General features: G+C 60.7%; 54 protein-coding genes and 1 pseudogene. 21 read left to right on the top strand and 34 right to left on the bottom strand.

The genetic code is table 11. The features are described 5' to 3' along the window. Positions 1–55: 55 nt before the first annotated feature. Complete coding sequence (gene def / locus ACK83U_RS00275; RefSeq protein ID WP_112398457.1) at positions 56–571, bottom strand: peptide deformylase; 516 nt, start codon at positions 569–571, stop codon at positions 56–58. Positions 572–757: 186 nt separating this feature from the next. On the opposite strand from def, the gene ACK83U_RS00270 reads away from it, so the two are divergent. From ACK83U_RS00270 to ACK83U_RS00260, 3 genes are all read left to right on the top strand, one after another. After that, complete coding sequence (locus tag ACK83U_RS00270) at positions 758–1936, top strand: DNA recombination protein RmuC (protein ID WP_112609415.1); 1179 nt, start codon at positions 758–760, stop codon at positions 1934–1936. A 101-nt stretch (positions 1937–2037) separates the two neighbouring features. Next, a complete protein-coding gene (locus tag ACK83U_RS00265; protein WP_112609413.1) occupies positions 2038–2937 on the top strand; it encodes a ribokinase in 900 nt (299 codons plus the stop codon). Between the two features lie 194 nt (positions 2938–3131). Then, positions 3132–5477 (top strand): methyl-accepting chemotaxis protein, encoded by a 2346-nt coding sequence (locus tag ACK83U_RS00260; protein ID WP_112609476.1) that lies wholly within the window; start codon positions 3132–3134, stop codon positions 5475–5477. Between the two features lie 69 nt (positions 5478–5546). Here the strand turns inward: ACK83U_RS00260 and ACK83U_RS00255 are convergent, their stop codons facing one another. After that, positions 5547–6491 carry a nucleoside hydrolase gene (locus ACK83U_RS00255; protein ID WP_112609411.1) on the bottom strand — a complete coding sequence of 315 codons (945 nt, stop codon included), beginning with the start codon at positions 6489–6491 and terminating at the stop codon, positions 5547–5549. A 231-nt stretch (positions 6492–6722) separates the two neighbouring features. Here ACK83U_RS00255 and ACK83U_RS00250 point away from each other — a divergent pair, with 231 nt between their 5' ends. Continuing rightward, positions 6723–7154, top strand: a complete 432-nt coding sequence (locus tag ACK83U_RS00250) for an Hsp20 family protein (RefSeq protein WP_112336664.1) — start codon at positions 6723–6725, stop codon at positions 7152–7154. A gap of 158 nt (positions 7155–7312) precedes the next feature. Then, the gene (locus ACK83U_RS00245) at positions 7313–7570 is read left to right on the top strand and encodes a DUF1150 family protein (protein WP_112336665.1); all 258 of its coding nucleotides are present in this window, start codon (positions 7313–7315) and stop codon (positions 7568–7570) included. A gap of 159 nt (positions 7571–7729) precedes the next feature. Here ACK83U_RS00245 and trmB read toward each other — a convergent pair whose 3' ends face one another. The 20 genes and pseudogenes from trmB to mutS all read right to left on the bottom strand — a co-directional run bounded on the left by trmB (position 7730) and on the right by mutS (position 29529). After that, positions 7730–8431, bottom strand: coding sequence for a tRNA (guanosine(46)-N7)-methyltransferase TrmB (trmB, locus tag ACK83U_RS00240; RefSeq protein WP_112336666.1), 702 nt, complete (start codon positions 8429–8431; stop codon positions 7730–7732). Next, on the bottom strand, positions 8428–9681 hold the full coding sequence (gene metK, locus ACK83U_RS00235) for a methionine adenosyltransferase (protein WP_112336667.1): 1254 nt from the start codon (positions 9679–9681) through the stop codon (positions 8428–8430). Before metK ends, trmB begins: the two co-directional genes overlap by 4 nt. A 192-nt stretch (positions 9682–9873) precedes the next feature. After that, positions 9874–10293: a helix-turn-helix domain-containing protein gene (locus ACK83U_RS00230; protein WP_041677790.1), complete on the bottom strand. Its 420-nt coding sequence runs from the start codon at positions 10291–10293 to the stop codon at positions 9874–9876. Positions 10294–10444: 151 nt separating this feature from the next. Beyond that, complete coding sequence (lnt, locus tag ACK83U_RS00225; RefSeq protein WP_112609409.1) at positions 10445–12046, bottom strand: apolipoprotein N-acyltransferase; 1602 nt, start codon at positions 12044–12046, stop codon at positions 10445–10447. Positions 12047–12124: 78 nt separating this feature from the next. After that, positions 12125–13294 (bottom strand): hemolysin family protein, encoded by a 1170-nt coding sequence (locus ACK83U_RS00220; protein WP_112336669.1) that lies wholly within the window; start codon positions 13292–13294, stop codon positions 12125–12127. Between the two features lie 25 nt (positions 13295–13319). Beyond that, on the bottom strand, positions 13320–13826 hold the full coding sequence (gene ybeY, locus ACK83U_RS00215) for an rRNA maturation RNase YbeY (RefSeq protein WP_112609407.1): 507 nt from the start codon (positions 13824–13826) through the stop codon (positions 13320–13322). Between the two features lie 18 nt (positions 13827–13844). After that, complete coding sequence (locus ACK83U_RS00210; RefSeq protein ID WP_015338632.1) at positions 13845–14897, bottom strand: PhoH family protein; 1053 nt, start codon at positions 14895–14897, stop codon at positions 13845–13847. Positions 14898–14927: 30 nt separating this feature from the next. After that, positions 14928–16340 (bottom strand): tRNA (N6-isopentenyl adenosine(37)-C2)-methylthiotransferase MiaB, encoded by a 1413-nt coding sequence (miaB, locus tag ACK83U_RS00205; RefSeq protein WP_112609405.1) that lies wholly within the window; start codon positions 16338–16340, stop codon positions 14928–14930. A 61-nt stretch (positions 16341–16401) separates the two neighbouring features. Next, positions 16402–17199: a lysophospholipid acyltransferase family protein gene (locus ACK83U_RS00200; RefSeq protein ID WP_112420112.1), complete on the bottom strand. Its 798-nt coding sequence runs from the start codon at positions 17197–17199 to the stop codon at positions 16402–16404. Between the two features lie 30 nt (positions 17200–17229). Further along, the gene (locus ACK83U_RS00195) at positions 17230–17658 is read right to left on the bottom strand and encodes a Fur family transcriptional regulator (RefSeq protein ID WP_112336673.1); all 429 of its coding nucleotides are present in this window, start codon (positions 17656–17658) and stop codon (positions 17230–17232) included. Positions 17659–17697: 39 nt separating this feature from the next. Next, a complete protein-coding gene (locus ACK83U_RS00190) occupies positions 17698–18192 on the bottom strand; it encodes a GNAT family N-acetyltransferase (protein WP_112609403.1) in 495 nt (164 codons plus the stop codon). A 2-nt stretch (positions 18193–18194) separates the two neighbouring features. After that, positions 18195–18851: a tRNA (adenosine(37)-N6)-threonylcarbamoyltransferase complex dimerization subunit type 1 TsaB gene (tsaB, locus tag ACK83U_RS00185; protein ID WP_112413381.1), complete on the bottom strand. Its 657-nt coding sequence runs from the start codon at positions 18849–18851 to the stop codon at positions 18195–18197. Between the two features lie 26 nt (positions 18852–18877). After that, a complete protein-coding gene (locus tag ACK83U_RS00180; RefSeq protein ID WP_112609474.1) occupies positions 18878–19444 on the bottom strand; it encodes a NifU family protein in 567 nt (188 codons plus the stop codon). Between the two features lie 117 nt (positions 19445–19561). Then, positions 19562–20053, bottom strand: coding sequence for a universal stress protein (locus tag ACK83U_RS00175; protein WP_075855409.1), 492 nt, complete (start codon positions 20051–20053; stop codon positions 19562–19564). 70 nt (positions 20054–20123) lie between these two features. After that, positions 20124–21188: a tryptophan--tRNA ligase gene (trpS, locus tag ACK83U_RS00170; protein ID WP_112609401.1), complete on the bottom strand. Its 1065-nt coding sequence runs from the start codon at positions 21186–21188 to the stop codon at positions 20124–20126. A gap of 112 nt (positions 21189–21300) precedes the next feature. Continuing rightward, positions 21301–21693, bottom strand: coding sequence for a VOC family protein (locus ACK83U_RS00165; protein ID WP_112609399.1), 393 nt, complete (start codon positions 21691–21693; stop codon positions 21301–21303). A gap of 225 nt (positions 21694–21918) precedes the next feature. Then, positions 21919–23520, bottom strand: coding sequence for a murein biosynthesis integral membrane protein MurJ (gene murJ, locus ACK83U_RS00160; protein ID WP_112609397.1), 1602 nt, complete (start codon positions 23518–23520; stop codon positions 21919–21921). Then, positions 23517–26431 (bottom strand): annotated as a pseudogene (locus ACK83U_RS00155) ([protein-PII] uridylyltransferase). The gene murJ and the pseudogene ACK83U_RS00155 overlap by 4 nt, the downstream one beginning before the upstream one ends. A gap of 118 nt (positions 26432–26549) precedes the next feature. Then, entirely contained in the window at positions 26550–26843 is a 294-nt protein-coding gene (locus ACK83U_RS00150; protein WP_015338620.1) for a hypothetical protein, read from the bottom strand. A 28-nt stretch (positions 26844–26871) separates the two neighbouring features. Further along, positions 26872–29529, bottom strand: a complete 2658-nt coding sequence (gene mutS, locus ACK83U_RS00145) for a DNA mismatch repair protein MutS (protein ID WP_412474873.1) — start codon at positions 29527–29529, stop codon at positions 26872–26874. Between the two features lie 197 nt (positions 29530–29726). On the opposite strand from mutS, the gene ACK83U_RS00140 reads away from it, so the two are divergent. Both ACK83U_RS00140 and ACK83U_RS00135 read left to right on the top strand, forming a co-directional pair. Beyond that, positions 29727–32015 (top strand): NADP-dependent malic enzyme, encoded by a 2289-nt coding sequence (locus ACK83U_RS00140; RefSeq protein WP_112609391.1) that lies wholly within the window; start codon positions 29727–29729, stop codon positions 32013–32015. 77 nt (positions 32016–32092) lie between these two features. After that, complete coding sequence (locus tag ACK83U_RS00135) at positions 32093–33502, top strand: adenylate/guanylate cyclase domain-containing protein (RefSeq protein WP_112420105.1); 1410 nt, start codon at positions 32093–32095, stop codon at positions 33500–33502. Between the two features lie 18 nt (positions 33503–33520). Here ACK83U_RS00135 and ACK83U_RS00130 read toward each other — a convergent pair whose 3' ends face one another. The 5 genes from ACK83U_RS00130 to ACK83U_RS00110 form a co-directional block, all read right to left on the bottom strand. After that, positions 33521–34399, bottom strand: a complete 879-nt coding sequence (locus ACK83U_RS00130) for a GNAT family N-acetyltransferase (protein ID WP_112336685.1) — start codon at positions 34397–34399, stop codon at positions 33521–33523. Between the two features lie 231 nt (positions 34400–34630). Beyond that, positions 34631–36919 carry a PAS domain-containing hybrid sensor histidine kinase/response regulator gene (locus tag ACK83U_RS00125; protein WP_112609387.1) on the bottom strand — a complete coding sequence of 763 codons (2289 nt, stop codon included), beginning with the start codon at positions 36917–36919 and terminating at the stop codon, positions 34631–34633. 55 nt (positions 36920–36974) lie between these two features. Beyond that, the gene (lspA, locus tag ACK83U_RS00120) at positions 36975–37493 is read right to left on the bottom strand and encodes a signal peptidase II (protein ID WP_112609385.1); all 519 of its coding nucleotides are present in this window, start codon (positions 37491–37493) and stop codon (positions 36975–36977) included. Beyond that, positions 37490–38350, bottom strand: coding sequence for a TrmH family RNA methyltransferase (locus ACK83U_RS00115; protein ID WP_112399616.1), 861 nt, complete (start codon positions 38348–38350; stop codon positions 37490–37492). Before ACK83U_RS00115 ends, lspA begins: the two co-directional genes overlap by 4 nt. Then, complete coding sequence (locus tag ACK83U_RS00110; RefSeq protein WP_112609383.1) at positions 38347–39477, bottom strand: class I SAM-dependent methyltransferase; 1131 nt, start codon at positions 39475–39477, stop codon at positions 38347–38349. The genes ACK83U_RS00115 and ACK83U_RS00110 overlap by 4 nt, the downstream gene beginning before the upstream one ends. A gap of 112 nt (positions 39478–39589) precedes the next feature. Here ACK83U_RS00110 and ACK83U_RS00105 point away from each other — a divergent pair, with 112 nt between their 5' ends. After that, positions 39590–40042 (top strand): SRPBCC family protein, encoded by a 453-nt coding sequence (locus ACK83U_RS00105; RefSeq protein WP_112609381.1) that lies wholly within the window; start codon positions 39590–39592, stop codon positions 40040–40042. Between the two features lie 36 nt (positions 40043–40078). Next, positions 40079–40537, top strand: coding sequence for a GNAT family N-acetyltransferase (locus ACK83U_RS00100; RefSeq protein ID WP_112609379.1), 459 nt, complete (start codon positions 40079–40081; stop codon positions 40535–40537). Here the strand turns inward: ACK83U_RS00100 and ACK83U_RS00095 are convergent. The 3 genes from ACK83U_RS00095 to sppA all read right to left on the bottom strand — a co-directional run bounded on the left by ACK83U_RS00095 (position 40529) and on the right by sppA (position 42320). Further along, positions 40529–40861 (bottom strand): LapA family protein, encoded by a 333-nt coding sequence (locus tag ACK83U_RS00095; RefSeq protein ID WP_112609377.1) that lies wholly within the window; start codon positions 40859–40861, stop codon positions 40529–40531. The genes ACK83U_RS00100 and ACK83U_RS00095 overlap by 9 nt on opposite strands. Before the next feature lie 167 nt (positions 40862–41028). Continuing rightward, positions 41029–41337 carry an integration host factor subunit beta gene (locus ACK83U_RS00090; RefSeq protein ID WP_015338608.1) on the bottom strand — a complete coding sequence of 103 codons (309 nt, stop codon included), beginning with the start codon at positions 41335–41337 and terminating at the stop codon, positions 41029–41031. 26 nt (positions 41338–41363) lie between these two features. After that, complete coding sequence (gene sppA / locus ACK83U_RS00085) at positions 41364–42320, bottom strand: signal peptide peptidase SppA (protein ID WP_112336692.1); 957 nt, start codon at positions 42318–42320, stop codon at positions 41364–41366. Between the two features lie 324 nt (positions 42321–42644). On the opposite strand from sppA, the gene lptC reads away from it, so the two are divergent. The 6 genes from lptC to ptsN all read left to right on the top strand — a co-directional run bounded on the left by lptC (position 42645) and on the right by ptsN (position 47938). Beyond that, the gene (gene lptC, locus ACK83U_RS00080) at positions 42645–43331 is read left to right on the top strand and encodes an LPS export ABC transporter periplasmic protein LptC (RefSeq protein WP_112609375.1); all 687 of its coding nucleotides are present in this window, start codon (positions 42645–42647) and stop codon (positions 43329–43331) included. Next, complete coding sequence (locus ACK83U_RS00075) at positions 43328–43978, top strand: LptA/OstA family protein (protein WP_112336694.1); 651 nt, start codon at positions 43328–43330, stop codon at positions 43976–43978. Before lptC ends, ACK83U_RS00075 begins: the two co-directional genes overlap by 4 nt. 37 nt (positions 43979–44015) lie before the next feature. Further along, on the top strand, positions 44016–44804 hold the full coding sequence (gene lptB / locus ACK83U_RS00070; protein WP_041677789.1) for an LPS export ABC transporter ATP-binding protein: 789 nt from the start codon (positions 44016–44018) through the stop codon (positions 44802–44804). Positions 44805–44999: 195 nt separating this feature from the next. Then, positions 45000–46559: an RNA polymerase factor sigma-54 gene (rpoN, locus tag ACK83U_RS00065; protein WP_112609373.1), complete on the top strand. Its 1560-nt coding sequence runs from the start codon at positions 45000–45002 to the stop codon at positions 46557–46559. Positions 46560–46809: 250 nt separating this feature from the next. After that, entirely contained in the window at positions 46810–47385 is a 576-nt protein-coding gene (hpf, locus tag ACK83U_RS00060; protein ID WP_015338602.1) for a ribosome hibernation-promoting factor, HPF/YfiA family, read from the top strand. Between the two features lie 88 nt (positions 47386–47473). After that, the gene (gene ptsN, locus ACK83U_RS00055; protein WP_015338601.1) at positions 47474–47938 is read left to right on the top strand and encodes a PTS IIA-like nitrogen regulatory protein PtsN; all 465 of its coding nucleotides are present in this window, start codon (positions 47474–47476) and stop codon (positions 47936–47938) included. A 92-nt stretch (positions 47939–48030) separates the two neighbouring features. Here ptsN and grpE read toward each other — a convergent pair whose 3' ends face one another. Beyond that, complete coding sequence (gene grpE, locus ACK83U_RS00050; RefSeq protein WP_015338600.1) at positions 48031–48672, bottom strand: nucleotide exchange factor GrpE; 642 nt, start codon at positions 48670–48672, stop codon at positions 48031–48033. A 213-nt stretch (positions 48673–48885) separates the two neighbouring features. On the opposite strand from grpE, the gene ACK83U_RS00045 reads away from it, so the two are divergent. Further along, the gene (locus ACK83U_RS00045; protein ID WP_112609371.1) at positions 48886–49320 is read left to right on the top strand and encodes a GFA family protein; all 435 of its coding nucleotides are present in this window, start codon (positions 48886–48888) and stop codon (positions 49318–49320) included. Between the two features lie 124 nt (positions 49321–49444). On the opposite strand, the gene hrcA is transcribed toward ACK83U_RS00045, so the two are convergent. Continuing rightward, positions 49445–50533, bottom strand: coding sequence for a heat-inducible transcriptional repressor HrcA (gene hrcA, locus ACK83U_RS00040; protein WP_112609369.1), 1089 nt, complete (start codon positions 50531–50533; stop codon positions 49445–49447). A 172-nt stretch (positions 50534–50705) separates the two neighbouring features. Here hrcA and rph point away from each other — a divergent pair, with 172 nt between their 5' ends. The 4 genes from rph (at position 50706) to hemW (ending at position 53906) form a co-directional block, all read left to right on the top strand. Next, on the top strand, positions 50706–51422 hold the full coding sequence (gene rph / locus ACK83U_RS00035) for a ribonuclease PH (protein WP_015338597.1): 717 nt from the start codon (positions 50706–50708) through the stop codon (positions 51420–51422). Between the two features lie 199 nt (positions 51423–51621). Beyond that, positions 51622–52038 carry a VOC family protein gene (locus ACK83U_RS00030; protein WP_112609367.1) on the top strand — a complete coding sequence of 139 codons (417 nt, stop codon included), beginning with the start codon at positions 51622–51624 and terminating at the stop codon, positions 52036–52038. A gap of 11 nt (positions 52039–52049) precedes the next feature. After that, on the top strand, positions 52050–52694 hold the full coding sequence (rdgB, locus tag ACK83U_RS00025; RefSeq protein ID WP_112609472.1) for an RdgB/HAM1 family non-canonical purine NTP pyrophosphatase: 645 nt from the start codon (positions 52050–52052) through the stop codon (positions 52692–52694). A gap of 36 nt (positions 52695–52730) precedes the next feature. Further along, complete coding sequence (gene hemW, locus ACK83U_RS00020; RefSeq protein WP_112609470.1) at positions 52731–53906, top strand: radical SAM family heme chaperone HemW; 1176 nt, start codon at positions 52731–52733, stop codon at positions 53904–53906. Between the two features lie 153 nt (positions 53907–54059). Here the strand turns inward: hemW and ACK83U_RS00015 are convergent, their stop codons facing one another. After that, positions 54060–54983, bottom strand: coding sequence for a DMT family transporter (locus ACK83U_RS00015; RefSeq protein WP_412474700.1), 924 nt, complete (start codon positions 54981–54983; stop codon positions 54060–54062). A gap of 155 nt (positions 54984–55138) precedes the next feature. Here ACK83U_RS00015 and gcvA point away from each other — a divergent pair, with 155 nt between their 5' ends. Then, positions 55139–56035 carry a transcriptional regulator GcvA gene (gene gcvA / locus ACK83U_RS00010; RefSeq protein WP_412474699.1) on the top strand — a complete coding sequence of 299 codons (897 nt, stop codon included), beginning with the start codon at positions 55139–55141 and terminating at the stop codon, positions 56033–56035. 85 nt (positions 56036–56120) lie between these two features. Here the strand turns inward: gcvA and dnaA are convergent, their stop codons facing one another. Next, the gene (gene dnaA / locus ACK83U_RS00005) at positions 56121–57671 is read right to left on the bottom strand and encodes a chromosomal replication initiator protein DnaA (protein ID WP_112420100.1); all 1551 of its coding nucleotides are present in this window, start codon (positions 57669–57671) and stop codon (positions 56121–56123) included.

The following is a 57671-nucleotide window of genomic DNA, read 5'->3' as shown; positions in this document are numbered from 1 at the left end:
ATTTGATATCAATGATATCATAGGGCTTTTAGGCCGATCTTTCAACGGCTGGAGATCAAAGAGCCTTGGCCTTGGCGGCCTTGGTGAACTTCTTGATCACCATCTCCCGCTTCAAGCGCGAGATATAGTCGATGAAGAGCACGCCGTTCAGATGGTCGATCTCGTGCTGCACGCAGGTCGCAAGCAGGCCGTCGGCCTCGGTGAGCTGCTCCTTGCCGTTGCGGTCCAGATGCTTGACAGTGACGCGCGCCGGGCGCTCCACCTCTGCATAATAATCCGGAATGGAGAGGCAGCCTTCCTCATAGACCGAACGTTCATCCGAAGACGCGACGATCTCCGGATTGATGAAGACCAGTGGCGTTTTCTCTTCGCCCTCGCGCGCGACGTCGATGACGAGCATGCGGCGGGGAACGCCGATCTGGATCGCAGCAAGGCCAATGCCCGGCGCGTCATACATGGTTTCCAGCATGTCGTCGGCGAGGCGCTGAATTTCGGTATCGATCTGCTCGATGGGCTTGGAAGCCTGGCGGAGCAGCGGATCGGGCAAAATGATGAGTGGCTTGATCGTCATGACGTTTCCCATAACGCATCTTGTTGTGCGATGGAATCGCCAAGATGGCGGTGAGACAGTGTTTTTTCAACGATGGTCATCCGGATCAGCGCAAATGACCCAGAAATTATGTTCACGTTTTGATCTGGATATTCGCGATGGTTTTGCTATGGTGCCCATAAGAACTTCACCAGCGCGCCAGGTTTCATGTCCTTCATCATCTTCGGCCAAGCCATTTCCACGGTCCAGGTTCTGACCGGCCTCGTTATCCTGCTTACGATCGCAGTCATCGTCCTTTTCGTCCGCAGCAAAGCACGGGCGGAAGACGACGCACTCGACGCCGAGCAGACGATGGCAGCATTGTTGCGGTCGCAGGCTGAGCTGCAGGGGCGGCTTGCCACCATGGCGGAAGTCTTCGGCTCCAGACAGGCGGAGCTCAATCAGGCCATCGGCCAACGTCTCGACGGCATGTCGCAGCGGGTGACGGCAACGATCGGCGAGCAGACGCGCTCGACGCATGAAAACCTGCGCCGCCTGCAGGAACGGCTCGCCGTCATCGATGCCGCCCAGACCAATATCCAGACGCTGGCCAAGGATGTCGTCGGCCTGCAGGCCATTCTTTCCAACAAGCAGACGCGCGGCGCCTTCGGACAGGCGCGCATGGAAACCATCATCGCCGACGGGTTGCCGATGGGTGCCTATGCGTTCCAGGCAACGCTATCCAACGGTTCGCGACCGGACTGTACCGTGCGCATGCCGAACGGCTCGCCGCCGCTTGTGATCGACGCGAAGTTTCCGTTGGAGGCGTGGAACGCCATCCGTAGCGCTGCCAGCCCCGAACATGGCAAGATCGCCGCACAGCAGTTCCGGAGGGATATGGAGCTGCATATCCGCGATATCTCGGAAAAATATCTGATCCCCGGTGAGACGCAGGATACGGCCTTTCTCTTCGTGCCGTCCGAGTCGATCTTTGCCGAGATCCACGAGAATTTCGAGGCGATCGTGCAGAAGGCCCAGCGCGCGCGCATCGTCATCGTCTCACCATCGTTGCTGATGCTGTCGATCCAGGTCATCCAAGCTGTCCTGAAGGATCAGCGGATGCGCGAGCAGGCTCATGTCATCCAGAGCGAAGTGGCTCATCTGATGGACGACCTGTCACGCCTCGACGAGCGGGTGCGCAAGCTGCAGGGGCATTTCGCCATGGCGCAGAAGGATGTCGACATGATCGTCACCTCGGCCGACAAGCTGGCGAGGCGCGGCGAGCGGATAGAAGCGCTGGAATTCGAGGCAGCGAAAGAGCCTGCCAAGGCGCGCACGGAAGAACGGCCCAAACCTGTCGACAACCGCACAAGCCAACTCAAGCTTAGGGTAGTTGACGAAGACTGATCGCTTCGGCAGTGTCGCGCCCACTCGATGCATGATCCGAAAAGACAAAGGCAGCCTTCTGGCAGGATCATGCAGGCGCAACACCCAGGGCAGGACATTGCATGATCACTATTTTTGGCTCCATCAATATGGACCTCATCGCCACCACGGATCGTTTGCCGAAGCCGGGCGAAACGGTTGCCGGCAACGGCTTCTCCACGGCCGCCGGCGGCAAGGGCGCCAACCAGGCGCTGGCCGCACGCCGCGCCGGCGCAACGGTCCGCCTCAGCGGGGCGGTCGGCAATGATGCCTTCGCGGAGCCTGCGCTTGCCTTGCTCGATACGGCAGGGACCGATCTTTCCACCGTCCGGCGGGTATCCGAAGCGACGGGCACGGCTCTCATCCTCGTGGGGGGTGACGGCGAGAACATGATCGCCGTTGTGCCGGGTGCCAATGGTACGAACACCGCCGAACACGCAGAGGCCGCCGTCGCTGCTCTGAGGGCCGGCGATACGCTGATGCTTCAGCTCGAAATTCCGGTCGCGGCCGTCGAGACGGCGCTGAACGCCGCGAAGGCAAAGGGCGTGCGCACCGTGCTCAATCTGGCGCCGCTGATCCCGGAAGCTGCCCGCCTCGGCCGCCTTGCCGATATTGTCATCGCAAACGAAACCGAATTCGAGAGACTGGCCGGCCAGGACAACATGTCGGCTTCCGAGCGCGAGGCAGCCCTGGTTCGCCTACATGGTGAAACCGGCCAGACGCTGATCGTCACGCTTGGCGGCGATGGTGTCATCGCCATTCGCGACGGCGAGCTCGCGCGCGCCAAGGGTCTCGTGATCGAGCCGGTCGACACCGTCGGCGCCGGCGATACCTTCTGCGGTTATTTTGCAGCCAGCCTCGATCAAGGCCTGGATTTCCACGCCAGCCTGCGTCGGGCTGCCGTCGCCGGTTCGCTCGCCTGCTTGAAGCCTGGCGCACAGCCGTCCATTCCGGTTGCCAGTGAAGTCGCCGAAAAGCTTTAAAGCTAAAATTCCCCACGCATCGGGAAGCGCAATTAATTAAATTTTTGCGCTTCCATATCATTCTCCTCTGGCCTGGCGCTCATAGCCTTCCGGTTGCGGCAGGAATCTTAACGGCGGCTCCATGACAGGGCCATCCTGCGCCGACCTTGCATTCGGATAATGTGTATCCGACGCATCGCTTTTTCGAGGAAATGATGTTCATCTTTCGCATGAAGTCGCTTGCGGCCAAGCTCATCTTGGTCACCGGGCTGGCGATCGCACTCGTTCTGCTGGTTTCCAATTTTCTGCTGATTTCCCAGACCCGCGATCGCGTCGAGACGCTGACGATGGATCAGGCGAATACCGAGGCCAAGTCCATTTCCAACGAGATCGCCGCAAATGTCGGCGAACTGGCGAGTGCCGCCCGCTCCATGGCCGCCATCATCGGCCGCGGCCACGAGGGTCATACCTTCGACCGCAAGGGCATGATCAATATCCTCAAGGCAAATGTCGAGCAGAATGCCTTTGCCTTCGGCAGCTGGTTCTGTGAGCAGCTCGGCGCGCTGGATGGCAAGACGACCGAACTTGCCAACAACAAGGATCAGGCCGTCAACGACAAGGGCGCCTTCACGCCCTATTGGTCGAAGACCAAGGATGGCGGCATCCAGTTCTCGACCTTCGACAATGATTACAGCGCCGCCTGGTGGAAGCTTGCCGCCGACAGCGGCAAGGGCGCGATCACGCCGCCCTATCTCGCACAGGGCACGGACGTTCCCACGACCATGAGCTCGATCGCCTATCCCGTCATATCGGGCGGCAAACTGATCGGTGTCGCAGGCGTCGACATTTCTCTCGGCTCGCTTTCGACGAAGCTGCAGAAGATGCAGCCTTTCGGCACCGGCCGCGTGCTGCTGGTTTCCCAGGACAACAAGTGGCTGGTGGCACCGAGCGTCGACCTGCTGATGAAGGACTATAACGGTTCCGGCGCTGATGTGATCAAGGCGGCACTGACCACCTCTTCTTCAAGCGTCCTCAAGAACCTTTCTGAAAATGGCGGCGAAGCATTCGACCGCGTCGTCTACCCTTTCGCCGTTCCCGGCCTCAACGCCACCTGGGTCGTTCTCATCGACGTGCCGCATAGCGCAATCGCAGCACCGGTACGCGATCAGACCTATATGATGATCGTTGCCGGCATTCTCGTGCTTGCCGCCGTCATGCTCGCCCTCTACGTCGCTGTGCGCGGTTTCGTGCAGAAGCCGCTCGCCGGTCTCGTCGCAAGCGTCAATCGCCTCAGCACCGGCAATTATGCCGAACCGGTCGCCGGCCAGGCGGGTGCAGACGAAGTTGGTTCAGTCGCCAAGGCACTGGAAGGGTTCCGCTTTGCGCTTGCCGACACCAAGCGCCTCGAAGGTGAAGCCAACGACCAGCGCCTGGCTGCCGAAGGTGAACGCCGCCGCTCGGAGAGCGAACGCAACGAGAGCGTGACCCTCCAGCGCCACATCGTCAGCATTCTCGGCCATAACCTCGCCGAGCTCTCCAAGGGCAACCTCACACAGCGGATCACGGACGATTTCCCCGGCGAATATGCCCAGCTCAAGCAGGACTTCAATGCTGCGCTGGCGAGCCTTGAGGAGACGGTTCATACCGTCAATGTCAGCGTCGGCAATATCGGCAGCGGCACCGGCGAAATCAGCAACAGCGCCTCGGATCTCGCTCGCCGCACCGAACAGCAGGCGGCCAGCCTCGAAGAGACGGCGGCAGCCCTTAACGAGCTGACCGCGCAGGTCAACTCCAGCGCCGAAAACGCACGCACGGCGGCAAGCAGCGTAAATGCGGCGTCTCAGGATGCCGAGCATTCCGGCGAGATCGTGCAAAAGGCCATTTCCTCCATGCACGGCATCGAGCAATCGTCGCAGGAAGTGTCGCGCATCATCGGCGTCATCGACGAGATCGCTTTCCAGACCAATCTTCTCGCGCTCAATGCCGGTGTCGAAGCGGCGCGTGCGGGCGACGCGGGCAAGGGCTTCGCCGTTGTCGCACAGGAAGTGCGCGAGCTGGCTCAGCGCTCGGCCAATGCCGCAAAGGAGATCAAGACTTTGATCAATGCCTCGGCCGGACAGGTCAAGGAAGGCGTCGATCTGGTCGGCCGCACGGGCGATGCCCTGCACAAGATCGCCCAGCAGGTTATGGAGATCAACGGCTTGATCCGCCAGATCTCCGCTTCCGCCAGCGAGCAGGCGATCGGTCTGAAGGAAATCAACTCGGCCATGAACCAGATGGATCAAGTAACCCAGCAGAATGCCGCGATGGTAGAGGAAACCACAGCTTCGAGCGTTGCCCTTGCCGAAGAAGCCCAGTCACTTCGCACACTCGTTGCGCGCTTCCGCACCGCACGTGCCGCCCAGGAGAATGCCAGCGCATTGCGGGCGACCGCCCAGCAGATGCGGGCTCCGGTAGCCCCGCGTCGGCCGGCAGCACCCGTTAGCGCACCGGCACGCAGAGCAGTTCCGCAGACACAGGGTGCCACGGCGCTTGCCCAGGACGATTGGGAGGAATTCTGAGCTAATCCCGCTGGGGGTGAAATCAAAAGGCCGCCGGAGCGATCCGGCGGCCTTTCTGATGGAGCCTAATCAGATGCGGGCGAAGCGTTCCGTCAGTAGCGCGAAGAAGCCGTCGGCATCGACATCGCGCATGACCTTGGCGTTGCGCTCGCGGTCGGTGACGTGCCACCAGTCGACGACGGTCATGCCGACCGTCAGTTCTGACGTCACTTCGATTTCCACGTTGCATTCGCGGCCCTTGAAGAGCTCGGGCTTCAGAAGGTAGGCGATAACAGTCGGATCATGCAGCGGACCGCCGTCCGAACCATATTTCTCGATATCGAAACGCTCGAAGAACTGCAGCATTTCGACCATGGCCTTGGCCGGCGGCGTGCCGACTGCGGCGATGCGCTCGACGCGATCCCGGCGCGTCAGCAGCTTGTGGGTGACGTCGAGCGGCATCATGACGATGGGAACGCCCGAACGGAACACCACGTCTGCCGCCTCCGGATCGACATAGATGTTGAACTCGGCGGCCGGCGTGATGTTGCCGCCCTCGAAAAAGCCGCCGCCCATCATCACAAGCTCGCGCACGCGACCAATGATGTCAGGCGCCTTCTGAAACGCCGTTGCGATATTGGTCAGCGGGCCGAGCGTGCAGAGGGTCACGGCGCCTTCCGGTTCCTTACGCAGCGTATCGATGATGAAATCGACGGCGTGGCCCGGCTGCAGTTCCATCGTCGGCTCGGAAAGTTCCGGACCATCAAGGCCGGTCTTGCCATGCACATGTTCGGCAGTGACCAGCTTGCGCTTGAGCGGTGCATCAGCGCCGGCAAACACCTTGACGTCGCGACGATCGCAGAGCTCACAGACGATGCGGGCATTACGACTCGTCAACCGCAGCGGCACGTTGCCGGCGACGGTGGTGATGCCAAGCACGTCGATCTCCTGACGGCTGCCGAAGGCGAGGAAGATCGCCGCGGCATCGTCCTGACCGGGGTCGGTATCGATGATGATTTTTCTAGGTTCGGTCATGTCTTCAACTTTCCTCCGGTACAGATCGACAGGCTTTGTCGCGGGTCCGGTCCGGCTTTGTCAAGCGCTCGCTCGCCATGTCACAAAACCATTTTTCACCATGGATTTCGATCTCGCAAATGCGAAGACCTCATGGCTTGCACTCGCAGGCGCGTACTCCCATATTAGGGACAACCGGGTGCTGAAGATCAGGTCCGGAACGGTCGCTTGACACCCAAGGACTTTGAGACGATGAGCCGGACGACTCCCTTTGCCAGCCCGCTGCTTCTGGGCTTCGACACTATGGAAAAGACGCTTGAGCGAATTTCCAAGGTCAGCGACGGTTACCCTCCCTACAATATCGAACGGATGCGCGCGGATCGCCTGTCGGGCGAGCCAGAACGTCTGCGCATCACGCTGGCGGTCGCCGGTTTTTCCGAAGACGAGCTTGACGTCACCACGGAAGAGAACCAGCTGCTGATCCGCGGACGCCAGACGGAACAGGGCGAGCGAGACTATCTCTACCGGGGCATCGCAGCCCGGCAGTTCCAGCGTGTTTTTGTCCTTGCCGACGGCATGCAGGTGCTCGGCGCCACACTGAAGAACGGGCTGCTCTCCGTCGATCTCATTCGGCCGGAACCGAACCGCGTGGTAAAGAAAATTAACATTTCGGTCTCACAGTAGAACAACGGCCTAGAGCCGGATGATTTCAGGCCGAATCAACCTGAAATCCGAATCGGCTCTAGAATCAAAGAACTAGAGCACGACGTCACCCGAAAGCCGCTCACACTTTTGGTCATCATGCTCTGGAGCCGTTGGTTCCTCATACTGGAGGTACGAGCATGTTGTTGAAAGAAGCTAACGCCCGCCTGACCCCATCCGAACTTGCCAATATCGGCACCGGCGAGGTCGCTTATATCAGAAAAATGGATTGGTCCGAAGTATCCCGCTGCTTCCCGGAAGCGCCGGATATCGATCCGGATGTCGATCTGTGGGCGCTTTTCGGCGCCGACGGTACGCCGATCCTGCTTACGGACAATCGATCCAGCACCTTCTATCGTGCTGCCGAAGACGAATTGAAGACGGTCAGCCTGCACTGACCTTGAGCGTCGTCTGGCGGTGAACGTCATCGCCCGCAAGGACCGCATCGAACCGGCCCCACCTGGCAATGCGCGCATGATCCAGACCACCCAAAACGGCGGTCCTCACGGGATGATGCGAATATTTCAATTTGAGATTCTCGCCCGCAATTGGAGCGATCAGACCCTCTTGAAGGTCAGATAGGCCGACGAGCGCCCTTCGCGGCGGGCCTTGGCCTCGTAGCGCGTGCTCGGCCAGCCCTCATAGGGCGTCAGCCAGTCCGCAGCATTCTGCGCAGTCCATTCGAAGCCACCATGCGCCTGGCAATGCTGCAGCGTCCAATTGACGTAGGTGTCAATGTCGGAGGCAAAGCAGAAGAGCGCCCCGGGCTTCAGGACGCGATGGAAGCGGGAAAGGTTCACCTGCGAAACGAAGCGGCGCTTCCAATGCTTCTTCTTCGGCCAGGGATCGGGATAGAGCAGATCGATCTGGTCCAGGCAGGCATCAGGCAACCAATCCAGCACCTGCGTCGCGTCGTCATTGTAGACACGGATGTTGCGCGCGCCAGCGTCGTCGACGCTCGCAAGCAGCTTCTGCATCGAATTGACGAAAGGTTCTACCCCGATGAAGCCGGTCTTCGGCTGCTCCAGCGCCCGGTGGATCAAATGCTCTCCACCGCCGAAACCGATCTCCAGGCGCAGACGCTCGGTCGGCACCGGGAAGAGATCGTTCAGCGGCTGCGGCGCCGGCGCGGAAAGATCGAGGATGAACTGCGGCAGCAATACTTCCAGCTTTTCGGCCTGCTGGCCGCGCAAGGCTTTACCCTTGCGGCGGCCGAAGAATGCTTCCGTCGCCCGCGACCGGCGCTCGGTATCGATCATGCGGCTTCCCGGAGCTTTACGGCTTCCTTGAGAGCCTTCACCAGGTCCGTACGCTCCCAGGAGAAGGAGCCGTCGCGACCGGCCTTGCGGCCGAAGTGACCGTAAGCCGAGGTCTTGGCGTAGATCGGCTTGTTGAGGTCGAGGTGACGGCGAATGCCGGTGGGCGAAAGGTCCATGTTCTTGCGGATGGCCGCTTCGACCTGATCCTCGGTGACGTCCTTGCCCGTGCCGTGCAGGTCGACATAGATCGACAGCGGCTGGGCAACGCCGATCGCGTAGGAGAGCTGGATCGTGCAGCGATCGGCAAGACCGGCGGCAACGACGTTCTTTGCGAGGTAGCGCGCAGCATAGGCAGCGGAACGGTCGACCTTGGTCGTGTCCTTGCCCGAGAAAGCACCGCCGCCATGCGGGGCAGCGCCGCCGTAGGTATCGACGATGATCTTGCGGCCGGTGAGGCCGGCATCACCATCCGGACCGCCGATGACGAACTTGCCCGTGGGGTTGATGTACCACTTGCAGTCGGAGGCAATCTTCAGGTCGCCGAGCGCTTCGCGGATATAGGGCTCGACGACGGCGCGTACCTTCTTCGAATCCCAGCTGTCGTCGAGATGCTGGGTCGACAGCACGATCGAGGCCACTTCGGAGGGCTTGCCGTCGACATAGCGAACCGTCACCTGGCTCTTGGCGTCAGGCCCGAGCTTGGCGACTTCGCCATCGCCCTTCTTGCGGGCGGTTGCGAGCAGCTGCAGGATCTTGTGGGAATAGTAGATCGGCGCCGGCATGAGGTCGGGCGTTTCCTTGCAGGCGTAGCCGAACATGATGCCTTGGTCGCCGGCACCTTCGTCACCCTGCTGGTCGGCGGCATTGTCGACGCCCTGGGCGATATCGGCGGACTGCGAGTGCAGAAGCACATCGATGCGGGCCTTCTTCCAGTGGAAGCCGTCCTGCTCGTAGCCGATATCCTTGATGGCGCGGCGGGCGGCGGCCTTGAACTTCGAAGGATTGATGACGTCGTTGCCGTCCTTGTCCTTCTTCATCAGGCTCGGCGGAAGACGAACCTCACCGGCGATGACGACGCGGTTGGTGGTGGCAAGGGTCTCACACGCAATGCGCACGCTCCAAGGGTTCACGCCGGTCTTTGTGGCCTCGCGGTAAACCAGATCGACGATTTCATCGGAAATGCGGTCACAAACTTTATCCGGGTGACCTTCGGCAACAGACTCACTCGTAAACAGATAATTCGCGCGCATACGGGATTCCCCTCAAAGAACAAATCTCTGCTTTTGATATTCGTCTCCGGCGTGAAAAACAAGTCGCACAAGGACATAAATATATCTTTATATCCCCGCCAAAGTGATAAAATTTTGCCTTAAATAGGGAAAAGGCGGCCAAAACGGCCGCCTCCCGACTTTCTCGATCTTCGCTTGCTTTCGAAGGACTACTTACTCAGCGTCAGCCTCGGCCGCGAGCGCCTTGACCAATTCGACAACCTTGCGTCGGACCTTGCCATCGGAAATCTTCACGAAGGCGCGGTTAAGCTGCAATCCTTCGGAAGAGGACAGAAAGTCGACGACGTAGTTGGAACTGGATGCTTCGGCCATGCCGCCGGCACCGGCTGCGTGCTCACCCGGCGCGTCCTCGAAAAAGAAGGAGACCGGGACATTGAGGATGCTGGAGATGTTCTGGAGGCGGCTGGCGCCGACGCGATTGGTGCCTTTTTCGTATTTCTGAATCTGCTGAAACGTAATTCCGAGGCTTTCGCCGAGCTTCTCCTGGCTCATACCAAGCATCGTGCGGCGGAGGCGTATGCGGCTACCGACATGAATGTCGATGGGGTTCGGCTTCTTTTTATTCTCTATCATCATTTTACCCTAACATAGGTTGAATTCAGGACCTGCCACCCGGTACCCTTCTCCACCCCTATAACGCTACGTTGCAGCCGATGCCCCCAAGGCCTCCAGTCTACGTTCAAAAGGCGGATGTCTAGCACTATGCAATTTTAGGGTTTTTTGGTCAATTCACCCTAAAAATAAAACCCATGCGCGAAATCGCAGCGATCATACCGGCTGCAGCGATGATCAACCAAAAGTATGTTTTTCTGGCCTTATCGTCGATGCGCGAAACGGTTGCGCCACCCAGAGTAGCATCAATAAAGCCTTGCTGGTTATAATCGATACCAGAAAGCAGACGTCCGTGTGCATCAACAAATGCTGAAATACCAGTATTGGCGCTCCGAATCAGCGGTAATCCCTGCTCCACCGCTCTCACTCTTGCCTGCAGGAAATGCTGGTATGGGCCTGGCGTATCGCCAAACCAGCCGTCGTTCGTAACGTTAAGGATGGCGTTGGCCTGCCTGATCTCCGGGGTCATCTCGTTCGGAAAAATGATCTCGTAACAGATCAGTGGATAGAATTTCAGACCATCCGGCATGCTCAGCAATTCCCGTTTGGCGGCCGCTGAAAACCCTCCCGGCAGTTCGATGACATTTTCGATGCCGAGATAGCCGAGGATATGTTCGAAGGGGACGTATTCTCCGAAAGGAACCAGATGGGTCTTGTCGGAGGCCCCGATGATCTGACCTCGCCCATCGATGACGTAAATGGAGTTGTAATAGCGCGGATCGACGCCGGGTCCCATATCTTCGATGCGGACGGCGCCGGTAATCAGGATCTGGTCGTCATCGAGCTGATCGGCGATGCGGGCGAGCGCGTCGCGATTGTCGGTGAGGATGAAGGGCACGGCCGTTTCCGGCCAGACGATGATGTCAGGCCGCTTGCCGCCATTGGCAGGCGGCTGCACGGAAAGTGCCAGGTGCCTGTCGAAGATGGCGGCGCGATCGGCGGCGGTGTCCATCTTGGTTTCCTGGTCGATGGAGGGTTGGACGATGCGCACGACAGGCGCCGTCTTCACACCTGCCAATGGCGCCTCCGGCTGGCTCAGTGCATAATAGCCATAGCCGAAATGGGCTGAAACGATGAGAACGGCAAGCCCGAGCCCCGGCACCCGGCCCTGGCGCGTGCCGAGCAATGCCGGTGCCGCGAAGACGAAGACGGCAAGCACGGTGACCCCGAGCACCCCGATCACATGCGCCGACTGCATCATCAGCGGAATGGGCATGGCGCCATAGCCAATGGCATTCCAGGGAAAGCCGGTGAAAAGAAAGCTGCGCAGCCATTCGAGAATGCCGAAGCTGAAGGCAAGCGCGGCGATGCGTCCCATGCCATCGGACCACAGGACACGGGCAAGCATGGTCGCGACACCGTAGAAGACCGCCAGGAAGGCGGGAAGACCGAGGATCGCGAGCGGCAAGGCCCAGGCGAACTCGTCGGCATCGATCAGCAGCGCGTGGCCGAGCCACCAGAGGCCGGCGACAAAATAACCGAAGCCGAACAGCCAACCGGTGAAGAAAGCCGGCCACAGACGCCCGAGCAGACCGCTATCCGGGCCGGCGGCAACGCCATCCAGCAGCCAGACCAGCAGCGTGAAAGAAATGAACATCGCCGCGAAGAAGCCGAAGGGCGGCAGCGCCAGCACCCCGATGGCTCCAGCAAGGATTGCAAGCAACGCACGTTTCAAACCCCAGACGAGGATCACCTTGCCCGAAAGCCATTCCATGCGCCAGCTCCGTCCAATCGCGAATCAACTGGCGGCAGTCTTTCAAAAAAGCAGCGATTTGTCCCGCTGAAGCGCCATTTATTGGCTGGCGGCATTGCGTTCGGTTGGCATTTCCTCGGCGATCGCTTCGTGTGCCAGCAAGCCGCGTTCAGACGTTCCCGCTTCGCCCTCGAGCTTTGCTGGACGACGCCGGACGGCATGACGCTTGCGCGTGATCCGTACCCGCTTGATGCGGCGCGGATCGGCATCGAGAATATGAAACTCGAAGCCCGGAAGCGCCTGCACCACCTCACCGCGCACGGGAATGCGTCCGAGCGCGGAGAAGATCAGACCACCAAGCGTATCCACCTCGTCCACCTGCTCGGCGATATCGAAATCAGGACCGATCGCAGCGGCGATCTCCTCCAGCTCGACACGGGCGTCGGCAACGAAGACGTCCTCGGAGACGCGCTTGAACATGACTTCTTCATCATCATGCTCGTCGTCGATATCGCCAACGACCATCTCGACGATGTCCTCATGCGAGGCCAGACCGTCCGTGCCGCCATATTCGTCGATGACGAGGGCCATCTGCGTGCGGTTGACCTGCATGCGGCGCAGCAGGTCGGAGGCGAGCATCGAGGGCGGCACGAAGAGGATCTTGCGGATGATGCCGGCCTCAGCCAGCGTCTTCTGCAGATCGACGCGCGAAAGATCGAAATTTGGCTTGGCGGACCGCACCGGCTTTTCGGCCGCTGGTGCTGCTGTTGCGGCGGCCGCCGTCTTAGCACTGCCACTGCGGCGCTTGTTGCGAGCCTGCTTGGCAACATAGGACAGCAGGTCGCGGATATGCACCATGCCACGCGGATCATCCAGCGTATCGGCATAGACGGGCATGCGTGAACGGCCACTTTCCTCGAAGAGGATCATCAGCTCGCCGATGGTGATATTCTGGTCCACGGCCTCGATATCGGCGCGCGGCACCATGACATCCTCGACGCGCACCTCGCGGAAGCGCAGGATATTGTGCAGCATCGCCCGCTCGTCGGCGGAGAAGGCATCGTCGCCGGCCGCGTTGGTCATCAGCGCGTCGGCAAGGTCCTCGCGCAACCGGGCGGAATCCTGTGCCGGGCGCAGAATGCGCGCGGCACGTGCCCAAAAGGAAGAGTGGGATCGCTTGCCGTTGCTACTACTGCCTACCTCGTCGGAGGAGGCCGCATCGGCTCCGTCTTTGGCCTCGGGGGCCGATCTCGTCGTAAAGTCGCTCATTGTTCCTGGTCAGACAGGGTTCAGATCAAATGGGGTCTTGTCCCGCATAGGGATCAGATAGGCCAAGACTAGCCAAAATGCGAGTCTCCAGCCCCTCCATTCTTTCGGCTTCGCTATTATTCATATGGTCGTAGCCGAAGAGATGCAAGAAACCATGCACCATCAAATGCGTGAGATGGTCGTCAAAACTCTTTTCGAGCTCCACCGCCTCACGCTCCACCGTTTCCCTGGCGATGATGATATCGCCCAGCATGGGGCCGGGCGTGCCACCGGGTTCAAGCGGAAAAGCTGGAAAGGAAAGAACGTTCGTCGCCTTGTCCTGAGAGCGCCATTCCGCATTGATCTCGCGGATCGAGGCATCGTCGGTGAAAACCAGCGACAATTCGGGCGCCATTTTTGGAAATGGCTGCTTCTCGTTTTTCTTGAGATAATTTGCAGCTTCACCCAGCACACGCTCGGCAAGCGACTGCAATATTTCTTCGGAGGGCCAATCGCCCTCCTCCACGCTGATCTGTATGTCGAGTTCGGCCATGAGCTTTCGGGCCGCAGATCAGATCTGCGGATCGCTCTCCTCGGCCTTTGCGGCATAGGTTGAATCATAGGCCCGGACGATGCGCGCCACCAGCGGATGGCGGACGACGTCCGTATCCTTGAAGCGGACGATGGTGATGCCCTCGACGCCATTCAGCAGCTCGAGCGCCTCCACCAGGCCGGACTTCACGCCGCGCGGCAAGTCGATCTGGCTCGGATCGCCTGTCACGATCATCCGCGAATTTTCGCCGAGACGTGTCAGGAACATTTTCATCTGCATGGATGTCGTGTTCTGCGCCTCATCGAGGATGACGGCGGCATTGGCAAGCGTGCGGCCACGCATGAAGGCGAGCGGCGCAATCTCGATGACGCCTGCCGTTATGGCACGTTCGACCTTGTCGCCGGGCATCATGTCGTAAAGCGCGTCGTAGAGCGGGCGTAGATAGGGATCGACCTTTTCCTTCATGTCGCCGGGCAGGAAGCCGAGGCGCTCGCCGGCTTCGACGGCCGGGCGCGACAGGATGATCTTTTCCACCGCACCGCGCTCCAGGAGCTGGGCAGCATGCGCGACGGCGAGATAGGTCTTGCCGGTACCGGCAGGGCCGACGCCGAGGACGAGCTCGGAACGCTCCAGTGCCCGCATATAGGCATCCTGCGTCGGCGTGCGCGCAATGATCGTCTTCTTGCGCGTCGAAATCTGCGCCATCGTCAACTTGGCTTTTCTCTCCATGGTCGGCAGCGTCAATTGATCGTCGGCGGCAACCGCCATGCGGATTGCCCCTTCCACATCGGAACGCTCTACATTGCCGCCTTTTTGCAGCTTGTCATAGAGGTAATCGAGCGTGCGGCGCGCCTGATTGGTGGCCAGCACATCGCCTGTTATGACGACGGAATTGCCGCGAGCGCGCGCATCTATGCCGAGGCGCTCCTCCAGAAGCTTCAGATTCTGGTCGAACTGCCCGAAAAGTTCGCTGGCGAACCGATTGTTTTCGAACGTCAGGGTGAAGTGATTGGCGTCGCTCGCGATGCGGGGCTGGCGCGATGAAGAAGAAACCAATTCCTGTCCGTTCAAGCGGTGCGGCTCCTTTGGTCCGTCCGGAACCTAGAGCAATTCAGCGAAAAGGCTGTTGGTGCTGGTTCCGGTGATTCGTACGTTTATAATGTCACCGATTTGCGATGCTTTTGCATCAACATTCACAGATTGCAGCCAAGGGGAGCGTCCAATCAACTGGCCCGGCATCCGGCCCGGCTTTTCCAGAAGGATATCCACTGTTTTGCCGACGCAAGCCTCCGCAAACGCATGCTGCTGCCGCAGGAGCAACGCCTGCAATCGCTCCAGCCGCTCGGTCTTGACCTCTTCGGGCACCTGATCCTTCAGCTCCGCACCGGGCGTGCCCGGCCGCGTCGAATATTTGAACGAGAAGGCCTGTGCATAATTCACCTCCTCGATAAGCTTCAGTGTATCCTCAAAATCCTGGTCTGTCTCCCCCGGGAAGCCGACGATAAAGTCACCAGAAAGGGCGATATCCGGGCGTGCAGTACGGATCTTCTCGATAAGCGTCAGGTATTCAGCCGCCGTATGCCGTCGGTTCATTGCCTTCAGGATGCGATCCGAGCCGGCCTGAACCGGAAGATGCAGATAGGGCATCAGCGTCCGCAGGTCGCGATGGGCACCGATCAGGCGATCATCCATGTCGCGCGGGTGGCTGGTCGTGTAGCGTAGGCGCGCGAGACCGGGGATTTGAGCGAGGCGATAGAGGAGATCGCCGAGGCTCCAGGCTTCGCCCTTCGGGCCGATGCCGTGCCATGCATTGACGTTCTGGCCGAGCAGCGTGATCTCGCGAACGCCGCCATCCACCAGCTTCTCGGCCTCCTCGACGATCTGGGAGACCGGGCGGGAGACTTCGGAGCCGCGCGTATAGGGCACGACACAGAAGGTGCAGAACTTGTCGCAGCCTTCCTGCACCGTCAGGAAGGCAGTGACGCCGCGGGCACGGATCTTCGCCTTCTCTGCGATCGGCAGGTGTTCGAACTTGTCCTCGATCGCATATTCCGTGTCGACGACGCGCTGGCCCTCCTTGGCGCGGCGAAGCGCATCCGGCAGGCGATGATAGGTCTGCGGACCGATGACGACATCGACGGCAGGCGCGCGACGCAGGATTTCCTCGCCCTCGGCCTGAGCAACGCAGCCGGTAACGCCAATCATCATCTCGCGGCCGTCGGCGGCTTTGCGCTTCTTCATTTCGCGCAGGCGGCCAAGCGCGGAATAGACCTTTTCGGCCGCCTTCTCACGGATATGGCAGGTATTCAAAAGGACGAGATCGGCCTCTTCCATGTCCTCGGTCGGCTCGTAGCCGTCACGGGCAAGCGCATCGCTCATCCGCGTGGAATCATAGACGTTCATCTGGCAGCCGTAGGTCTTGATGAAAACCTTGCGGCTGTTGGAGCCGTCGCGGGGGCCGAGCTGCAGAGTGTCGGTCGCCGGGGCGTCGAGGGTCAGGCTGTCCTTTGTCATGGGCCGCTATGTAGTGGCTTTTGCCTTCGGAGAAAATGGAAAAGTTGGAATCACCTGGAAATCAGGCGATCTCGCGCCCGAGCAGGCGGCTGGCAAGCATATTGCGGATCCGCTTGGCGATAGTGGCACTGACTTCCTTGCGATTGGTGCCGGCGCGATAATCCACCGCCTCGCCGAAACAGACGTCGACATCGATGGCACCGCACTGGATGATGCCCTTCAGGTGCGGCACAAGCTCGATATCACCGGGCCACGCCGTCAGCGGGCGATAGTAGCGGCCCATCGGCGTTCCATGGACGCGGGTATAGGCGACCGCGACCGGCTGGACATGCACGACGGCATCCGGCGTCTTCGGCAGGGCGGCAGCGGCAGCACCGAACAGCGAGGATTTGACTTCGAGCAGCCGATTGCCGTCCGAGGTCGTCCCCTCGGGAAACAGTACCATGATTTCGCCGTCTGCCATGCGGTCGGCGATCTCATTCACCTGCTCGCCGGTCTTGCGCTTCTGCTCGCGCTCGACGAAGACACTCTTCTGCCATTGTGCGAAAAGTCCGAAGATCGGCCAGTCCCGCACTTCGGACTTGGCGATGAAGGAGACGTCAGCAACCGCCGACAACACGAGAATATCGAGCCAGGACGAGTGGTTGGACGCCAGCATCAGAGGCCGGCTCGTCTCCATCTTGCCGACCACGTGGATGCGCACACCAAGCCAATAGCAGACGATGCGATGCCAGTAGCGCGGCAGATAGCGCCGAAGCTTCCAGTCAAAGCGCAGGCAGAGGATCTGCAGCGGCAGCATCACCGCGCTGACGACGCCAATGACCACGGCGGCACAGCCGATGCGCAGCCAGGTCATCAAATCGCGCGCTCCTGCATGAAAGCCTTCACGTCAACCTTCGTCCTTCTTCAGCGGGATGCCGTAAAGCTCCAGCCGGTGGTCGACGAGTTTGAAGCCATGTTCACGGGCAATGCGTTCCTGCAAAGCCTCGATCTCCGGCGAATGGAATTCGATTACCGCGCCGCTTTTCAGGTCGATCAGGTGATCGTGATGTTCCTCCGGCACGGTCTCGTAGCGGGAGCGGCCATCGCGAAAATCGTGGCGGGCAAGAAGGCCGGCATCCTCGAACAGTTTGACGGTGCGGTACACAGTGGAGATCGATATCTTGGCATCCACCTGCACGGAGCGTCGATAGAGCTCCTCGACATCCGGGTGATCGCCGGAGCTCTCGATGATGCGCGCAATGACCCGGCGCTGGTCCGTCATGCGCATGCCACGCTCGGCGCAAAGCTCCTCCAGGGATTTTACGGCATCATCCATCGATTGCTGTCTTCGGTCTGTTGGGACTGTGACAAGGGACTAGCGAAGAACGCGGCGCATGACAAGCGCCGTCGACCTCTGGCCGTTTTCGCCGACATAATAGGCCTTGCGCTCACCGACGGTTTCGAAACCGAGCTTGCGATAAAGGCCGAGGGCCGGCAGATTGCTGCCGTCGACTTCGAGAAACATGGTTTCGCCGCCGCGATTGCGGGTTTCACGCAAAGCCGCCTGCATGAGGCGCCAGCCAAGGCCGGAGCGTCCGAGTTTGGCATTGACGGCAATCGTCAGGATTTCGCCCTCGCCCGCCACATGGCGAGCCAACACGAAGCCGGGAAGCGCCTTTTTGAGGATGGCATTGGTCTGACGGGCAACGAAGCCGAAGGTGGTCTCCTGTCCGAGGAGGCCTTGAAATTCGCTCTCGTCCCATACCTGCGGGAAACGTTCACCATGCAGGAGCGCCACTTCGGCGCAATCCTTCAACTCCATCGGGACGATTTCGTATTCAGCTTTCAAGGTAAGATAGGATTCGAGCATGTCTATTGCCTGGCAACTGCGTATCCGGCCTGCGGTCTGGCATCGGGTCCGCGAAGATAAAGCGGCTTCGGCTTTTCGCCGGCAGGCTTGCCAGCGCCCAGCCGGGCGACGATGGCAATCGGAAATGCGTCTGGCCGCTCCGCAGGCGGCGCGTCGCTCAACCGGGCGACGGCCGTTCCAGTGACGATACCATCGAAGGCGCCGGCGATTGCCCGCGCTTCGTCGATCGTCACGGCCCGAGCCTCGTCCAGCGGGTTGCCATCCGCACCGAAGCTCTGGAGATAGATCTCCTCGCGCTTGGCATCGATGGCAGCCAGAACCGACTTGCCCGGATTCTGTGCCCTGGCGGTCGCGGCCATGACCTCGAGGGTCGTGATGCCGACTGCTGGAACATTGAGGGAAAGTGCAAATCCACGTGCGGCTGCAACGCCGATGCGGATGCCGGTAAAGGAACCGGGGCCGACGGTCACCACGACACGCTCGATCGCCGAAAGCGCTACGCCGGCTTTCGCCAGCGCTCCGTCGACAACGTGCATCAAATGCTCGGCATGCCCCCGTCCGATCGTTTCCGTGACCTCCCCCATCACAGAATCACTGCCGCTATCATACACAGCGGCAGCGCAATCCACACCTGCCGTGTCGAGCGCCAGTACGATCATGTCAAATTTTCCGAAAAGCCTGAATATTAAACGGCTTCGACTTCCTGAACTTCGGGCACGAAATGGCGCAGCAGGTTCTGCACGCCGTGCTTCAACGTCGCCGTCGAGGACGGGCAGCCGGCGCAGGAACCCTTCATGTTGAGGTAGACCTTGCCGTCACGGAAGCCGCGGAAGGTGATGTCGCCGCCATCCTGGGCAACGGCCGGGCGAACGCGCGTCTCCAGCAGCTCCTTGATGGTCAGCACGATCGATTCATCGCCTTCATCGAAGAATTCGCCGCCGGCATCCTGCACTTCGGAGAGAACCGACGCCGAGCCCATGACCGGCTTGCCGGACATGAAATGCTCCATGATCGAACCGAGGATAGCCGGCTTCAGATGTTGCCACTCTTGATTTTCCTTGGAAACGGAAATGAAGTCGTAGCCGAAGTAAACGCCGATGACGCCCGAGATTTCGAAGAGGCGGGCAGCCAGCGGCGAAGCTTCGGCTTCCTCGGCGCTACGGAACTCGGCCGTGCCGCTTTCCATCACCACTTTGCCCGGCAGGAACTTGAGGGTCGCGGGGTTCGGCGTCGCTTCGGTCTGAATGAACATCTTGATCTCCATGCGGCGGGCGAAAACCCTGTCCCGACTTTAGAATATTTCAAAAGAAGATAGGCCTTTTGGCCATTCTATTCAAGAGAATGTTTCTCAAGAAATGGCGTCGATCCATCAGCTCAGCGCGTCGATTTCCTCGTTACTCAGCGTGTCTGGAAGCACCGTCACCGGGATCGGAAAGGCAGCTGCGCGACCGGCGATCGACGACACCAGCGGGCCGGGACCTTCCTTGGCGGAACCGGCGGCAAGGACGAGAAGAGCGATATCCCGGTCATCCTCGATGACGGCATTGATCTGCTCGGCGGCAGCGCCCTCGCGGATGACGATTTCCGCATCGATGCCGATGTTTTCGCGCACGGCCTGCGCCGCCTTTGCGGTTGCTGCCTCGGCCTCCTCGCGCGCTTCCGCCCGCATGATCTCCTCGACCCCAAGCCATTGCTGGAAGTCGCCCTCGGGGATCACATAGAGCAGAACGAGGCCGCCATTGGAGTTCTTGGCGCGCCGGCCGGCATAATGGACGGCACGCTGGCATTCTGGGGTGCCGTCGATGACCGCCATGAACTTGCGGCGATGACCTTCGAGCCGTGAGAGACGTTTTGAAACCATGCGGCGATTCTGACACCCGAAGACGACGTTTTGCAAGCCCCCGATTCAGGCGGCGGCCTGCATGCCGATATCAATAGAGAAAGCCGATAATATCGCGAACCTGCTTCATGGTCACATCAGCGCGAGCGCGGGCGCGGGCGCCGCCATCGCGCAGCACGGCGTCGATATGGCCGGGATCGGCCATCAGGCGGCGCATTTCCGTCGTGATCGGCGAGAGCACATGTACGGCGAGATCGACCAGCGCCGGCTTGAAGACGGAGAACTGCTGGCCGCCGAATTCGGAGAGAACCTCCGCCTTCGACTTGTCGGCAAGGGCTGCGTAGATGCCCACCAGATTGTCGGCTTCCGGACGACCGGCGAGACCGGCGATTTCGCTCGGCAAGCCATCCGGATCTGTCTTGGCCTTGCGGATTTTCTTGGAGATGTTTTCCTCATCATCGAGCAGGTTGATGCGTGAGAGGTCCGACGCGTCGGATTTCGACATCTTCTTCGTGCCGTCACGTAGCGACATGACGCGCGGCGCCGGGCCATCGATCAGGGGCTCGACCATCGGGAAATAGGCATGCACCGGCTCGTCGCCGACTGATATGTCGATGCCGTATCCCGTGCGGCGAATATGCTCCATGTAGTCCAGATTGAACTTCATCGCGATGTCGCGGGTCAGCTCCAGATGCTGCTTCTGGTCGTCGCCGACCGGAACATGAGTGGCGCGATAGAGCAGAATGTCGGCGGCCATCAGGCTCGGATAGGCATAAAGACCGAGCGAGGCCTGCTCGCGGTCCTTGCCGGCCTTGTCCTTGAACTGCGTCATGCGGTTCATCCAGCCGATACGGGCGACGCAGTTGAAGATCCAGGCAAGCTCGGCATGGCCGGGCACGGCCGACTGATTGAAGACGATATGCTTTTCCGGGTCGATGCCGGCGGCAAGGAAGGCCGCGGTGATCGAGCGCGTCTGGTTCGGCATGTCCTCATGCACGAGCTGAGCGGTCAGCGCATGCATGTCGACGACGCAATAGATGCAGTCGTTGTTGGCCTGCAGGGCCACGAACTTGCGGATCGCGCCAAGATAGTTACCGAGGTGGAGGTTGCCGGTCGGCTGAACGCCGGAGAATACGAGCGGCTTGAATTCGGTCATGTCGTCCTCAAAAGGCTTGTGGAGGGCCTGGGCGAGCTCACACTCGACCCCTGGTTTCGAGCGGCTTATGCACGCGGGATCGGCGGGGATCAAGAGGCCATGTGACAGAGTTTCACGAAGAATGCTGGATCAGGTCCCAGGTGTTGCCATAGGGATCGGCGAAGACGGCCACCGTGCCATAGACCTCATGGCGCGGCTCCTCCAGAAAACGCACGCCCTTTGCCTTCATCGCGGCATGATCGCGGGCGAAATCATCGGTCTTGAGAAAGAAGCCGACGCGGCCACCGGTCTGATTGCCGATCGCTGCGCGCTGGCTGTCGCTGGCGGCTTGAGCGAGCAATAGCGCGGCGCCCTCGGTGCCTTTCGGCCTGACGACAACCCAGCGCTTACCTTCCGGCTGCACCTCGTCAGCCAAGCACTCGAAGCCAAGGGCATCGCAATAGAAGGCTTTGGCACAGTCGTAATCATCGATGACGAGGGCGACGAGAAAGAGGGATTGGGGCATGGGGCTCCGCTTCTGGCAAAATCGTCCCCTCGCCCCGCTTGCGGGGAGAGGGCTAGGGTGAGGGTGAGGGTGAGGGGCCATATACAAACGTTCGGCTTGGGCAGACTATCTTGGCCAGCCACAAATATGGCGGTGCCTGCATATTTTATTTCGGCGGGAACATCGGTGAAAGCCCCTCATCCGACTTGCCGCCTTCTCCCCGCATTGCGGGGCGAAGGAGCCTTGTTATTCCCCGTTCACCGCCTTCGCATCCGACGCTGGCGCCGGGCGCTTGCGCTTCAAATTGCGGCGTACCATGCCCAAATCCACGCCGCCGATCAGGAAGGCGACAATGAAATAAACCGCCATCGCAATCAATATGAGCAGGCCCAGGACGCCGGTCTTGGTGAGCAGCGTCGCGCCGGACCCCAGAAGCGGCTCCCACCGATGAGACAAATATACGATGACGCCGCCCATGACGGCGGAGGAGACGAGCAGCATGACGGTGCGGCGCACCAGCGACCATTCCCAGACAAGATGCCCGCGGCGATAGAGCGTAACGAAGAGCTGTACAGCGTTCAGCCATCCGGCAACCGCCTCGGCGAGCGCAATGCCGCGTTCGGCCAGCACCGGGAAAAGCAGGATGGACAGCGCCGAATTGACGGCGACGGCGACCGCCGTGTAGCGCATCGGCGATTTCGTATCTTCGCGGGCATAAAAGCCGGGCTGCAAGGCCTTGATCAGAACGAAAGCCGGCAGGCCCAGGCCGAAGATGGCGAGGATGGAGCCGACCAGCGTTGTATTGTTCGCGTTAAAGGCGCCGCGCTCGTAAAGCACGCGGATGATATCGTCGGAGAGCAGCCACAGGGCGACGGCGGCCGGCAACGTCAGGAACAGCACGAATTCGATCGAGCGGTTCTGGATATTGGCGGCTTCCTTGATATGGCCCGACTTCAGCGAACGCGCCAATTCCGGCAGAAGCACGATTCCGACCGCGACGCCGACGACGCCGAGCGGCAGCTGGTAGATGCGGTCTGCATATTGCAGGGCGGCGATCGCGCCTTCCTTGCCCGAGGCAATTGCCTGGCCGATCACCAGATTGATCTGAGTGACGCCGCCGGTGATGGCCGCTGGAATCGCAAGAAGCAGGAGCCGCTTGACATTGGGCGTGAAGCGCGGAAAGCGCAGGCTGATACTGATGCCCGCATGACGCACGCCGATATAGACGACGGCCAGCTGCAGCACGCCTGCCACCAGTACCGACCAGGACAGGTACCAGGCGGTGGTCAGCGGATCGGCACCGAAATAGATCGCGTAGAACAGCGCGCTGATCATCACCAGGTTGAGGAAGATCGGAGCGACGGCGGCGGCGAAGAAATGATGCAGCGAATTCAGCATGCCGCTCATCATCGCCGTCAGCGACATCGACATGAGATAGGGGAACATCACGGCCGCCAACCGGACCGTCAGGTCGAATTTCTCGGCATCGTCGGCGAAACCAGGCGCGATGACCCAACGCACCAAGAGCGGCATGGCGAGTTCCATGACGATGGTGATCAGCAGCAGGACCGAGAAGAGAACGCCGAAGACTTCTTCCGAAAAGCGCTTGGCGCCCTCGATGCCGTGCGCCTCGATTTCCTTGGCAAAGAGCGGCACGAAGGCTGCGTTGAAGGCACCCTCGGCAAACAGCCGGCGGAAGAGGTTCGGAAAGCGGAAGGCGGCGTAGAAGACGTCTGCCATCGGCCCCGTGCCGAGGGCGGCGGCCATCAAGGTTTCGCGGGCGAAGCCGAAGATGCGGCTGCCGAGCGTCGCGCCACCGACGGTGATGAATTTCTTGACTAGGCTCATGCGGCTGAACCGGCTTTCTTCTCGGTGTCTGACTTTTCGACGGCGACGCCGCGCGTGGCGGCGGGCGCGATGATGCCGGAGGGCATGCGCTCGCGCATTTCATCCTCCTCGCCGGCCATGACGGCTTTCAGGCGGGCGGTGATATAGGCTCGCCTGTTCTCGTTGGAAATCTTCTGGCCCACCAGGTCGGCGACATAGAAGGTATCGATGACCTTCTCTCCGAAAGTGGTGATGCGGGCAGACTGGATATCGAGCGACAGGTCCGAAAGAACGGCGGTGATTTCCGACAGCAGGCCGGGGCGGTCGAGGCATTCGACCTCGATGACCGTGAATTTGTTGGAGAGGCTATTGGTGATGATGACAGACGGTGGGATGACGAAAGCCTTGTTCTTGCGGCGGTTCTTCGTCCGCGTTGCGATGACCTCCGGCAGCCGTTTGCGGCCGGCCAGCACATCCTCGATCATCTTGCCGATGGTCGCGGCACGACGCAGTTCGTCGGCGTCGTCGGGAAATTCGCGGCTGACATGGATGGTGTCGAGCGCGCGGCCATCCGATGTCGTGAAGATCTGCGCGTCCGCGATGTTGGCCCCGGCCGCGGCGCAGGCACCGGCGATCACGGTCAAAAGACGCGGATGGTCGGGCGAAAGCACGGTGATCTCGGTGATCGCGTGGAAGCTGTCGGTGCGCACCATGGTGGCGAGGACCTTGCCCGCCTTGTCGGATTCACGCATAAACTGCGTATGACGGATCTGATCTTCCAGCGGCACGGACAGCAGATAGGGCTGATAGTGCAGCTTGACGTAGGCCTTGCGCTCCTTCTGGCTCCAATCGGCAAGTGCGTGTTCCAGCGCTTCGGCGGCAGCCTCCGCCCGTTCCTTGCGCGACACTTCGGAGAACCCGCCTGACAGCAGCAGCTCGGTTTCATAATAGAGCGTGCGCAGCAGCTGACCCTTCCAGCCGTTCCAGACGCCAGGGCCGACGGCCCGGATGTCGCAGACGGTCAGGATCAGCAGCATCTTCAGCCGGTCGAGCGACTGCACCCGGTCGGCAAAATCGATGATGGTCTTGCGGTCGGTCAAGTCGCGCGTCTGGGCGACCATCGACATGGTCAGGTGTTCCGCGATCAGCCAGACCACCAGCTCCGTCTGCTTCGGCGAAAGGCCGAAGCGCGGGCAGAGCTTGCGCGCAACTGCGGCACCGGCTTCCGAGTGGTCTTCCTCGCGGCCCTTGGCGATATCGTGCAACAGGACGGCGACATAGAGCGCATCGCGATCCTCGATATTGGGCATCAGCTTGTTGGTGAGCGGATGAATATCCTCGGCCTTGCCCTTGTCGATCTCCGACAGCACCTCGACGGCGCGGATCAGATGCTCGTCCACCGTATAGTGGTGAACATGTTGAACTGCATCATCGAGACGATCTTGCCGAATTCCGGAATGAAGCGGCCAAGCACGCCGGCCTCGTTCATGCGGCGCAGGATCAGCGCTGGATCGCGCTTCGAGGTAAGGATGGAAAGGAAAAGCCGGTTCGCCTCCTCGTTTTCGCGCAGATCGTTGTCGATCAGGCTCAGCGAGCGGGTGACACGCTTCAACGCATCCGGATGGAATTCGAGGCCGTTGATGTCGGCCACGAAGAAGAGCCGGATGAGACTGACCGGATCGCGCTTGAAGACATCGGGATTGGCAAGCGCGATGCGGCCGCGATCCTCGACGAACTCGACAGTGCCGGGGATCTTGCGCGAACGGTTGGCAAAGCGGCTGATGACGCCGGTGAGGCCCGGAGTTGCCTTCGCCTGCTGGTCCTCCAATGCGGCGCAGAGGATGCGGGTGAGATCGCCGACATCCTTGGCGACAAGGAAATAGTGCTTCATGAACCGCTCGACGGCCGAAAGGCCCGGGCGGGCGTTATAGTCGAGGGCTGCGGCGATATCGCGCTGGATATCGAAGGAAAGCCGCTCCTCCGCCTTGCCGGTCAGGAAATGCATGTGGCAGCGCACGGCCCAGAGGAAATCCTCGGCCTTCTCGAAGAGACGATATTCCTGCTTCGAGAGCACGCCGAGCTTCACCAGCTCGGCGGGATCTCGTACGTGATAATAATATTTCGAGATCCAGAACAGCGTGTGCAGGTCGCGCAGGCCACCCTTGCCTTCCTTGACGTTCGGCTCGACCAGATAGCGGGTGTCGCCGGCCTTGCGGTGGCGCTCGTCGCGTTCGGCGAGCTTGGCGGCGATGAATTCCGGGCCGGTATTGGTGACGATTTCCTTGTCGAAGCGCGCCTGCAGCTCGCGCTCCAGCGCGACATTGCCGCAGATATAGCGGGTTTCGAGGATGGCGGTGCGCACCGTCATGTCGGACTTGGCCTCGCGGATGCACTCCTCGACCGTGCGCGTGGCGTGGCCAACTTTGAAGCCCATGTCCCAAAGCATATAGAGAATGAATTCGACCGCCTTGTGCGTCTCACTCGCCGGCTTTGGCTGGAAAAGGAAGAGAAGGTCGATATCGGAGCCCGGCGCCAGCGTATCGCGGCCATAACCGCCGACGGCGGTGACGGAAAATGCGCCTGCCTGCTTCGGATAGACGTGGCGGACGGTGAAGTCGTAGATGACGGTGATGATCTGGTCCTGCAGCCAGGAAATCCGGTGCGCGCAATTGAGCCCGCTGCCGTCGGCCATCAGCAATCGCCGTGCCTCTTCCCGTCCATCCTGGCTTGCCTTTTTCAACAGCGCCAGCAGCGCGGAGCGCTCATCGTTCTTATCCAGGCCGCGTTTGGCGAGAGCCTCGCACTCCGCCTTCAGCGCGGATACATCGAGAATGGTCGAAAAATCGATATGATGCGTTTCCATGCTCTGCCGATCGGCTTTCTCTTCGCTGACCGCGGCCCGTTGCCGGCGCGCCTGTCTTTTCGTCTGCATGCGCTATAGCCTCTTTGACCCGCGATTAACACAGGCATTCTGGGCCTGGTCTTTCCATGATTTCTACCGGGCCAAAGTTGACGAAGCGTGACGGCAATCGACGCAGAAGCCGGCGGTTTTAGGGCCTTGCCGGCTCGATCGCCCGTCTGAGCTCGTTCAAGCTATATAATATGTTTCGCGACTGGGCGCCGATCTGCGTCACCATTTCGCGCTCGCATTCCCAATAACCGGCCTTGGCGATCTTCGAGCAAATATCGGAAATACGGCTGCAGGACAGCGTGATATCGAGCAGACCTCGATCGGAGTCACAATCCGGGGGCTCTCCCTCGCCGCAAATCTTGCCGCGCGCAGCGATCGGAGAGAAGCGCTCACCCAGAATGCGGACTTCGGCGAGAAGAACTTCGAGATACATCATATTGCCCTTGGAATATCGCCTGTGGTCAGCTGCTTCTAGTAAGCGTTTTCTTCAGTTCATAGAGCACGTCCAGAGCGGCGCGCGGCGTCAGATCGTCAAGATCCAGCGCTTTAAGCCTCTCCTCGACCTTGGACGGCTCGCGCCGGCCAACTGCCTCCTCCCGGCGGACGGCCACTTGGAAGAGAGGCAGATCATCGATGAGCTGGCTTGCCGGATTCTTGCGGTCGGCATCTTCCAGCCGCGTCAGGACATCGCGCGCACGCGCCACCACGGACGCCGGAAGGCCGGCGAGGCGCGCCACCTGAATGCCATAGGAGCGATCGGCAGCCCCCGGCCCGACCTCGTGCAGGAAGATGACGTCGCCATCCCATTCCTTGACGCGCATGGTGGCATTGGAGAGCCGACCGAGCTTTTCCGACAGCACCGTCAACTCGTGGAAATGCGTGGCGAAAAGGCCGCGGCATCGATTGGCCTCGTGCAGATGCTCGACGGCTGCCCAGGCGATCGAAAGGCCGTCGAAGGTCGCGGTACCACGGCCGATTTCGTCGAGGATGACGAGCGAACGTTCCGTCGCCTGATTGAGGATCGCCGCCGTCTCGACCATCTCGACCATGAAGGTCGAACGGCCTCGGGCCAGATCGTCGGAAGCGCCGACGCGCGAGAACAGCCGATCGACGATGCCGATATGAGCCGAAGCGGCCGGCACGAAGGAGCCCATCTGCGCGAGAATGGCAATCAAAGCATTCTGGCGCAGGAAGGTCGATTTACCGCCCATATTCGGGCCGGTCAGCAGCCAGATGGCGCCATCCTTGCCGCCGGATTTCGGCGAGAGATCGCAATTGTTGGCGACGAACGGACCGCCGGCCTGACGTCGGAGCGCCTGCTCCACCACCGGATGGCGACCGCCCTCGATGGCGAACATGCGGCTGCCATCGACGATGGGTCGGCAATAGGCCTGCTCCTCGGCAAGGAGCGCAAGGCCGGCTGCAACATCGATCACCGACAGCGCGCGGGCGCCCGCCTTGATCGCCTCGGCAGCAGCCACCACGGCCGCGACCATACGGTCGAAGGCCTCGAGCTCGATCGCCAGTGCCTTGTCAGCGGCATTGGCGATGCGGCTTTCGAGATCGGCAAGTTCGGTCGTGGTGAAACGCATGGCATTCGCCATGGTCTGGCGATGGATGAAGCGCGCCTTGGCTTCGCTCGTATCGGTCATCGGACCGGCATTGCCGGCCGTGACCTCGATGAAATAGCCGAGCACATTGTTATGCTTGATCTTCAGCGACTTGATGCCGGTCTCCTCTGCATATTGCAGCTGCAGGCCGGCGATGACGCGGCGCGACTGATCGCGGAGTGCCCGCACTTCGTCGAGCTCGGCATTCGCCCCTTCACGCAGGAAACCGCCATCACGCTTCAGCAGGGGCAGCTCGTCGGCAAGTGTCGCGGCGAGCATCGCTTCAAGATCGGCGGGCAAGGCAACGAGCCCACCCAATGCAGCCTTCAGCTCTTCCGGCAGAAGTGCAGTTCCGAGCATGCGGGCAACGTCGGTTGCGGCTGCCAAGCCCTGGCGGATCGCCCAGAGATCGCGGGGGCCGCCGCGATCGAGTGCGAGGCGCGACAGGGCGCGCGGCATGTCAGGCACATGCTTCAATGCCGAACGCAAATCGCTGCAGAGCGACGGCTCCTCGGTCAGAAAGCCGATCGAATCCAGACGCTCATTGATACGGACAGGGTCGGTCAGCGGCGACATCAGCCGCTCGGCGAGGAGGCGAGCACCGCCGCCGGTCACGGTGCGATCGATCGCCTTCAGCAGCGAGCCATTGCGGTCGCCGGAAAGCGTGCGCACCAGTTCCAGATTGGCGCGGGTGGCGGGATCGATGAAAAGCGTGGAGGCGCCGCTTTCACGCTCCGGCAATCCCAGCGGCGGCCGCTCGGCAAGCTGGGTCTTTTCGACATAGGCGATCGCGGCGGCGGCGGCTGCCAGTTCGGCGCGGGTGAACGTGCCGAAACCATCGAGCGTCGACACGCCGAAGTAACGGGTGATTCGCCCCTCAGCGCTGGCGCTGTCGAACAGCACGGCCGGCTGCGGGACTGCCGTACGGCCAAGGATGTCGAAAACAGGCTTCAATTCCGGATCGTGGAACATGGTATCCGGCAGGATCAGCTCTCTCGGATCGATGCGCAGGATATCGGCGAGCAGCCTTGACGCCTCCGTCTCGGCAAGGCGGAAAACGCCCGTCGAAATATCGATCCAGGCGAGCGCCAGCTGCGGCTCGGCACCGCCGCGAATGCGTGTCAGAGCCATCAGATAATTGGATTCCGAAGGCGAAAGCAGCTTCTCTTCGGTGATCGTGCCGGGCGTCACCAGACGCACGACATCGCGCCGCACCACCGACTTGCCGCCGCGCTTCTTGGCTTCCGCCGGATCTTCCACCTGTTCGCAGACGGCGACGCGGAAGCCAAGGGCGATCAGCTTTTGCAGATAATCATCGGCGGCGTGAACAGGCACGCCGCACATCGGGATATCCTGCCCCATGTGCTGGCCGCGCTTCGTCAGCGTGATCCCGAGCGCACGCGAGGCATCGATGGCGTCTTCGAAGAACAGCTCGTAGAAGTCGCCCATGCGGTAGAACAGCAGCGAACCGGGATTGTTCGCCTTGATCTCGATATATTGCTCCATCATCGGAGTAGCCGAAGCGCGGCTTTCCTCCGAGGCAAGCTCGGCGGCCGAGAAAGCATCGATGCTGGCGTTAATACGTTCGTTCACGGAGGTGCAGTTTTTCCAAAAAAATGAGGTGTCACCCTATCCGCGCGCCGCTATAGAAGACAACAGCTATCGGGCAAGAGGGACCGGTCGCCCACAGGAGGTTTGGAGGAACAATGGCTGAGAGCAAGAGCAAGTCGCGTCCGGGAACGGGGATCACCGATCAGGAAGCATTGGACTTCCACAGGAACGGCCGTCCCGGCAAGCTTGAGATCAACCCGACCAAGCCGATGGCGACCCAGCGCGATCTTTCGCTTGCCTATTCGCCCGGGGTCGCCGTCCCCGTGAAGGCGATCGCTGCCGATCCGGCCACCGCCTACGACTATACCACGCGCGGCAATATGGTCGCCGTCATTTCCAACGGAACAGCCATTCTCGGCCTCGGCAATCTCGGCGCGCTCGCGTCCAAGCCGGTCATGGAAGGCAAGTCGGTCCTCTTCAAGCGCTTCGCCGACGTCGATTCGATCGATCTCGAGATCGACACCGAGAATGTCGACGAATTCATCAATTGCGTGCGCTATCTCGGCCCCTCCTTCGGCGGCATCAATCTGGAAGACATCAAGGCACCCGACTGCTTCATCATCGAGCAGCGCCTGCGCGAGCTCATGGATATCCCCGTGTTCCATGACGACCAGCACGGCACCGCCATCATCGCCGCCGCCGGCCTCATCAACGCACTGGAGCTGACGGGGCGCGACCTCAAGACCACCAAGCTCGTCTGCAACGGCGCGGGCGCTGCCGCCATCGCCTGCATCGAGCTGATCAAGTCGATGGGCTTCAATCCGGAGAACGTCACCCTTTGCGACACGAAGGGCGTGATCTATCAGGGCCGCAGCGAGGGCATGAACCAGTGGAAGTCGGCTCACGCGGTCAAGACCGACAAGCGCACGCTGGCGGAAGCGATGAAAGGCGCCGACGTCGTGTTCGGCCTGTCGCAGAAGGATGCCTTCTCCGAAGACATGATCCGCTCCATGGCCGACCGGCCGATCATCTTCGCCATGGCCAATCCCGATCCGGAAATCACGCCGGAGGAAGTCGCCCGCATCCGCGACGACGCCATCATGGCGACGGGGCGCTCGGACTATCCGAACCAGGTCAACAACGTCCTCGGCTTCCCCTATATCTTCCGCGGTGCGCTCGACGTGCGCGCCACCACTATCAATGACGAGATGAAGATCGCCGCCGTGAGAGCCTTGGCCAGTCTTGCGCGCGAAGACGTGCCCGATGATGTGGTCGCCGCCTATCAGGGCGCAAGGCCGCGCTTCGGCGCGCAATATATCATCCCCGTGCCCTTCGACCCGCGCCTTATCTCGGCAATCCCCGTAGCTGTCGCAAAAGCTGCGATCGAGAGCGGCGTAGCGCGCCGCGAAATAGCAGACATGGAAGCCTATGCACGCGAACTCTCGGCCCGGCGCGATCCGATCGCCTCGACGCTGGCGCAGCTCTACGAACGAGTGCGCCGACATCAGAAGCGCATCGTCTTTGCCGAAGCGGAAGAGGAGCAGGTCATGCGCGCCGCCCTCTCCTACGCCAATCAGGGGCTCGGCACGGCGATCCTTCTCGGCCGCGAGGATCTGATCCAGGCGACCGCCGAACGCGCCGGTATCGATCTGAACCGCCCCGGCCTCGAGATCGTCAATGCTCGCATCTCGAAGCGGGGCGATGCCTATATCGATTATCTCTATGCCCGGCTGCAGCGCCAGGGCTACCTGCATCGTGACGTGACACGCCTGATCCATAACGACCGCAATCACTTTGCCGCCTGCATGGTCGCATTGGGCGATGCCGACGGCATGGTGACGGGCGTGACCCGCAACTATTCGACCGCGCTCGGCGATGTGCGCCGCTGCATCGACGCCAAGCCGGGCCACCGGGTCATCGGCATATCGATCGTGCTTGCGCGCGGCCGCACCGTCTTCGTCGCCGATACCGCCGTGCATGACATGCCGACCTCGGAAGAACTGGCCGATATCGCCGAGGAAGCTGCCGGCTTCGCACGGCGCATGGGCTATGAGCCGCGCGTCGCCATGCTCGCTTACTCCACCTTTGGACATCCCCCCGGCGAACGCTCCGAGCGGGTGCGCGAAGCGGTTGATATTCTTGACAAGCGCTACGTCAATTTTGAATTCGACGGCGAAATGGCCGCCGATGTGGCGCTGGACCGCAAGCTCATGGAAAGCCTCTATCCCTTCTCGCGGCTATCCGGACCGGCAAACGTGCTTATCATGCCCGCTTTCCACTCTGCGGCGATCTCCACCAAGATGCTGCAGGAGCTCGGCGGCTCCACCGTCATCGGCCCGCTGCTCGTCGGCCTCGACAAGCCGGTGCAGATCACATCGATGGGGGCCAAGGATTCCGATATCGTCAATATGGCCGCTATCGCGGCCTATGGTGCGGGGTCGTAGACGCTACCTTATGAAATTGAGCCGGCGACCCAACAAAGGTGATGGGCGCCGGCGTCAATTCGGTGTAAAATAGCGAGATGAGTGAGGCCCAGGTCCTGTTCGGAGTGCTGCGCCATTCTGCGCAGCCTGACATTGTCGATGCTATCGAGCGGCTCGTCCTTGAGGCACCCGACCGCAAGCTTAATCGTGTGAATGCGCTCGCCTTCGCCGCCGACCATAGCTTCGATGAAGAGCAGACTATCAATGCCTTCCTGCACGCGTCGCGCCTTGGCCTGTTCGAGATGTCGTGGAATGTTCTTTGCCCCGGCTGCGGCGGGGTATTGGATGCCAATACTTCGCTGAAAACCGTGCAAAGCGACACCTACAACTGTACGCTTTGCGCAGCCGGCTACGAGCCGACGCTTGATGAGATGGTGGAAGTCACCTTCACCGTCAGTCCGCGCGTGCGCCACATAGAAGCGCACAATCCGCACGACCTGCCGCCCCTTGAATATTTCCGTCAGATCTATTGGGGCTCGGGTATCGACCTTCCCGACGAGGGATATGAAGAAAAAGTCGATCAATTCGTTCTGGAATCGCTCGAGCTGCCGCCCGGCGAGAAAGCGGTAATATCGCTTCAATTGCCGGCGGAATTCACCATCATCTTCGAGCCTGTCACGCATGCAGCGCAATTCCTCGATGTGAAGGGAGAGCCGACGAAGGAACGGCAGACCCTCTCAATCGTTTTCGATCGCATGCACCGGCACAGCGAAGCCATCGAATTGCGGCCCGGTCCCTTGCGCATCCAGATGGAGAACCACACGGACCTTCGCGTGCTGCCGTCGATCTGCGTGGCAAACGAGGCTCTGCACACGCTGCTTGGACAGCGCCGGCCATTTCTGACCGCCAAGCACCTGCTTTCCAATCAGACCTTCCGTGACATCTACCGTACGGATACGATCGACATCGATCAGCGGCTGAAGATCACCAGCCTCACCTTTCTGTTCACCGACCTGCGCGGTTCCACGGAATTGTACGAAAGGGTAGGCGATCTCGCTGCCTTCGATCTGGTCAAGACCCATTTCGGCATCCTGCATGAGATCGTGGCGGCGGAGGCGGGTGCCGTCGTCAAGACGATCGGCGATGCGGTCATGGCGACGTTCCCGACGCCGGATCGGGCGCTCACTGCGGCGATGCGGATGCGCGAGGCTATGCTCAGCCTCAACAATGAGCGCGGTAACGATGACCTTCTCCTGAAAATCGGCATCCACGAGGGGCCGTGCATCGCCGTGAGCCTGAATGAACGGCAGGATTATTTCGGGCAGACGGTCAATATCGCATCCCGCGTCCAGCATCTCGCCACATCACGCGAAATCTTCGCCACCAGTTCGGTGCTCGATCATCCTCGCGCTGCCGAACTGATGACAAGACGCGGTCTCACGCCGCAATCGCATCATGTCGCGCTGCGCGGCATCACCGATGCGATCGATATTTTTGCGATCCCCTGAGACCTATCTTGAGATTTTTCAGCTTGCGAAGCGACCCGCATCCGCGCCGTAATAATTGACGTAGCGGTCCGAGATGCTGGCGATCGGCAGTACGATCAGCACATCGGTCGTGTTGAAGGCGTGGTCGACAACGGCGTTGGAACCGACCATGGCACCGAGGCGCAGATATCCCTTGATCAGCGGCGGCATCGCCATCAGCGCTTTCTTCGGATTGACGGCTTCGACCGGCATCAGGTCCATGGTCCGGGCGAGCGACGGCAGAGCACCGACGGCCCAGTCATCCTTGGCGACAACATTGTGATAGAGAAAGGACAAGGCGAGCGCGTGCTGTTCCGGCAGGACACCGGGGAAGGAGGCGCAACCGATCATCGCGCCCATGCCGTGCTTCAGCGCATAGGCCCAATTGCCTTGCCACAGCAATTCCACCGTGCGCTTGTTCCGGTATGCCGGCAACACGCAGGAACGGCCGAGTTCCATGAAACGCTTATCGGGATGACGGGCAAGCAGCGCGTCGATGTCGAATTCCGATGACGAATAGAAGCCACCATTTGCCATGGCCACTTCCTGGCGCAGCAGGCGGTAGGTGCCGACGATCTGGTCCTCCGGATCGCCTTCGATCGAGCGATCCAGCACCAGAAGATGGTCGCAAATGGCGTCCCAGCTGTCGACGTCGCGTTGACGACGCATGGCGTCAGCCGGAAGTTGCGCGTTCATCTCCTCGACGAAAACGCGGTAGCGTACGGCCTGAGCGGCATCGATTTCGCGCGCCGTGCGGGCAAGGCGCGTTTCGAGATTTCCGATGCGTCCGAGCACATCGCTGGCAACCGGCTCAACCGTTGCCTTTGAAGACTGAACCATTTCGCCCTGAGCTTCGCGATTCAAGATTTCGATGGACATGGCGATTCTCCCCCTACGGGCCGATATAGCGCCATAAACCAAATTCGTGCGACAGGAAAGTGACACGCAGCCTTGCTAAATGCAAGAACCGTGCCCATTGCAATTTTTCGAATAGGCGCGCCGTCCCCAACTTAGCGGCGGCAAATGCCACAAGTTGAACCTTCTCGCCGCCCTCTATCGAACATTGATGAGCCGGCATTCTTGTTCTTCACTCGAAGATCGAAAATAATTTTAGGCGCGTTCGAAAACCGATCGGGACAGGCCTTTCAGCACTGTCTTCAGCTTCTCTGGATCGACCGGCTTGACGATGACGGCATCGGCTCCGGCCAGAAGTGCCTGACGGCGGATCGAATCGCGGGTGTCTGCGGTCAGTACGACGATCGGAAGCGACGGCAGGCCATGCCTGCGTTCATGGGCCCGCAACTGCGCAAGCACAGCCGCACCCGTGCCGCCCGGCATGTTGAAATCCGTGACCAGAACCTCCGGCCGTGTTTCGGACTTTTCGATGCGGGCTCGAAGGCCATCGAAATCCTCGACGAGGCGGACCCTGTGGCCAGCCTTGGAGAGCATGGCCCGGACCAGCATCGCATTAACCGGGTCATCCTCGCCCAGCAGGATATCGAGCGCACGATCGTCCTCCGCCTCCGGCGTCGTTATGCCGATCTCGGACACCGCCTCGATCAGTGCCTCGCGCCTTTCCATGCCGCGCATACGGCCCCTCAGCACGTCTATCAGCGATTGTTCGCGCAGCGGACGGATGAGCCAGGCGTCGAAAAGGTCGAGCGGATGGGTGTTACGCTCTTCGGGATTGACAAGGAAGATCTTGCGCAGCCGAGGCACCGCAAGCGCATTTCCCTCGCTGAAATACCAGGGCGCCATACGGTGATCGACGATGAGATCCGTCCATACCCCACCCACGCCCATCGGGAAGGAAGGCAGAAGATCGTCCATGTCGCCGGGACCGATTAACCGGCAGCGGCCGCCGAGCGTCTGTATGGTCCGCATGATGGCCGTACTTGCCGCGCCTTCGGGGGCAAGCAGCAGGATACGAGAGCCTCTGAGCATGGTATTGCGCCGGTCGTGTCCGTTCTCTCCGGCAACCAGGCGGACCGGGAAGGAGATGACGAACTCGCTGCCCTTGCCGCGCTCGCTCGCGACGCTGAGGCCGCCGCCAAATTCTCGCAGGATGCGGGCGGAGATGGCAAGGCCGAGACCAGTGCCGGCGCTTCTTTCCACCGTGGTGCCGGCTTGCTCGAACTCGCCGAAGACGCGGGCCTGCTCCTCCTCGGTCATACCGGGACCGCTGTCGCGCACCGATATCGTCAAATCCCGGCCATCGAGATCGACGCTGACAAGAACGCCACCGGTCTGGGTGAATTTCACCGCGTTGCCGATGACATTGAACAGGATCTGGCGCAACCGAGCAGGATCGAACTCCAAGTTCTCCGGAACATCGGCCGCAACGCTTGCAGCGATTTCTATGCCCTTTTCATGGGCGCGATGGGCGAGCATCTCGATGACGCCTTCCAGCAGCGGCCGCAAAGCCTCCTGCCGTGGATGCAACTGGAAGCGACCGACTTCGATCGTGGAGAAATCCAGGAGGTCCTCGACCAGCTGCACCAGCGCGTGACCCGATTGGCGAATGCCGGTGAGGTAATTTGCCTGCTCCAGGGTCAATGGCGTCTGGGCGAGCAGATGGTTCATGCCGAGAATGCCAGACAGCGGCGTGCGGATCTCATGGCTGACGGTGGCGAGCAGGCGGGATTTGGCGGCGCTGTTATACTCGGCCTTCAATCGGGCGTCTTCGCGCAGGCGCGCAACCTGCCGCTCCTCCGTCACGTCGCGCGCGATGCTCTGTATGCATAATTGCCCAGTCGTCGCATCGCGGAACATGACATCGTGCCAGGCAAAAATGCGCCGCCCCTCGGGCGTTGCGATTTCCGCATCCTGATGCTTCGCGCCGGTGACGGTACGGAATACGAGGCCGGTCTCTTCCAGCGTCAGGCCCTCCGGATGCGGCCTGCCGGTCAATCGGCTGAATGTGGCATTGGCATGCATAATCCGCCGGTCGATGCTGCGTGTGACGGTGATATCACCGAGCGCATCATGGACGGTGGCAAGGAGATTGGCGCTTTCCCTGTGCTCCCACAAGCGATCATGCTCGCTCTCGTTGGCATCGGCAGCGGCAATCTCAGGCTCGCCTGCAGCGCCCCGGGCTTTGACGATGCCGACAGCGGCAAGCGCAAGGGCCACAAGGCCAAACAGGCCCGCGAGCAGCAGCGGACCTCCGGTAAAGCCAATCACCAGAAAGGCTGCCCCAGCGACAAGACCCCCGCCATTCAGCCAATGGCCCAGCAACGACCGGGCCTGCGCGGACGGTGGCGATTGCTGCCCTGCCTCACGCGGTACTGTTGATTTTACAAGCGACGACTCGTCGGCGGCCGGCCCTTCGCTCGGTCCCGTTTGGTCGTGAACTGCCGCGGCGGCAAGCTTTTCCTGCAGATCTGCCAGAGTGCTCATGCAGTCTGGCTATCATGGGCAGTCTTCCCGATGCCTTCAGGGATTCGATAGAATTTTACGCTTTTGCCTTTTTCGGCATGAGAAGTTCGTCGAGAATGACGCAGCTTGCACCGACGGTGATGAAGCTGTCGGCAAGATTGAAGACGGCAAAAGACCACGTCTGCGTGTGAAAGAGGATGTAATCGATCACGTGACCGTAGAGAAAGCGGTCGAGCAGATTGCCCAGAGCACCGGCGATGATCAGGGCAAAGCCCGTATGCGCCAGCCAGCGGTGATCGGGCGTGCGTCGCCAGAGCCACAGCACGAAGGCGACGATGACGAGCCGCATCCCGACGATGAACCAGCCATCCATGCCCGACAGCATCGAGAAGGCCACGCCGAGATTATAGGTGCGATAAAGGGCCAGCGTCGGGATGACCGGAACCATTTCCTGTAAGGGAAGCCAGTTGTCGACCATGATCTTGATGGCCTGGTCGAGAACAACGGCAACCACGATGAAAATCAGGATTGGCAGGGGCCGCGAAAACAGGGCTGGCTTTGCAGTCGGCCGTTCGTGGGTCTCGCTATCGGTCATCGGGTCTCGCTCAGGGTCAGGATATGGCGGCGGGCCTCGAACAGCATGACTGCCGTCGCGACCGCCAGATTAAGGCTGTCGGCACGGCCGGCCTGCGGGATGCGGGCGAGCGCATCGGCCTCTTTCGCCAGGGCATCCGGCAGGCCCGACTGCTCGTTGCCCATCAGGATGACGACGGGCTTCTTTTTGTAATCGATGGTGCGATAGTCCACCGCGCCAGCCAGATGGGTGGCAACAACGGAAACCTCAGCCTTCTTCTTCCAGGCCAAGAACTCTTCCGGTGTTGCCTTGACGACAGGAACGGCGAAGACCGAGCCCATGGTGGCGCGTACGGTTTCCAGCGAAAAGGGATCGGTCGTCTCACCGACGAGGATGACTCCGGAAGCGCCGGCCGCATCGGCGGTGCGGATGATCGTGCCGAGGTTGCCGGGATCGCGGACGCGGTCGAGCGCTACCCAGGTTTCGCCGGCCTTCGGCTTGACGTCCCGAAGCTGTTGCCAGCGCTGCTCGAAGACGCCGACTACCATCTGCGGATTGTCGCGGCGGGTGATCGAGCCGATGACCTTTTCGCTGACCTCCAGCACCAGCCCGCCGGCCGCTACCGTCTTGGCGGCCACCTGCTCGACGAGAGGCTTGCCCTTGGCGGCCTTGGCATAAACCAGCGTGCGGATCGTCCAGCCGAGTTCGAGCGCGTCGATGACGAGCTTCAGCCCTTCGGCCAGGAAGGCGCCGCTTTCCTCGCGGGACTTCTTGACCGTCAGCGCCTTGATGTCCTTGACGATCGGATTGGCAAGCGAGGTGACCTCCTTGACCTGTCCGACCTTGCGTGGGCCGTCATTGCGGAAATCCTGGTTCATTTCGGCACCCAGCGGCTGAAGAGAGAGGTGGAAAGCGCCCTGCCCGGCGTGCGGCCGTCAAGGCCGGCCTCGCGGATGACCAGCTCGCCGGATTCGACCACGCCGCCGGCGCCGCGCATGGTCTCGCGCATCAGCTCATGGATCGAGTAGAAGCTGGCGCGGATGGAATAGGCCGTCAGCACGAGGCCGAGCGCCTTCGGCGACAGGATTTCGCGGCAGATATCGAGCATCAGCGGCAGATGTTCGAATAGATGCCAGACCTCGCCGTTCGGGCCCCGGCCAAATTTCGGCGGGTCGGTGAGGATGATGTCGTATTTATTGCCGCGCCGCTCCTCGCGCAGGATGAACTTCATTGCATCCTCGCAGATCCAGCGGATCGGCAGCTTCTCCATCCGGCCCAAGGCCTGGTTTTCGCGCGCCCAGCCGATCGCCTTCTTGGAGGCGTCGACATGGGTCACTTCTGCGCCGGCAGCGGCTGCCACCAGGGAGGCGACGCCGGTATAGCCGAAAAGGTTCAGGACCTTGAGCGGCCTTTTCGCCGCCTCGACCTGCTCCTTCATCCAGGCCCAGTGCACGATCTGCTCCGGAAAGACCCCGACATGTCGGAAGGCGGTAAAGCGGCCGAGGAAATCGACGCCGAGCAATTGCAGCGGCCAGGTCTCGCCGAGCGCTTCGCGCGGAAAGCGCCAGCGGCCCATGCCGTCCTCATCGGTATCGCCGGTGAAGATCGCATCGGCATTGTCCCAGACATGCGCGGCGAGCGATGGCGGCCACAGCGCCTGTGCTTCCGGCCGAACGATGCGATACGGTCCATACTGCTCGAGCTTGAGGCCATTACCGCTGTCGATCAGGTGGAAATCGCCGGCACCGAGTGACTCGAGGATCACCGGCACGCGCTCCGTCGGCCTCTCGCCGGTTCGCGCAATCAGCGGACGTTCCGGCGCTGTGGAAGCGGTCGCCGCATCGCGCGGCTCGGTTACCCGTTCGCCATGACGGGGCGAAGGCTTGGCTGGCCTCGAAGCATGCGCGGGCTTTGCCGGCGGCTTGCCTGATATGTCGCGCCGGGGTTTTGCCCCGAGACCGCCCGCACTTTTCTGGCCGGGCCGGCTTTCCCTATGTTTCACCATACTTGTCTCAAAATTGATATGTGCGTGCAAATAGCATCTGGCCGCCACTTGGCAAAGCGCTTTCCGATCTGCGATGATCCATGCACAAAATGTCACATTGGGAGGATTGCGCATGGACATGACCGGCGAGGAGCGGATCGCGGCACCCAGGGACGCCGTATGGGCGGCACTGAACGATCCGGAGATCCTCAAGAAATGTATCCCGGGATGCCAAAGCCTGGAAAAGATCTCGCCGACGGAACTGACCGCGACCGTAAAGCTGAAGATCGGCCCGGTTTCCGCCTCCTTCAATGGCGAGGTCAAGCTTTCCAACATCAACGCACCGGAAAGTTACACGATATCAGGCGAAGGAAAGGGCGGAATTGCCGGTTTCGCCAAGGGCGGCGCAGACGTCGTGCTCAAGGAAGACGGCGACGAGACCATCCTGCAATACGAGGCGAAGGCGCAAGTCGGTGGCAAGATCGCACAGCTCGGTTCGCGGTTGGTCGATTCCAGCGCCAAGAAGCTGGCACAGCAGTTTTTTTCCGATTTCACCGCGGCGATCAATGGCCAGTCCGGCGACTGATTGCCGAGCGCATATTTGGCGCCCATATAGTCGATCATGACATCGCAATCTCAGACATGGGCCATCCGGCCCGCACGCGAACAGGATATGCCGACGCTCGCGGAGATTTACCTCCAGGTCCGCCGCGAGACATTCCGCTGGGTCGACCCCGATCGCTTTACACTGGAAGACTTCGCCACTCACACGAATGGCGAGCGACTGTTCGTCTGCGAAGATGAGCATGGCACGGTCGCCGGCTTCGCCGCGATTTGGGAGCCGGACGACTTCATCCACATGCTCTATATCCTGCCGGCATTCCAGGGCCGTGGCGCGGGCAAGGCACTACTGGCCGCACTGCCGGATTGGCCAGGGCGCCACTATCGGCTGAAATGCCTGGTCAAAAACATCCGCGCCATGGCGTTCTACAGGATGCTCGGCTTCGAGATCATCGGCGACGGCGCGTCGCCGGAAGGGGATTATAAAGAGATGCGGCTTGGCGATGCCGCTTCACTTTGACGGCAGCTGCCCGGCGATCTCTTCGGCGCGCGTGCGATGCTTGTCGGCTTCAGCCTGCCAGCGTACCGCTTCTCGCGACTGGTTACGCGCGCGCTTGCGATGCTTTCCCTGATTAACCCAAGTGACCGCGGCACCGACGATCATGCCGAGGATCAGCGCCACAAACAACAGCACGAACAGGGGCGCATTCAACGACAGCACCTGATCCTCCGGCCGAAAGGGATTGAGCGCCAAAGTGACGGATTGCCTGTTGGCAACGCAGAATATGATGAGGACGATGCCGAGCGGCAGCAATATCAGCAGATTGACGATCTTCTTGGCCATTGCGCAGCTCCTTTATCCGCGGCCATGAGTGCCACGCACCCAAGCCACCTTCAGCCGCAGAATAGAAAAGAGGCGGCTGAATTCAAGTGCCACCGCGTCGCGGCACAATCATGTCCTACAACTATTTTCGTCGGCGCATTTGGGGAAACTCGGCCGGAACGGCCCGATCAGTTGTCGTCTTCCTCATCGTCGCCGGCGCCCGGATTCAGGCGCTCGCGCAATTCCTTGCCCGTCTTGAAGAAGGGAACCCATTTTTCCTCGACGAAGACGGTATCGCCGGTGCGTGGGTTGCGACCAGAGCGTGAAGGCCGGTTCTTGACGGAAAAGGCACCGAAGCCGCGAAGCTCAACTCGGTTTCCCGCTGCGAGCGCATCGGTGATCTCATCCAAGACAGCATTGACGATATTTTCGACGTCGCGGTGATAGAGATGCGGGTTGCGGGCGGCAACAATCTGCACCAGTTCCGACTTAATCACAGCTATCCCCTTAAATCATTGATTTATCAATTGGCTGCACCCTGCCAAACAGAAAGCAGGCCGTCAAGAAACAACTTATCGGTCATGATTTTCTGGAGGCTCTCTCCTTTGATAAAATCATCATAACCGAGGCGATTTAGCAACCAGGAAGCGGCACCCGGCCAAAAGAAGGACGAAGTTTTGTCTTCCGGCTTCCAATCGACGATCGGCAGGTCCTTCTTGACCTTGCGCGTTTCGAGATAGGCGAGGATTTCGTCCTCGCCGCCGAGCGTGTCGATCAGCTTGTTCTGCAGCGCCTGGCGACCGGTGAAGATGCTGCCGTCTGCAAGCTTCAGCACTTCGTCGCGCGGCAGTTTGCGGCGCTCGGCAACCAGATCCACGAACCAGGCGTAGCTGTCCATGACCATATTGCGGATCATGTTCTTGGCGTCTTCGCTGGCGGGATGGAAGGGCGACGGCTCGGCCTTCAGCGGCGCCGACTTGATCTCGTCGAGCGAAACGCCGACCTTGTCGAGCAGATCCTTGACCTGCGGATACTGGAAGATGACGCCGATCGACCCGGTGATGGAGGTATCGCCCGCAACGATATCGTCGCCGGCCGTCGCGATCATGTAGCCAGCCGAGGCTGCGACGGTACGAATGTCCGACACGACCGGCTTCTTGGCGGCGACCGCGCGGATCGCCTTGAAGATCCGCTCGCCACCATAGGTCGTTCCGCCCGTCGAGGAGATCGACACGATCAGCGCCTTGACCTGGTCATTGTCGCGGATCTTCTTCAGCCGCTCCAGAAGTTCCGGATCGTCCTGAATGAGCCCGGAAATCTTGACGCGGGCGATCTGCGGACCGCGCGCATCGGGCAGATCGGCAGAGACGAAGCGATAAAACGCAAAGCCCAATGCCACCAGGAGCAAAACGGCAACAATGCGCCAGAAACCGAGCTTGCGGCGCAATTGTCGCCGATCCGCGATTGCAGAACTATCCATCACGCCTTATTTCTCCCCGCAACAAATTGAAAGCGCTACAAACCGGATGTATGACACCTTGAAACGGGCACAATCCTCAGAGAAAAGCGTTTCCCGTTTTCGATGTCGTCGGCGGGACGTCGCTCTGTCGTTCATCAGATAGGACATCGCCCGACCTGATGAAACCGGCCGATGGCATATTTTTCTGCTAAAATTCGCCCATGGCAGGAAAAAATCCATATTGGCAAGCCAGTGCAATAATGCGAAACGATCCGATAGGCTTTTTGGCACAGCCTCGCATAGCGTGAATGCGGTTTTCCGGATCATAGAAGACGGACCAGTTGCATGCTCAATACGATCGAGCCCCCCGGCGAGGCAATGCGCTCGGTGCCGGAACGGAACGCGTATAAAGACGCGATTTTCCACTCTAACCGCGTGAAGCGGCTGAGAGTGCTGTTGCCGCTTGCCGCCGTCGTGGTCTCGCTCCTGTTTATCGTCGTCTCGGTCATCCGCGCCTATCTGCCCGCCGACATCCGGATCGAGGGTGCAAAGATCGAGGATGGCAAGGTGGTCATGGAGCGCCCTGCCATATCCGGCCGCAACAAGGATGGCATCAGCTATTCGCTGCTTGCCGAAAAAGCGCTGCAGGATATCAAGAACCCGAATATGATCACGCTCAAGACGATCAAGGCATCCATGCCGGTCAATACGGATGTGATCGCCCACGTCACGGCCCAAAGCGCAGATTTCGATCGCCAGGCCGATACACTGAAGCTTACCGAACCCTTCACCATCATTATGGACAACGGCCTGCACGCAGAATTCAAGACCGCCTTCCTGGACGTGAAGAAGGGAGACCTTTCTAGCCAGGATCAGGTCGCAATCAGCCGAGGCGGTATGTCGGTTGTTGCGCGTTCGCTCAAGATGACGGATAAGGGGAGCGTAATCGAATTCGACGGGCAGGTTCGGATGAACATCGAACCCGCCACTTCCCATGATTCAGATAGCCAACAAAAGCCGGGCGGTTCATGACAAAGTATTGGCCTAATTCAATTTTCAATTCCGGCTTGCGCAAGGCAGGCCTTCTCTGTGCCTTTGGCGCCGCAGCATTCTTCGCCGCCGCCGAGGCCGGCGCACAGTCGACGACCAGTTCGATGCCGGGCCTTGCCCTTTCCAAGGATCAGCCGATCCAGATCGAAAGCGACAAGCTTGAGATCCACGACCAGGAAAGCCAGGCCGTCTTCACCGGCAACGTCAAGGTCGTGCAGGGCACGACGACCATGCAGGCCGGCAAGATGACGGTCTTCTACAAGAAGAAGCAGGCGGGTGACGCCAAGCAGCCCGACAATCCGGTCGCGAAGGCCGCCAAGGAACAGAACCAGTCGCTGGTGTCTGGCGATGCCAACATCGACCACATTCTGGTCAACGACAAGGTCTACCTCGTTTCCGGAACGCAGACGGCAACGGCGGAGGACGGCTCCTTCGACATGACCAACCAGCTTGCCATCCTCAAGGGCAAGAAAGTGGTTCTGACTGACGGGCCGAACGTTTTCACCGGCTGCCAGCTTACCGTGCACATGGCGACAGGCGAAGCCCAGTTGGATTCCTGTGGCGGCCGCGTCCAGATCCAGCTCGACCCGAAGTCGCAGCAAGTGCAGCAACAACAAAAGAAAAACTGATACCGGTCCCCTCGTGACGACATCGACAACCTCCACCTTGCCCGGCGTGCCCGGGCCGTCTTCTGCGGCATCCGGCGCACCGGCCGCCGACAAAGCACGCTATAAAGGCACGCTGATCGCCCGCGGCCTCACCAAGACCTACGGCAGGCGTCGCGTCGTGAATGGCGTTTCGCTGGTGGTACGGCGTGGCGAGGCTGTTGGCCTGCTGGGGCCGAACGGCGCCGGCAAGACGACCTGTTTCTACATGATCACCGGGCTGGTGCCGGTCGATGAGGGCACGATCGAAATTGACGGCAACAACGTCACGTCAATGCCGATGTACCGCCGTGCGCGGCTCGGCGTCGGCTATCTGCCGCAGGAAGCCTCGATCTTCCGCGGCCTGACCGTGGAAGAAAACATCCGCGCCGTGCTCGAGGTCCATGAAAAGGACAAGACGAAGCGGGAGCGCAAGATCGACGAATTGCTGGAGGAATTCCACATTCGCAATCTGCGCACGGTGCCGGCGATCGCACTTTCGGGCGGCGAACGGCGCCGCCTCGAAATCGCCCGTGCGCTGGCGACCGACCCGACCTTCATGCTGCTCGACGAGCCTTTCGCCGGCGTCGACCCGATTTCGGTCGCGGATATCCAGAACCTTGTGCATCATCTGACTGCACGCGGAATCGGCGTGCTGATCACGGACCACAATGTTCGCGAAACGCTCGGCCTGATCGACCGTGCCTACATCATCCATGCGGGTGAGGTGCTGACCCATGGCAGGGCGAACGATATCGTCAGCAACCCTGAAGTACGCAAGCTGTATCTGGGTGACAATTTCAGCCTCTGATAGGCTGAAATGCCATCTTCCGATCCGCCAATATTAGCGGATGCTACCGCGCGCCGGAAATTTACTTCGGCTTCACAGTTCCGCTTGACCAAATCCAATAAAAAAGCAATTTTTGGGCCAGTTGGAATTTCGCGAGAATTTTAGTGATAAAAGACGCGGATTCCCGAGGAGTTCAAGGGGAGTCCCGCGTCCGCCATGGCATTATCGGCCAATCTTTTCCTGCGCCAAAGCCAGAGCCTGGTGATGACACCGCAACTGATGCAATCCATCCAGTTGCTGCAGATGACGCATTTCGAGCTCACCCAATTCATCGCGCAGGAAGTCGAGAAGAATCCGCTGCTGGAATTTGCGTCAAATGACGAGGATCTAGGCAGTACCAGCGACCGTGAGCCGAAGGACGAACGGTTTGAGACCATGGAGGAAACCCATGGCGAAGATGGCTCCGAACGCAATGCCGGCGACCTTGCGAGCGACTGGTATGAGAGTGACAATACCGGCAATGCCAACCGGCTGAGCGACGAGCTCGACACCAATTTCGGCGATATCTTTCCTGATGACGGTAGCCCGCAGCGCGCCGATGCGCCGGAGCTGCTCAGCCAATGGAAGTCCATGCCAGGGGGGGAAGCCGGTGAGAGCTATGACCTGGACGATTTCGTCGCCGGCCAGGTGTCGCTGCGCGATCATCTGAACGAACAGATCCCATTTTCGCTTCCCGCCATGGCCGATCGGCTGATTGCCCAGCATCTTGTCGACCAGCTCGACGACACCGGCTATCTGCACGCCGAGCTCAACGAAACGGCCGAACGGCTCGGCACCACGCTTGCCGATGTGGAACGGGTTCTGGACACCCTGCAGCAGCTCGATCCTCCCGGTGTCTTTGCCCGCTGCCTCAGCGAATGCCTGGCGATCCAGCTTCGGCAGAAGGATCGCTTCGATCCCGCCATGGAGCGGCTGATAGAAAACCTTGAACTGCTCGCGCGGCGCGATTTTGCGACGTTGAAGCGGGTCTGCGGTGTCGATGAGGAAGATCTGCTCGACATGATGACGGAAATCCGTCAGCTCAACCCCAAGCCGGGCAGCGGTTTCGAGACCGAGATATCGGAGGCGATCATGCCCGATATCGTCGTGCGTCCCTCTGCGGACGGGAGCTGGCTGGTGGAGCTCAATCCCGATGCGCTGCCGCGGGTCTTGGTGAGCCAGTCCTATTTCGCCTCCGTCACCAAGACCAGCCAGGACCACGCCTTCCTATCGGAATGCCTGCAGAACGCCAATTGGCTGACCCGCAGCCTGGACCAGCGCGCCAAGACGATCATGAAGGTGGCAAGCGAGATCGTGCGGCAACAGGACGCGTTCCTGCTGCATGGCGTCGACCATCTGCGGCCGCTCAACCTGAAAACTGTGGCGGACGCCATCAAGATGCATGAATCGACGGTCAGCCGCGTGACCTCGAACAAATACATGCTGACGCCGCGTGGTCTGTTCGAGCTCAAATATTTCTTCACGGTTTCGATCGGCGCCGTCGAAGGCGGCGACAGCCATTCCGCCGAAGCCGTACGTCACAAGATCCGTCTGCTGATCACGAACGAGAGCCCGGATGCGGTTCTGTCCGACGACGATATTGTCGATACGCTGAAGAAGGGCGGGATAGAGCTTGCTCGCCGCACGGTTGCAAAGTACCGGGAAGCCATGAACATCCCCTCCTCCGTGCAACGGCGCCGGGAGAAGCGGGCTCTGGCCAAAGTTTCCGGTTTCTGACGGGCGGCTACCCTCAACCACAGGCTGCCGAACTCCTAACAGTCCGTTAAGACGCAGTTGACTTTCCCATGCGGCAGGGCTAGAAGCCCGCCGCAATCGCTGCAGGACAGCACGACCATGAAACTTATCCCCACCATCCAAAAGGCGGTCGATATACGCAATTTGCCTTTGACTGCGTGAAGTGCTTGGATGAGCTTGAGGCTTGGCGTAAACTGATACGCGCAATAACCACTACAAGAAGGGAAACTCCATGAGTGTGCGTGTCTCCGGTAAACATATGGAAATTGGTGACTCCTTCCGCCAGCGGATAGAAGACCAGATCGGTATGGCCGTGACCAAATACTTCGACGGGGGGTATTCAGGTCAGGTAACTGTACACAAGTCCAGTTCGCGCTTCGCGGCCGATTGCAAGCTTCATCTCGATAGCGGCGTGGTATTGCATGCTGCAGGCGAAGCCATGGACCCGCAGCTTGCTTTCGATGCAGCATCCGAGCGCATCGAAAAGCGCCTGCGCCGTTACAAGCGCAAACTCAAGGACCATCAGGCCGGCAACCATGTGAACGGGCAGGCGGAAGTCGCCTATACGGTCATGGACGGCATTCCAGATGACGATGAGGAAATTCCTGCCGATTTCGCGCCAGCGATCGTCGCAGAAAGTACGAAGCAATTGAAGACCATGTCGGTGGCGACTGCCGTGATGGCACTCGACATGACCGACGAACCGCTGCTGCTCTTCCGCAGCCCCGGCAACGAGCACTTGAACATCGTCTACCGCCGTCAGGACGGCAACATTGGCTGGATCGACGCAGCCAATATCAAAGGCTGAGAATAGAAGATAAGCGGCGGCCGCGCATCATCGCAGCTGGCCGCCGCTTGCCCGTCATCGGTTCTCGGCGACACGAAGGATAAAGAGAATGGCATTGGCAGATTTGCTACAGCAAGATGCGATCATCCCCGCCTTGAAGGCAAATTCCAAAAAACAACTGCTTCAGGAGTTGGCCGCCAAAGCTTCCAAGCTGACCGGATTGCCCGAGCGCGAAATCTTCGACGTCGTACTGCAGCGCGAGCGCCTCGGTTCCACCGGCGTCGGCAACGGTATCGCCATTCCCCACGGCAAGCTTGCCAGCATCAAATCCATCGCCGGCATTTTCGCGCGCCTTGAAGCGCCTGTCGATTTCGAGGCGCTGGACGACCAGCCCGTCGATCTCGTCTTCCTGCTGCTCGCACCCGAAGGGGCCGGCGCAGACCACCTGAAGGCGCTCTCGCGCATCGCCCGCGTTCTGCGGGACCAGGATCTCGTCGCCAAGCTCCGCGCCACCGATTCCGCCTCCGCCATTTACGCGTTCCTCAACGAGGAGCAGGCATCCAACGCCGCCTGACGGCTTGGATCGCATCGGACCAAGGCAAAAATAAGAGCCGGACGATCAGAGATCGTCCGGCTCTTTCTTTTATTGGTGTGCCCGAAAGAGGATCAGGCGTCTTTTTCATCCAGCGGACTGTTGGCGCCCTGCTCGGCATTTTCGACAATCTTCGGGCCACCCTTGGCAACGCCGACCATGGCCGGGCGCAGAACGCGATCGCCAATGGCGAAACCTGCCTGCACGACCTGAACGACCGTGTTGTTCGGCACCTCGGGATTGGGCACTTCGAACATGGCCTGATGGAAATTGGGATCGAACTTCTGTCCGATCGGTTCGAGCTGGCGCACGCCGTGACGCTCGAGAGCCGACAACATCGAACGCTCGGTCATCTCGACGCCTTCGATCAGCGTCTTAAGGCCGGCATCGGCGCCGGCGCGTGCCTCAGCCGGGATGGCATCTAGCGTGCGGCGCAGATTGTCTGCCACCGAGAGCATGTCGCGGGCAAAGCTTGCCACGGAATAGGACTTTGCATCCTTCACATCGCGCTCGGTGCGGCGACGGAGGTTGTCCATCTCGGCAGCCAGGCGAAGATACCGATCGCGCAGTTCGCCGTTTTCGGCCTTCAGCAGCTCAACCGGATCTGGCTGGGACGGCTCGGCCGCATCTACGGTTTCCGCTGCATCCTGCGCGAAATCCGCTGACGTGTCAGCCGCCGTGGCGTCAGGTCCGGTTTTTGTTGTTTCGTCGGTCATGACGGTCTCCGAATTGCTTGGTCTTTGGATGTGCCCGATATCGAGGTTTGCTCGGAAAAAATCAAGGCTTTGTCGAGAAGAACAGCCAATTCACGGCTTTGCGATGACGGCAATACCTCTCCCTGCTCATTGCTGCCGCTTGTGACATCGGCTGTTCAGCCCTCCCTACCAGTGGTATTCTAAAATACATCTCAGCACAGCGAGGTGAGATCAATGTCTAATGGCAAATCCCTTTCAGGCAAGTGTTTCTGTGGCGCGGTGGAAATCGCAGTCGATGGCGAGCCAATGGCGATGGGCTACTGCCATTGCGACTCCTGTCGGGAATGGTCGGCAGGGCCGATCAACGCCTTCTCGCTCTGGCCGCCGGAAGCCGTGCACGTCACCAGAGGCGCGGACAAGATCGGCAGCTACCAGAAGACCGAGAAGAGCGTGCGCAAGTGGTGCACGGTCTGCGGCGGTCATCTTCTGACGGAACATCCGCCGTGGGGCGTGACCGATGTCTACGCGGCCGTCCTGCCCGACCTCGATTTTCAGCCTGGCGTGCATGTCAACTATGAGACGACGGTGCTGCATCTGAAGGACGGGCTGCCGAAACAGAAGGACTTGCCAGCCGAAATGGGCGGATCGGGAACCTTGCTTCCCGATTGACCTTAGCCGCTAGAGTGGTTCAGTTTTCTACGGAATCCCTGAACCGCTCTATCTCTTTGTTGCCTCGCAATTCCGAACGGAAAACCGCTGCGCACTTTTCCTGGAATTGCTCTAGATTCTCTCCTCAGATTCCAGGTCGCGAAAGCCGCGAGATCAGCTGCGCGGTATAATCGACCATGGGCACGATGCGGGCGTAGTTCAGCCGCGTCGGGCCGATAACACCGACGGCGCCGACGATGCGGTCATCATCATCGCGATAGGGTGCAACGATCAGCGAAGAGCCCGACAGCGAGAAGAGCTTGTTTTCCGAGCCGATGAAGATGCGCACGCCCGGTCCGCTTTCGGCGAGATTGAGGATCTCGATCAGGCTGTCCTTCTTCTCCAGATCGTCGAAAAGCAGGCGCAGACGATCCAGATCCTCCGCGCCGCCGATTTCGGCGAGTAGATTGGAATGACCTCGAACGATAAGCTGCGTCGGCTTGCCCTCGTCATCGCCGCCGGACCAGACGGCGATGCCGCGCTCGACCAGCTGATGGGAGAGGCTATCCAGCTCCTGGCGCACGCTTTCCTTGAGGCTCTGCAATTGCCGCCGCAATTCCGGCATGGTCTGGCCGGTCATATGGGCGTTGAGGAAGTTGGCGGCTTCCGTCAGCTGCGACGATGTGGTGCCGGCCGGCAGCTCGATAATGCGGTTTTCCACCTGATCGTGCTCGCCGACAAGCACGGCAAGGGCCTTGGTCGGTTCCAGCCGGATGAATTCCACATGTTTAAGAACCGGATCGCTCTTCGAGGTGATGACGAGACCGGCGCCGCGCGAGATGCCCGACAGCACCCGGCTTGCCTCCGACATCATCGATTCAACCGGCTGGTCGCGATTGCTGCCGCGCACCTGCCGGTCGATATTAGCGCGGTCTTCGGCCGAGAGATCGCCGACCTGCATGAAGGCATCGACGAAGAAGCGCAGGCCCACCTGGGTCGGCAAGCGCCCGGCGCTCACATGCGGCGAATAGATGAGCCCCAGCTCTTCCAGATCGCTCATGACATTGCGCACGGAAGCCGGCGACAGCGACATGGGCAAGAGGCGCGAGAGATTGCGCGAGCCCAATGGCTCGCCGTTCTCAAGATAGCCTTCGACGATGCGACGGAAGATTTCCTTGGAGCGTTCGTCCAGTGCAGCAATGACATCCGAGACCGACGATGTCGTGAATACCATTTCGCTGTCAGATCCATTCCGTTGAGCCTTGGGCAAAATATAATCATTCAGTTAGCAATGGCAAAAGGTAAAAATGCCGCCATGGCTGCCGAGCGGCTTTGCAGCCTGCTTTTCCTTTGCAAAAGCGACCTGTGGGTCGTAGAAGCGGTCAACGAACTTTCAGGAGAGTGGAATGCGGCCTTCAGGCAGAAAAACCGACCAGATGCGCAAGGTGTCGTTCGAGCGCAATTTTTCCAAGCATGCGGAAGGCTCCTGCCTGGTGAAATTCGGCGATACGCATGTGCTCTGCACGGCAAGCCTGGAGGACAAGACGCCGCCATGGCTGCGCAACAGCGGCAAGGGCTGGGTCACGGCCGAATACGGCATGCTGCCGCGCGCAACCGGCGAGCGCATGAAGCGCGAAGCTGCCGCCGGCAAGCAGGGTGGCCGTACGCAGGAAATCCAGCGCCTCATCGGCCGATCGCTGCGCGCCGTCGTCGATCTCAAGGAACTCGGCGAGCGCCAGATCACCGTCGATTGCGACGTCATCCAGGCCGATGGCGGCACGCGCACGGCCTCGATCACCGGTGGCTGGATCGCCCTTTACGACTGCCTGAAGTGGATGGAAAGCCGCAACATGGTGAAGGTCGAGCGGGTGCTGAAGGATCACATCGCCGCCATCTCCTGCGGCATCTTCGCCGATCAGCCTGTCATCGATCTCGACTATCTTGAGGATTCCTCGGCCGAGACCGACGCCAATTTCGTCATGACGGGCAAGGGCGGCATCGTCGAGATCCAGGGAACGGCTGAGGGTGCCCCCTTCAGCGAAGAGGAATTCGCCACGCTGATGCATCTGGCCAAGAACGGCATTGCCGAACTGGTGGAGCTGCAGAAGCAGGCTATCGCCTGAGGATATCAACCAATGCGGAGCGTGCAGCCTGCCCCTCATCCGGCCTATCGGCCACCTTCTCCCCGTCGAGACGGGGAGAAGGTGCAAGACGCACCTTCTGTTATCCCTCTTCACCATGCTGGAATCGGACGACGATCGAGCCTGAAGTCGTCCCCTCTCCCCGCATGCGGGGAGAGGGCTAGGGTGAGGGGCTAATCCGTTGAGCGATGCGACACTCGCAGGCGTCCTTGAAACCGCGCTTTATGCGGACGATCTCGATGCAGCCGAGGCTTTTTATGGCGGCATACTCGGATTGCAGAAGATCTCGCGCGGCGGCAACCGTCATGTCTTCTATCGCTGCGGGCCGGGCGTGCTCCTGATCTTCAACAGCGAGGAAACGGTCAAGCCGCATGAGCCGGGTGCCCTGCCCGTGCCGCCGCACGGCACGAAGGGGCAGGGTCATGTCTGCTTCCGCGTCGATGGCAACGAGATCGGCGCCATGGCCGAGAGGCTGAAGGCAGCCGGTGTCGATATCGAAGCCGATTTTCACTGGCCGAATGGCGGCCGTTCGATCTATTTCCGCGATCCGGCCGGCAACAGCCTGGAATGCGCCGAACCCCGCATCTGGGGCCTATGACAGGACAGCACATGCGCAAGCTCGACACCAAGACCATCGTCGTCGCCAGCCACAATGCCGGCAAGATCCAGGAAATCCGCGATCTGATCGGCCCGCTCGGCTTTGCCGCCAAGTCCGCCGCCGATCTCAACTTCATCGAGCCGGACGAGACGGGCACGACTTTCGAGGAAAATGCGACGATCAAGGCTCTCGCCTCCGCCAACGCCTCCGGCTTGCCGGCACTCTCGGACGATTCCGGCCTGGTGATCGATGCGCTCGGCGGCGATCCCGGCGTCTACACCGCGAATTGGGCCGAAACGGCTGACGGCACGCGTGACTTCGCGATGGCCATGCGGAAGGTCGAAACCGCCCTGGAAAAGGCCGGCGCCATCGCGCCGGAGAGCCGCACCGCTCGCTTCGTCAGCGTGCTTTGCCTCGCCTGGCCGGACGGGCATACCGAGCTTTTCCGCGGCGAAGTCGAAGGCACGGTCGTCTGGCCACCACGCGGCAGCCAAGGCTTCGGCTACGATCCGGTCTTCCAGCCAAAGGGCTACGAGACCACATTCGGCGAAATGAGCGCCGAACAGAAGCATGGCTGGAAGCCCGGCGACGAGCAGGCGCTCTCGCATCGCGCCCGCGCCTTCAAGATCTTTGTCGAAACCTGCCTGGAGGCGTAAGCTAACCCCGTGGAAGTCGTTGATACCGAGGATCTGATGCGCGGGGCGCAATTGCTGCCCGATACCGGCGAACCCGGTTTCGGCGTCTACGTGCATTGGCCTTTCTGCGCAGCCAAGTGTCCCTATTGCGATTTCAACAGCCATGTCCGCCATCAGCCTGTCGATGAGGAGCGCTTCGCGGCCGCCTTTCTGAAGGAAATGGCGACGATGCGGATGATCAGCGGGCCGAAGACCGTGACCAGCGTCTTCCTCGGCGGCGGCACGCCGTCGCTGATGAAACCGGAAACGGTGGGCGCGATCCTTGATGCCATTGCCAGGACATGGCATGTGCCTGACGGCATCGAGATCACCATGGAGGCCAATCCGTCGAGCGTCGAGGCAGAGCGCTTTCGAGGCTACCGCGCCGCCGGGGTCAATCGCGTATCGATGGGCGTGCAGGCACTCAACGACCGCGACCTGAAATTCCTCGGCCGGCTGCACAATGTCGAGGATGCGCTGAAGGCAATCAGACTGGCGCGCGAGATTTTTCCGCGCATGTCCTTCGACCTTATCTATGCTCGCCCGAACCAGACCGTCGAGGAATGGGAACGCGAGCTGAAAGAGGCGATCTCCTATGCGGTCGATCATCTCTCGCTCTATCAGCTGACGATCGAGGAAGGCACGCCGTTCTATGGCCTGCACAAGGCCGGCAAGCTGATCGTGCCCGATGGCGATCAATCGGCGCTGCTTTATGAGGCGACGCAGGAGATTACCGAGCGCGAGGGCATGCCGGCCTATGAGGTTTCCAATCACGCGCGTCCCGGCGCCGAAAGCCGGCACAATCTCACCTATTGGCGCTATGGCGACTATGCCGGCACCGGTCCCGGCGCCCATGGCCGCCTGACGCGTGGCCCGCAGAAGCTGGCGACGGCGACCGAACGCAAGCCGGAGAGCTGGCTCGAGATGGTCGAGCGCGACGGCCACGGCATGATTGACCAGGAAATGCTAGGTTTCGACGAACAGGCCGACGAGTTGCTGCTGATGGGCCTGCGGCTGCGGGAGGGCGTCGATCTCGCTCGCTGGCAGCAGCTGTCCGGGCGCGATCCCGATCCGCAGCGCGAGGCGTTTTTACTGGAACACGGTTTCATAGAGCGGATCGGCAATTCCCGCCTGCGCTGCACGCCGGCTGGGATGCTGGTTCTCGATTCGGTCGTCGCCGATCTCGCCTGTTAAGACCTCCCCTTGAGAGCAGGGGAATCGCATATGGGGCGGATGAACACCGGAATCTCCTTCTCCCCGAGGGGAGAAGGGGGCGCGGCCGGCAGGTAGGAGTGACCCCGTGTGTACGATGACTCGGTTGTCGACGAGATCACCCCACCCTTGGCACTACGTGCCGACCCTCCCCCTCAAGGGGCGGGTAAATAAGCGCCCATCGATTGCCGCCAGACCCACCGCGATCAGCGCCATGCCGATAAAATGCTTCGACTGCAGGCTCTCGCCGAGAACGAGCGCGCCGAGCAGGATGGCGCTGACGGGAATGAGGAAGGTGACCAGCATCAGATTGGTGGCGCCGGCCGTTGCCAGAATGCGGAAGAACAGCACATAGGCGATGGCGGTCGACAGGATTGCCAGGCCGGCGAGCGCCAGCCAGGTCTCGGTGGACGGTATTGCCAGCGTCCATGGACGATCGACGAAGAGCGCGATTGGCAGAAGCATTATCGCCGATCCAGTCACCTGGCCGGCGGCCGGAATGATCGGCGCCAGCCCCATGCGGCGGAAACGGCGGCCGAATATGCCGGCCAGCGAGTAGCTGAAGGCGGCACCCAGCACGGCAAGCTGCGCCAGCACGTTAGAGCCGAGGCTTGCAAGCACCGAAGGGCCGATCATCAGGGCGACGCCGGCAAAGCCGACGATGACGCCGATCAGGCGATTGCCGGTCATCTTCTCATCCTCGGTCAGGAAATGGGCGACGACGACAGCAAAGAGCGGCGTGGTGGCATTGAGGATGGATGCGAGGCCGCTGGCGATATGGGTCTGCCCCCATACGATCAGCAGGAAGGGAATGACATTGTTGAGGAAGCCCATGCCGAAGAAGGCGAGCCAGGTCTGGCGGTCTTTCGGCATGGCATGGCCGGTGGCGCGCACGATGACATGCAAGGCGATGGCGGCGAGCGCGACGCGCGCGGTAACGATAGTGAAGGGCGGCAGTTCGCGCACCAGAATGCCGTTGAAGAGGAAGGAGCCGCCCCACAGGATGGATAGCCCCACCAGCATGCTCCATTCGACCGCGCCCATGGATTTCTGTAGCATGAGACTATCTCCAGCATCAGCTGATTGAGTTTTGCTTATCAGTGGCCAATCGTGACAACATTGCCAACCACCGCTATTGCTGTAATAATCTCGCTATATAGGGGCTCTGACAAGCGAGTCTTTTTCAAATCATGATTTAGCTGAATTCAATCATCATGGATCAACTGCCATCCCTTTCGGCGCTGCGCGCCTTTGAAGCCTCCGCCCGGCATCTCAGTATGACACTGGCGGCAAATGAGCTGCATGTGACGCCGGGCGCCATCAGCCTGCAGATCCGCGACCTCGAAAGCACTCTCGGCGTGCGGCTTTTCGAGCGGAGAGCCCGGAGCCTGGCGCTGACGAGTGAAGGTGCCGAATATTTTGCGACGATGCGAACGGCATTCCGCCTCATCCGCGAGGCGACAGCGGCTCTTGTAATGCGCTCCAAGGATACGGTGCTGACCCTTACCTGCACAGCCGGCTTCGCCACGCACTGGCTGGTGCCGCGGCTGCGGCGCTTCGAGGAGGCCCATCCCGATATCGACCTGCGCATCAGCGCCTCCTATCGCATGATGGATTTCCAGCGGGATGGGATCGATCTTGCCATCCGCCACGGCCTCGGCGGCTACGAGGGATTGGCAAGCGAGCGATTTCTCGATGACGAATATGTTCCGGTCTGTACGCCGGAAATGGCGGCTGCACTCGGCCCCTCCCCTGCGGTTGACGATCTCGCCACCCTGACGTTGATCCATGATGTCTACCGGCGTGACTGGGAACTCTGGCTGAAGGCCGTCGGGGCAACGCGGGTGGATGCCATGCATGGGCCGGTCTTTACCGACGGCATGGGCGCCTACCACGCCATGAAGGCTGGCCTTGGCATCGCCTTGATGCGCCGCTCCTTCGTGGAGCAGGAACTGGCTGACGGCACGCTTGTTGCGCCATTCCCGACGGGATTTGCAAGCGCGCTTGCCTATCACCTTGTCTATCAGCCCGGTGCGCTGGAAAGGCCGGCGATAGCGGCGCTGCGTGCCTGGCTATTTTCCGAGGTTTCACGCACGACGCCATCGGCATAGGCGTACTTCGCCCGCCTGATCGCCCAAAAGAAACGGCCGGCGATGAAGCCGGCCGTAGCTTGTGTGGTGAACGCCGATACTCGGCCTATTCGTTGATGAGGCGCTTCAGCAGCTCAATCTCATGCGACAGCTTGCTATCGCCGGAAATCAGCTCCTCGATCTTGCGCACGGCATGCAGAACCGTGGTGTGATCGCGACCACCGAAGCGGCGGCCGATTTCCGGGAAGGAACGCGGCGTCAGCGTCTTCGACAGATACATAGCGATCTGGCGCGGCTTAACGATGACGCGCGTGCGGCGGTTCGAAACCAGCTCCTGGCGCGACACGTTGTAGTGACGTGCGACGATACGCTGAATGTCCTCGATGCGGACGCGGCGCGGCTCGCCGGAGCCGACCAGATGCGCCAGTAGTTCGTCGACACGCTCGACCGTCAGGTTCGGTTCGAAGGAGCGACGGAAGATAAGCTGGTTGAAGGCTCCTTCCAGTTCGCGGCCGCTGGCGGTCACGTTGCGCGCGACATGCGAGAGAAGCTCGGCCGGGATTTCCAGCGACGGATCGTCCTGGCGGGCAGCATCGAGACGGCGCTTGAGGATCTCAAGACGCATTTCATAGTCCGGCGCCTCGACTTCGATCGCCACACCGCCCTGCAGGCGCGAACGCACGCGCGGGTCGAGCGATTCCAGCTCCCAGGGAGCGCGGTCGGCAGCGACAACAACCTGCTTGGCGCTGTCGAGCAGCATGTTCAACAGATGGCAGAACTCGTGCTGGATCATCTTGCCCTGCAGGAACTGCATGTCGTCGATGATGAGGAGATCGATATTGCGCAGCGAATCCTTCAACGTCAGTGCGTCATTGTCGCGGATCGCGGTTGCGAAGCGCCACATGAAATATTCCGCCGTGAGGTAGACGACCCGCAGTCCGCGCGGGTTCTGAACCGCTGCATTGGCGATCGCCTGCAGCAGATGCGTCTTGCCGAGACCAACGGTCGCATGGACGAAGAGCGGATTGAAACGCACGGCGCCGGAGCCAGCTTCGGCGATAGTCTTCGCAGCGGCCAAGCTGACACGGTTCGAGCTGCCTTCGACGAATGTATCGAAGGTAAAGCGGGAATCGAGCGGAGAGCCGAACAGCGGCGAACCCGCCATTGCCGGCCGCGCAGCCGCAGCCGCACTCACGGCCTGGGCAACAACCTGACCGGCCGGCTGGGCGACGGCGCGACGGATCGGCGCGACAGCCGCCTGGTCCGGCACCGCCGGCTGCTCATCGGTTGATGGCTTCGCGCCCTGCCGGGTTGCGGTGCGCACCAGAATTTCGACCTTGAGGATCTCGGCATCCTCAGCCTGGAACAGGCTGGTGATGAGATCGAGATAGCGATTGTTGATCCAGGACTTCAGAAATGTCGTCGGGACCGTGAGGCGAACGACGCTCTTCGATACCGAATGAAGCTTGAGCCGCGCAAACCAGCTGGCATAGACATCGGGTCCGACCTGAGCCTTCAAGCGCGCGCTGACGCGCTCGAACAAATTATTTCGCGCCACGTCGCCCTTTTCCCCCGCCGCTTCTAAGCAAACCGCACCGAACGCCTGCGCATTGTCCCCATTTTCCAACGCACCCGTCGCTCTCGTATGTATCTGCAT

This window comes from Rhizobium sp. WW22, assembly GCF_047041135.1.
GTDB lineage: Bacteria > Pseudomonadota > Alphaproteobacteria > Rhizobiales > Rhizobiaceae > Rhizobium.
Note: the sequence above shows the minus strand (reverse complement) of the source record. Positions and strands in the feature narration are given on the sequence as shown.

Bases quoted from the DNA above. Each gene is read 5' to 3' on its own strand.
- def (WP_112398457.1), bottom strand. From the start codon at position 571: ATGACGATCAAGCCACTCATCATTTTGCCCGATCCGCTGCTCCGCCAG.
- ACK83U_RS00270 (WP_112609415.1), top strand. From the start codon at position 758: ATGTCCTTCATCATCTTCGGCCAAGCCATTTCCACGGTCCAGGTTCTG.
- ACK83U_RS00265 (WP_112609413.1), top strand. From the start codon at position 2,038: ATGATCACTATTTTTGGCTCCATCAATATGGACCTCATCGCCACCACG.
- ACK83U_RS00260 (WP_112609476.1), top strand. From the start codon at position 3,132: ATGTTCATCTTTCGCATGAAGTCGCTTGCGGCCAAGCTCATCTTGGTC.
- ACK83U_RS00255 (WP_112609411.1), bottom strand. From the start codon at position 6,491: ATGACCGAACCTAGAAAAATCATCATCGATACCGACCCCGGTCAGGAC.
- ACK83U_RS00250 (WP_112336664.1), top strand. From the start codon at position 6,723: ATGAGCCGGACGACTCCCTTTGCCAGCCCGCTGCTTCTGGGCTTCGAC.
- ACK83U_RS00245 (WP_112336665.1), top strand. From the start codon at position 7,313: ATGTTGTTGAAAGAAGCTAACGCCCGCCTGACCCCATCCGAACTTGCC.
- trmB (WP_112336666.1), bottom strand. From the start codon at position 8,431: ATGATCGATACCGAGCGCCGGTCGCGGGCGACGGAAGCATTCTTCGGC.
- metK (WP_112336667.1), bottom strand. From the start codon at position 9,681: ATGCGCGCGAATTATCTGTTTACGAGTGAGTCTGTTGCCGAAGGTCAC.
- ACK83U_RS00230 (WP_041677790.1), bottom strand. From the start codon at position 10,293: ATGATAGAGAATAAAAAGAAGCCGAACCCCATCGACATTCATGTCGGT.
- lnt (WP_112609409.1), bottom strand. From the start codon at position 12,046: ATGGAATGGCTTTCGGGCAAGGTGATCCTCGTCTGGGGTTTGAAACGT.
- ACK83U_RS00220 (WP_112336669.1), bottom strand. From the start codon at position 13,294: ATGAGCGACTTTACGACGAGATCGGCCCCCGAGGCCAAAGACGGAGCC.
- ybeY (WP_112609407.1), bottom strand. From the start codon at position 13,826: ATGGCCGAACTCGACATACAGATCAGCGTGGAGGAGGGCGATTGGCCC.
- miaB (WP_112609405.1), bottom strand. From the start codon at position 16,340: ATGACAAAGGACAGCCTGACCCTCGACGCCCCGGCGACCGACACTCTG.
- ACK83U_RS00195 (WP_112336673.1), bottom strand. From the start codon at position 17,658: ATGGATGATGCCGTAAAATCCCTGGAGGAGCTTTGCGCCGAGCGTGGC.
- ACK83U_RS00190 (WP_112609403.1), bottom strand. From the start codon at position 18,192: ATGCTCGAATCCTATCTTACCTTGAAAGCTGAATACGAAATCGTCCCG.
- tsaB (WP_112413381.1), bottom strand. From the start codon at position 18,851: ATGATCGTACTGGCGCTCGACACGGCAGGTGTGGATTGCGCTGCCGCT.
- ACK83U_RS00180 (WP_112609474.1), bottom strand. From the start codon at position 19,444: ATGTTCATTCAGACCGAAGCGACGCCGAACCCCGCGACCCTCAAGTTC.
- ACK83U_RS00175 (WP_075855409.1), bottom strand. From the start codon at position 20,053: ATGGTTTCAAAACGTCTCTCACGGCTCGAAGGTCATCGCCGCAAGTTC.
- trpS (WP_112609401.1), bottom strand. From the start codon at position 21,188: ATGACCGAATTCAAGCCGCTCGTATTCTCCGGCGTTCAGCCGACCGGC.
- ACK83U_RS00165 (WP_112609399.1), bottom strand. From the start codon at position 21,693: ATGCCCCAATCCCTCTTTCTCGTCGCCCTCGTCATCGATGATTACGAC.
- murJ (WP_112609397.1), bottom strand. From the start codon at position 23,520: ATGAGCCTAGTCAAGAAATTCATCACCGTCGGTGGCGCGACGCTCGGC.
- ACK83U_RS00150 (WP_015338620.1), bottom strand. From the start codon at position 26,843: ATGTATCTCGAAGTTCTTCTCGCCGAAGTCCGCATTCTGGGTGAGCGC.
- mutS (WP_412474873.1), bottom strand. From the start codon at position 29,529: ATGATGGAGCAATATATCGAGATCAAGGCGAACAATCCCGGTTCGCTG.
- ACK83U_RS00140 (WP_112609391.1), top strand. From the start codon at position 29,727: ATGGCTGAGAGCAAGAGCAAGTCGCGTCCGGGAACGGGGATCACCGAT.
- ACK83U_RS00135 (WP_112420105.1), top strand. From the start codon at position 32,093: ATGAGTGAGGCCCAGGTCCTGTTCGGAGTGCTGCGCCATTCTGCGCAG.
- ACK83U_RS00130 (WP_112336685.1), bottom strand. From the start codon at position 34,399: ATGTCCATCGAAATCTTGAATCGCGAAGCTCAGGGCGAAATGGTTCAG.
- ACK83U_RS00125 (WP_112609387.1), bottom strand. From the start codon at position 36,919: ATGAGCACTCTGGCAGATCTGCAGGAAAAGCTTGCCGCCGCGGCAGTT.
- lspA (WP_112609385.1), bottom strand. From the start codon at position 37,493: ATGACCGATAGCGAGACCCACGAACGGCCGACTGCAAAGCCAGCCCTG.
- ACK83U_RS00115 (WP_112399616.1), bottom strand. From the start codon at position 38,350: ATGAACCAGGATTTCCGCAATGACGGCCCACGCAAGGTCGGACAGGTC.
- ACK83U_RS00110 (WP_112609383.1), bottom strand. From the start codon at position 39,477: ATGGTGAAACATAGGGAAAGCCGGCCCGGCCAGAAAAGTGCGGGCGGT.
- ACK83U_RS00105 (WP_112609381.1), top strand. From the start codon at position 39,590: ATGGACATGACCGGCGAGGAGCGGATCGCGGCACCCAGGGACGCCGTA.
- ACK83U_RS00100 (WP_112609379.1), top strand. From the start codon at position 40,079: ATGACATCGCAATCTCAGACATGGGCCATCCGGCCCGCACGCGAACAG.
- ACK83U_RS00095 (WP_112609377.1), bottom strand. From the start codon at position 40,861: ATGGCCAAGAAGATCGTCAATCTGCTGATATTGCTGCCGCTCGGCATC.
- sppA (WP_112336692.1), bottom strand. From the start codon at position 42,320: ATGGATAGTTCTGCAATCGCGGATCGGCGACAATTGCGCCGCAAGCTC.
- lptC (WP_112609375.1), top strand. From the start codon at position 42,645: ATGCTCAATACGATCGAGCCCCCCGGCGAGGCAATGCGCTCGGTGCCG.
- ACK83U_RS00075 (WP_112336694.1), top strand. From the start codon at position 43,328: ATGACAAAGTATTGGCCTAATTCAATTTTCAATTCCGGCTTGCGCAAG.
- rpoN (WP_112609373.1), top strand. From the start codon at position 45,000: ATGGCATTATCGGCCAATCTTTTCCTGCGCCAAAGCCAGAGCCTGGTG.
- hpf (WP_015338602.1), top strand. From the start codon at position 46,810: ATGAGTGTGCGTGTCTCCGGTAAACATATGGAAATTGGTGACTCCTTC.
- ptsN (WP_015338601.1), top strand. From the start codon at position 47,474: ATGGCATTGGCAGATTTGCTACAGCAAGATGCGATCATCCCCGCCTTG.
- grpE (WP_015338600.1), bottom strand. From the start codon at position 48,672: ATGACCGACGAAACAACAAAAACCGGACCTGACGCCACGGCGGCTGAC.
- ACK83U_RS00045 (WP_112609371.1), top strand. From the start codon at position 48,886: ATGTCTAATGGCAAATCCCTTTCAGGCAAGTGTTTCTGTGGCGCGGTG.
- hrcA (WP_112609369.1), bottom strand. From the start codon at position 50,533: ATGGTATTCACGACATCGTCGGTCTCGGATGTCATTGCTGCACTGGAC.
- rph (WP_015338597.1), top strand. From the start codon at position 50,706: ATGCGGCCTTCAGGCAGAAAAACCGACCAGATGCGCAAGGTGTCGTTC.
- rdgB (WP_112609472.1), top strand. From the start codon at position 52,050: ATGCGCAAGCTCGACACCAAGACCATCGTCGTCGCCAGCCACAATGCC.
- hemW (WP_112609470.1), top strand. From the start codon at position 52,731: ATGCGCGGGGCGCAATTGCTGCCCGATACCGGCGAACCCGGTTTCGGC.
- ACK83U_RS00015 (WP_412474700.1), bottom strand. From the start codon at position 54,983: ATGCTACAGAAATCCATGGGCGCGGTCGAATGGAGCATGCTGGTGGGG.
- gcvA (WP_412474699.1), top strand. From the start codon at position 55,139: ATGGATCAACTGCCATCCCTTTCGGCGCTGCGCGCCTTTGAAGCCTCC.
- dnaA (WP_112420100.1), bottom strand. From the start codon at position 57,671: ATGCAGATACATACGAGAGCGACGGGTGCGTTGGAAAATGGGGACAAT.